52 protein-coding genes (2 of these 52 only partly in view) are annotated in these 57,671 nt (G+C 36.5%); 31 read left to right on the top strand and 21 right to left on the bottom strand.

Features of this window, described 5'->3' with window-relative positions:
- The 9 genes from FXX65_RS09750 to FXX65_RS03895 all read left to right on the top strand — a co-directional run.
- Positions 1–683 carry the 3' portion of an amino acid ABC transporter ATP-binding/permease protein gene (locus tag FXX65_RS09750; RefSeq protein ID WP_246104341.1) on the top strand. Its footprint begins 1,039 nt before the window's first position, so only the last 683 of its 1,722 coding nucleotides appear in the window; its start codon lies off the left edge, out of view; the stop codon is at positions 681–683.
- Between the two features lie 247 nt (positions 684–930).
- Positions 931–1,422 (top strand): YbaN family protein, encoded by a 492-nt coding sequence (locus tag FXX65_RS03930; protein WP_222704217.1) that lies wholly within the window; start codon positions 931–933, stop codon positions 1,420–1,422.
- A 27-nt stretch (positions 1,423–1,449) separates the two neighbouring features.
- Complete coding sequence (locus tag FXX65_RS03925; protein ID WP_147615185.1) at positions 1,450–1,815, top strand: nitrous oxide-stimulated promoter family protein; 366 nt, start codon at positions 1,450–1,452, stop codon at positions 1,813–1,815.
- A 9-nt stretch (positions 1,816–1,824) separates the two neighbouring features.
- Positions 1,825–2,376 carry a MotA/TolQ/ExbB proton channel family protein gene (locus FXX65_RS03920; RefSeq protein WP_147615184.1) on the top strand — a complete coding sequence of 184 codons (552 nt, stop codon included), beginning with the start codon at positions 1,825–1,827 and terminating at the stop codon, positions 2,374–2,376.
- Between the two features lie 4 nt (positions 2,377–2,380).
- Positions 2,381–2,797: an ExbD/TolR family protein gene (locus FXX65_RS03915; RefSeq protein WP_246104340.1), complete on the top strand. Its 417-nt coding sequence runs from the start codon at positions 2,381–2,383 to the stop codon at positions 2,795–2,797.
- Positions 2,778–3,395 carry an energy transducer TonB gene (locus tag FXX65_RS03910; protein ID WP_147615183.1) on the top strand — a complete coding sequence of 206 codons (618 nt, stop codon included), beginning with the start codon at positions 2,778–2,780 and terminating at the stop codon, positions 3,393–3,395. The genes FXX65_RS03915 and FXX65_RS03910 overlap by 20 nt, the downstream gene beginning before the upstream one ends.
- 243 nt (positions 3,396–3,638) lie before the next feature.
- Positions 3,639–5,636: a TonB-dependent receptor plug domain-containing protein gene (locus FXX65_RS03905; RefSeq protein WP_147615182.1), complete on the top strand. Its 1,998-nt coding sequence runs from the start codon at positions 3,639–3,641 to the stop codon at positions 5,634–5,636.
- A 24-nt stretch (positions 5,637–5,660) separates the two neighbouring features.
- Entirely contained in the window at positions 5,661–6,629 is a 969-nt protein-coding gene (locus FXX65_RS03900) for a hypothetical protein (RefSeq protein WP_147615181.1), read from the top strand.
- 123 nt (positions 6,630–6,752) lie between these two features.
- On the top strand, positions 6,753–7,523 hold the full coding sequence (locus FXX65_RS03895) for a hypothetical protein (RefSeq protein WP_147615180.1): 771 nt from the start codon (positions 6,753–6,755) through the stop codon (positions 7,521–7,523).
- Positions 7,524–7,893: 370 nt separating this feature from the next.
- Here the strand turns inward: FXX65_RS03895 and FXX65_RS03890 are convergent, their stop codons facing one another.
- Together FXX65_RS03890 and FXX65_RS03885 are read right to left on the bottom strand one after the other, a co-directional pair.
- Positions 7,894–8,157, bottom strand: a complete 264-nt coding sequence (locus FXX65_RS03890) for a Txe/YoeB family addiction module toxin (RefSeq protein ID WP_147615179.1) — start codon at positions 8,155–8,157, stop codon at positions 7,894–7,896.
- A gap of 2 nt (positions 8,158–8,159) precedes the next feature.
- Entirely contained in the window at positions 8,160–8,417 is a 258-nt protein-coding gene (locus FXX65_RS03885; RefSeq protein ID WP_147613501.1) for a type II toxin-antitoxin system RelB/DinJ family antitoxin, read from the bottom strand.
- Between the two features lie 269 nt (positions 8,418–8,686).
- Between FXX65_RS03885 and FXX65_RS03880 the strand changes: the two genes are divergently transcribed.
- From FXX65_RS03880 to FXX65_RS03865, 4 genes are all read left to right on the top strand, one after another.
- Entirely contained in the window at positions 8,687–9,487 is an 801-nt protein-coding gene (locus FXX65_RS03880; protein ID WP_147615178.1) for a hypothetical protein, read from the top strand.
- Between the two features lie 173 nt (positions 9,488–9,660).
- The gene (locus FXX65_RS03875) at positions 9,661–10,602 is read left to right on the top strand and encodes a hypothetical protein (protein ID WP_147615177.1); all 942 of its coding nucleotides are present in this window, start codon (positions 9,661–9,663) and stop codon (positions 10,600–10,602) included.
- Between the two features lie 17 nt (positions 10,603–10,619).
- Positions 10,620–11,348 carry a 16S rRNA (guanine(527)-N(7))-methyltransferase RsmG gene (rsmG, locus tag FXX65_RS03870; RefSeq protein ID WP_147615176.1) on the top strand — a complete coding sequence of 243 codons (729 nt, stop codon included), beginning with the start codon at positions 10,620–10,622 and terminating at the stop codon, positions 11,346–11,348.
- Positions 11,349–11,432: 84 nt separating this feature from the next.
- Positions 11,433–12,776: a tetratricopeptide repeat protein gene (locus FXX65_RS03865; RefSeq protein ID WP_147615175.1), complete on the top strand. Its 1,344-nt coding sequence runs from the start codon at positions 11,433–11,435 to the stop codon at positions 12,774–12,776.
- Positions 12,777–13,000: 224 nt separating this feature from the next.
- Here the strand turns inward: FXX65_RS03865 and FXX65_RS03860 are convergent, their stop codons facing one another.
- Both FXX65_RS03860 and FXX65_RS03855 read right to left on the bottom strand, forming a co-directional pair.
- Complete coding sequence (locus tag FXX65_RS03860) at positions 13,001–14,170, bottom strand: pyridoxal phosphate-dependent aminotransferase (protein ID WP_147615174.1); 1,170 nt, start codon at positions 14,168–14,170, stop codon at positions 13,001–13,003.
- Positions 14,171–14,387: 217 nt separating this feature from the next.
- A complete protein-coding gene (locus FXX65_RS03855) occupies positions 14,388–14,882 on the bottom strand; it encodes an Lrp/AsnC family transcriptional regulator (RefSeq protein WP_147613495.1) in 495 nt (164 codons plus the stop codon).
- A gap of 254 nt (positions 14,883–15,136) precedes the next feature.
- Here FXX65_RS03855 and FXX65_RS03850 point away from each other — a divergent pair, with 254 nt between their 5' ends.
- Genes FXX65_RS03850 through ricT form a run of 4 tightly spaced genes read left to right on the top strand, consistent with a single transcriptional unit; the run spans position 15,137 to position 18,085 of the window.
- A complete protein-coding gene (locus FXX65_RS03850) occupies positions 15,137–16,159 on the top strand; it encodes a M23 family metallopeptidase (RefSeq protein ID WP_147615173.1) in 1,023 nt (340 codons plus the stop codon).
- Position 16,160: 1 nt separating this feature from the next.
- Positions 16,161–16,568: a bactofilin family protein gene (locus tag FXX65_RS03845; RefSeq protein WP_147615172.1), complete on the top strand. Its 408-nt coding sequence runs from the start codon at positions 16,161–16,163 to the stop codon at positions 16,566–16,568.
- A gap of 2 nt (positions 16,569–16,570) precedes the next feature.
- Positions 16,571–17,125, top strand: a complete 555-nt coding sequence (locus FXX65_RS03840; RefSeq protein ID WP_147615171.1) for a YaaR family protein — start codon at positions 16,571–16,573, stop codon at positions 17,123–17,125.
- Positions 17,126–17,149: 24 nt separating this feature from the next.
- Positions 17,150–18,085 carry a regulatory iron-sulfur-containing complex subunit RicT gene (gene ricT, locus FXX65_RS03835; RefSeq protein ID WP_147615170.1) on the top strand — a complete coding sequence of 312 codons (936 nt, stop codon included), beginning with the start codon at positions 17,150–17,152 and terminating at the stop codon, positions 18,083–18,085.
- Positions 18,086–18,529: 444 nt separating this feature from the next.
- Here ricT and FXX65_RS03830 read toward each other — a convergent pair whose 3' ends face one another.
- The 7 genes from FXX65_RS03830 to FXX65_RS03800 form a co-directional block, all read right to left on the bottom strand.
- On the bottom strand, positions 18,530–19,270 hold the full coding sequence (locus tag FXX65_RS03830) for a class I SAM-dependent methyltransferase (protein WP_147615169.1): 741 nt from the start codon (positions 19,268–19,270) through the stop codon (positions 18,530–18,532).
- A gap of 144 nt (positions 19,271–19,414) precedes the next feature.
- Positions 19,415–19,741 (bottom strand): PG0541 family transporter-associated protein, encoded by a 327-nt coding sequence (locus FXX65_RS03825; protein WP_147613489.1) that lies wholly within the window; start codon positions 19,739–19,741, stop codon positions 19,415–19,417.
- A gap of 160 nt (positions 19,742–19,901) precedes the next feature.
- Positions 19,902–23,072 (bottom strand): efflux RND transporter permease subunit, encoded by a 3,171-nt coding sequence (locus FXX65_RS03820; RefSeq protein WP_147615168.1) that lies wholly within the window; start codon positions 23,070–23,072, stop codon positions 19,902–19,904.
- Between the two features lie 24 nt (positions 23,073–23,096).
- Positions 23,097–24,020 (bottom strand): efflux RND transporter periplasmic adaptor subunit, encoded by a 924-nt coding sequence (locus FXX65_RS03815; protein WP_147613487.1) that lies wholly within the window; start codon positions 24,018–24,020, stop codon positions 23,097–23,099.
- 18 nt (positions 24,021–24,038) lie between these two features.
- Entirely contained in the window at positions 24,039–25,412 is a 1,374-nt protein-coding gene (locus FXX65_RS03810) for a TolC family protein (protein WP_147615167.1), read from the bottom strand.
- A 78-nt stretch (positions 25,413–25,490) separates the two neighbouring features.
- A complete protein-coding gene (locus FXX65_RS03805) occupies positions 25,491–26,765 on the bottom strand; it encodes a TetR/AcrR family transcriptional regulator (protein ID WP_147615166.1) in 1,275 nt (424 codons plus the stop codon).
- A 71-nt stretch (positions 26,766–26,836) separates the two neighbouring features.
- Positions 26,837–27,472 (bottom strand): tetratricopeptide repeat protein, encoded by a 636-nt coding sequence (locus tag FXX65_RS03800; RefSeq protein WP_187116207.1) that lies wholly within the window; start codon positions 27,470–27,472, stop codon positions 26,837–26,839.
- A 271-nt stretch (positions 27,473–27,743) separates the two neighbouring features.
- Between FXX65_RS03800 and FXX65_RS03795 the strand changes: the two genes are divergently transcribed.
- From FXX65_RS03795 to FXX65_RS03775, 5 genes are all read left to right on the top strand, one after another.
- Positions 27,744–28,559, top strand: a complete 816-nt coding sequence (locus FXX65_RS03795) for a gluconate 5-dehydrogenase (protein ID WP_147615164.1) — start codon at positions 27,744–27,746, stop codon at positions 28,557–28,559.
- A 96-nt stretch (positions 28,560–28,655) separates the two neighbouring features.
- Positions 28,656–29,126: a hypothetical protein gene (locus FXX65_RS03790; RefSeq protein WP_147615163.1), complete on the top strand. Its 471-nt coding sequence runs from the start codon at positions 28,656–28,658 to the stop codon at positions 29,124–29,126.
- A gap of 37 nt (positions 29,127–29,163) precedes the next feature.
- Entirely contained in the window at positions 29,164–30,387 is a 1,224-nt protein-coding gene (locus tag FXX65_RS03785) for a 6-phosphofructokinase (RefSeq protein ID WP_147615162.1), read from the top strand.
- Between the two features lie 89 nt (positions 30,388–30,476).
- Positions 30,477–32,312 carry a proline--tRNA ligase gene (locus FXX65_RS03780; protein WP_147615161.1) on the top strand — a complete coding sequence of 612 codons (1,836 nt, stop codon included), beginning with the start codon at positions 30,477–30,479 and terminating at the stop codon, positions 32,310–32,312.
- A 65-nt stretch (positions 32,313–32,377) separates the two neighbouring features.
- On the top strand, positions 32,378–33,469 hold the full coding sequence (locus FXX65_RS03775; protein WP_147615160.1) for a hypothetical protein: 1,092 nt from the start codon (positions 32,378–32,380) through the stop codon (positions 33,467–33,469).
- 2 nt (positions 33,470–33,471) lie between these two features.
- On the opposite strand, the gene FXX65_RS03770 is transcribed toward FXX65_RS03775, so the two are convergent.
- Positions 33,472–34,374: a GerMN domain-containing protein gene (locus tag FXX65_RS03770; protein ID WP_147615159.1), complete on the bottom strand. Its 903-nt coding sequence runs from the start codon at positions 34,372–34,374 to the stop codon at positions 33,472–33,474.
- 118 nt (positions 34,375–34,492) lie between these two features.
- Here FXX65_RS03770 and FXX65_RS03765 point away from each other — a divergent pair, with 118 nt between their 5' ends.
- Positions 34,493–35,539 (top strand): sugar kinase, encoded by a 1,047-nt coding sequence (locus FXX65_RS03765; RefSeq protein ID WP_147613478.1) that lies wholly within the window; start codon positions 34,493–34,495, stop codon positions 35,537–35,539.
- 100 nt (positions 35,540–35,639) lie between these two features.
- Here the strand turns inward: FXX65_RS03765 and FXX65_RS03760 are convergent, their stop codons facing one another.
- The 5 genes from FXX65_RS03760 to FXX65_RS03740 all read right to left on the bottom strand — a co-directional run bounded on the left by FXX65_RS03760 (position 35,640) and on the right by FXX65_RS03740 (position 43,396).
- Entirely contained in the window at positions 35,640–36,410 is a 771-nt protein-coding gene (locus FXX65_RS03760) for a TrmH family RNA methyltransferase (protein WP_147615158.1), read from the bottom strand.
- Positions 36,411–36,487: 77 nt separating this feature from the next.
- Entirely contained in the window at positions 36,488–38,107 is a 1,620-nt protein-coding gene (locus tag FXX65_RS03755; protein WP_147615157.1) for a type 2 periplasmic-binding domain-containing protein, read from the bottom strand.
- Positions 38,108–38,267: 160 nt separating this feature from the next.
- Positions 38,268–39,158, bottom strand: a complete 891-nt coding sequence (locus FXX65_RS03750; protein WP_147613475.1) for a carbohydrate ABC transporter permease — start codon at positions 39,156–39,158, stop codon at positions 38,268–38,270.
- Between the two features lie 15 nt (positions 39,159–39,173).
- Positions 39,174–40,115 carry an ABC transporter permease gene (locus FXX65_RS03745; protein WP_147613474.1) on the bottom strand — a complete coding sequence of 314 codons (942 nt, stop codon included), beginning with the start codon at positions 40,113–40,115 and terminating at the stop codon, positions 39,174–39,176.
- A gap of 89 nt (positions 40,116–40,204) precedes the next feature.
- Positions 40,205–43,396, bottom strand: coding sequence for a helix-turn-helix domain-containing protein (locus FXX65_RS03740; protein WP_147615156.1), 3,192 nt, complete (start codon positions 43,394–43,396; stop codon positions 40,205–40,207).
- A 202-nt stretch (positions 43,397–43,598) separates the two neighbouring features.
- Here FXX65_RS03740 and FXX65_RS03735 point away from each other — a divergent pair, with 202 nt between their 5' ends.
- Together FXX65_RS03735 and FXX65_RS03730 are read left to right on the top strand one after the other, a co-directional pair.
- Entirely contained in the window at positions 43,599–45,146 is a 1,548-nt protein-coding gene (locus tag FXX65_RS03735; RefSeq protein ID WP_147615155.1) for a tagaturonate reductase, read from the top strand.
- Between the two features lie 482 nt (positions 45,147–45,628).
- On the top strand, positions 45,629–46,555 hold the full coding sequence (locus FXX65_RS03730; protein WP_147615154.1) for a DUF1848 domain-containing protein: 927 nt from the start codon (positions 45,629–45,631) through the stop codon (positions 46,553–46,555).
- A 321-nt stretch (positions 46,556–46,876) separates the two neighbouring features.
- Here the strand turns inward: FXX65_RS03730 and FXX65_RS03725 are convergent, their stop codons facing one another.
- Positions 46,877–48,316 (bottom strand): TrkH family potassium uptake protein, encoded by a 1,440-nt coding sequence (locus FXX65_RS03725; RefSeq protein WP_147615153.1) that lies wholly within the window; start codon positions 48,314–48,316, stop codon positions 46,877–46,879.
- Between the two features lie 2 nt (positions 48,317–48,318).
- Positions 48,319–49,734, bottom strand: coding sequence for an NAD-binding protein (locus tag FXX65_RS03720; protein ID WP_147615152.1), 1,416 nt, complete (start codon positions 49,732–49,734; stop codon positions 48,319–48,321).
- Between the two features lie 251 nt (positions 49,735–49,985).
- Here FXX65_RS03720 and FXX65_RS03715 point away from each other — a divergent pair, with 251 nt between their 5' ends.
- The 3 genes from FXX65_RS03715 to FXX65_RS03705 are packed head-to-tail and all read left to right on the top strand — an operon-like array spanning position 49,986 to position 53,255.
- Entirely contained in the window at positions 49,986–50,759 is a 774-nt protein-coding gene (locus tag FXX65_RS03715; protein WP_147615151.1) for a type III pantothenate kinase, read from the top strand.
- A gap of 51 nt (positions 50,760–50,810) precedes the next feature.
- The gene (locus FXX65_RS03710; protein WP_147615150.1) at positions 50,811–52,316 is read left to right on the top strand and encodes an ABC transporter substrate-binding protein; all 1,506 of its coding nucleotides are present in this window, start codon (positions 50,811–50,813) and stop codon (positions 52,314–52,316) included.
- A 15-nt stretch (positions 52,317–52,331) separates the two neighbouring features.
- The gene (locus FXX65_RS03705; protein WP_147615149.1) at positions 52,332–53,255 is read left to right on the top strand and encodes an ABC transporter permease; all 924 of its coding nucleotides are present in this window, start codon (positions 52,332–52,334) and stop codon (positions 53,253–53,255) included.
- Positions 53,256–53,258: 3 nt separating this feature from the next.
- Here FXX65_RS03705 and FXX65_RS03700 read toward each other — a convergent pair whose 3' ends face one another.
- The gene (locus FXX65_RS03700; protein WP_147615148.1) at positions 53,259–53,822 is read right to left on the bottom strand and encodes a flavoprotein; all 564 of its coding nucleotides are present in this window, start codon (positions 53,820–53,822) and stop codon (positions 53,259–53,261) included.
- 64 nt (positions 53,823–53,886) lie between these two features.
- Here FXX65_RS03700 and FXX65_RS03695 point away from each other — a divergent pair, with 64 nt between their 5' ends.
- Genes FXX65_RS03695 through FXX65_RS03685 form a run of 3 tightly spaced genes read left to right on the top strand, consistent with a single transcriptional unit; the run spans position 53,887 to position 56,306 of the window.
- Positions 53,887–54,696 (top strand): ABC transporter permease, encoded by an 810-nt coding sequence (locus FXX65_RS03695; RefSeq protein ID WP_147615147.1) that lies wholly within the window; start codon positions 53,887–53,889, stop codon positions 54,694–54,696.
- Between the two features lie 3 nt (positions 54,697–54,699).
- Positions 54,700–55,485, top strand: a complete 786-nt coding sequence (locus FXX65_RS03690; protein ID WP_147615146.1) for an ABC transporter ATP-binding protein — start codon at positions 54,700–54,702, stop codon at positions 55,483–55,485.
- Positions 55,482–56,306, top strand: coding sequence for an ATP-binding cassette domain-containing protein (locus tag FXX65_RS03685; RefSeq protein WP_147615145.1), 825 nt, complete (start codon positions 55,482–55,484; stop codon positions 56,304–56,306). Before FXX65_RS03690 ends, FXX65_RS03685 begins: the two co-directional genes overlap by 4 nt.
- A gap of 54 nt (positions 56,307–56,360) precedes the next feature.
- Here FXX65_RS03685 and FXX65_RS03680 read toward each other — a convergent pair whose 3' ends face one another.
- On the bottom strand, positions 56,361–57,671 hold the 3' portion of the coding sequence (locus FXX65_RS03680; protein WP_147615144.1) for a glycoside hydrolase family 43 protein. 255 nt of this gene lie beyond the right edge of the window; only the last 1,311 of its 1,566 coding nucleotides appear in the window; the start codon falls outside the window, past its right edge — the gene reads right to left on this strand; its stop codon occupies positions 56,361–56,363.

Below are 57,671 nucleotides of genomic sequence, written 5' to 3'. Positions count from 1 at the left end.
CACAGACGTTGGAGCGAAGCGGAAACGCCGAGGACTTGCAGCAAAAGCCCGGCGACAGCAGTGCTGGCGCAACGCCCGAATTCGTTTTAAAAGATGTTTCAATAGAATTTCCAAAAAACAGCATAATTGGAATTCAAGGAAAATCCGGTTCTGGGAAATCGACGCTCCTAAAACTTTTTATGCACTTTTGGGAAGCAAACAGCGGCAAAGTTTTAATTTCGGACGTGGACGTAAAAAAAATCCAGACAGAAAATTTGCGAAAAATCGAAAGTTATGTAACTCAAGAAACCGTGCTTTTTCACGACACGATTGCGGAAAACATTCGCATTGCAAAACTGGATGCGTCTGACGAAGAAATTATTGAAGCGTGCAAAAAGGCGAGTATTGACGATTTTATTCAGTCGCTTCCGCAAAAATACGAAACTTTGGTTAGCGAACTTGGAGACAATTTTTCTGGTGGCGAAAGGCAAAGGCTGGGGCTTGCAAGAGCGTTTTTACACCGTGCCGATTTTATGCTTTTGGACGAACCGACGAGCAATCTTGACTTGTGGAACGAAGAAATAATTATGCGTGCCGTAAAAGAGGATGCAAGAGAAAAAACCGTGATAATAGTGAGCCACAGGGATTCAACTTTTAATTTAGCAGACAAGGTTATAAAACTTGAATCTGGAAGAAAAAGTTGAGATTTGTGATTGGATGATTAGATGAAAAATAAAAATGACGGACGGGTGCGTTTGTTAAGTTTGTTGTTTTTGTTGAGCTGATAAAAAATGACGAGCGTTGAATAAATCAGCTGATGAATCGCATTTGTTAGTCGGAGGCGAAAAGGCTTGCGTTGCATAACAATAATGGTCGTGCTGCATGAACAGCGAGCGAGTTGAATCGAAAATCAGTTAAAACTAAAAAATCGTAAAATCAGGAGAAATTTATATGATATTAATGAAACCTATCTGGATTGCACTTGGCTTTGTATTTACTGGAATTGGAGCATTGGGAATTCCACTACCAATTTTGCCAACAACGCCTTTTTTGCTGCTGGCAGCTTTTTGTTTTGCAAAGGGCTCAAAACGCGTAGATGCCTGGTTTAGAGGAACAAGGCTTTACAAAAATCACCTTGAAAGTTTTGTTACGCACCGAGCGATGACTTTAAAAACAAAATTGACCATTTTGCTAAGTGCATCAGTTATGTTGCTTTTTGGATTTGCAATGATGACCTTAAAAGCAATGCGAACAGGCAACACTGTTCCAAACACTATTGGACGAGTTGTAATTTTATGTATGATTCCACTAAAATATCTGTACTTTTTTACAAAGATAAAAACCATAAGCAACGAAGAAGCGCAGCGTATAAAACAAGAAGATGAACAATCAAAAAAAAATAGCAGCGAAGGTACAACTTTAAAAGAAAAAATCGAAGCGTAAATTTCTCTTTAAAGAATAAGGAAAAGGATGACTCAAGAAGAAATCTTAAACAAACGGCAGAACGAAGTTTACGTCTGTACGCTTATGATTCAAATATATTGCAAAGGGGTACATAAAAATAAAGCCGCTATGAAAGGCGAAGAATTCCTTTGCCCAGAATGCAAGCAACTTACAGATTATGTAAAACTTAGAGTTTCAAAATGTCCCTTTATGGAAACAAAAACTTTTTGTGCCATGTGCAAGGTTCATTGCTATAAAAAAGATATGCGCGAGCAAATAAAGATTGTTATGCGATATGCAGGCCCTAGAATGTTAAAATACCATCCCATTTTGGCATTAAAACATGTGTATCTGACAATTCAACAAAAACGAAAATTAAAAAAAGAACAATAGGAGTTTTTTATGAAGCTTTTTGAATTTGTAAACCTTGGCGGTCCAATAAACTGGATTCTATTTTTTATGCTGTGCTTTTGCCTTTGCCAGTGCATTGAGCGATGCCTTTATTTTCATCAAACTTCCAGAGCAGGAAAAAAATATTTTAAAAAGCGGCTTGAAGATAAAATTAACAGCGAAAAAAATCTTTCTCCAGAAGAACTACAAAAATTCGTCGAAAAAGAAACCTCGCTCACTTATTACGAAATGAACCGCGGACTTTGGTTTTTGAATTTCGTTTGTTCTGTTTCGCCTTCGATTGGACTTTTGGGAACAGTTGTTGGTCTTATAAGCGCATTCCAGCAAATCGCTTCGGCAGGTTCACAGGTAAGCATGCAGGATTTATCGAGCGGAATTTGGGTTGCAATGATAACGACTGCCTTTGGTATGATGATTTCAATTCCTGGTCTTTTTTTCTATCGAACTTTTAAAAGAATAATCGAAAAACGAATGATGATAATAGACCTTGAAATAGTACAAAATTTACAGGACGGAAAATCCTCTACAAATTCAAAGGAATAAGAAAATGTCTGATTTTTTAAAAAAGTTAATGCACGGCGAAGAAGAACTTTCGGTCAATATAACTTCGATGATTGACGTAATCTTCATCCTTTTGATTTTTTTTATGATTTCAACGCAATTCAAAAAATCTTCGCTTCCTTTGGATCTTCCAGAAACAGATAAATCCGTTACAACAACAGAAGACAATTCCACAAAAGTCCTTGCAGTAAATTATGATTCGATAGAACTTGGCGGCGAAATCGTTCCTTTTGAAAACCTTGAAGAAAAATTGAGAACGATGCACGAACAAAACCCAGAAGTTGCAATTTCGCTTGAATGCGAAAAAACTGTAGAATTTGAGCGAGTCGTTCAAATCCTCACAAAAGTCCAAAATGCAGGAATTACAAGAATAGGAATCATACATGAAACGATGGATAACTAGCAGCCTGATAACATTTGCAATTCTACTTTTGGCATGCATAATTTCATCTTTTTTTACGATTGAAGAAACTCACTCTTCGCAAACAGATTCTACTGGGCAATCGGTTGTAACTGTAATCAAAAAAATTAAACCAAAGAAAAAAATCGTCGAAAAAATAAAAAAATTAGAAAACGTAATCGCAGCTCCAGACGCTACTATTCAAGAAGAAAAACCAGAAGAGCAGGAGCCAGAAGAAAATCAGGAAGAATTTGAAGAATCACAAAGCGAAACTCAAAACGATGTTGAAGATTCATCTTTGAGCGAAGAACGACAAAAAAATGAAGAAACTTACAAAGGTTACGCATTAAAAAGAATCGCATCAAAAAAAATGTATCCTATGAAGTCTCGAGCAAAAGGCCACGAAGGAAATGTGAGAATCCATATTGTAATAGATACAAATGGAAATTTAACAGAAATAAGCATACTTGAACCTTGCGAATTTGAAGAACTTAACGAAGCTGCCTTGAATGCTGTAAAAAAATCTGCCCCTTTTAAAAAAATGCAACCAGGAAGTCGTCCATTGGAGTTTAGAGTTCTAATGGAATTCAAACTAAACTAAATCGCTCATCTAAAAATAAAGCAAAATTTCACCCTTAAATTTTTAGATAAAAAACAAATGCCCATTCAATTTATTTCCCGCATTTTTAATCCATATTTTTCAGTTGCAAAACCAAATTTTTAGATTTTTCTTCTTTTTTGTTATTGAAAATAAATAATCAATAACAAAGATTTCATTCTGCAAATTCTTGAACCAAAGGCTTATTTAGGTTAGCATTTGCTAACAAAATACTAGGTAATACTAATGAAATTCCATATAAATAAATCGGTTTTAGTTTTGCCTGCCATTTTTTCGACTGCATTTTTTTCATTTGCAAAAGACGACATAATTATTGTAAGTGCTGGAAAAATTGAGCAAAGCCAAAGCCAATCAATAGAAAAAGTACAAGTTATATCCTCTGAACAGATAAAAGAGTCTGGCGCAAAAACATTGACAGAAGCCGTAAAAAATCTTCCTGGGGTCGTAATTAATGGAGCAAGCGCAGGAAATCCAACAGAATCGATAAGCATGCAAGGGTTTGACTCTGATTATGTAAAAGTTTTAATAGACGGGATTGCTGTGAGCGGTGATATTGGCGGTTCCACAGCAGTTTTTCAGATTCCAGTGGAAGACATAGACCATATTGAAGTTGTACAAGGTGCAAGTTCTGCACTTTACGGAAGCGACGCTATGGGTGGCGTAATCAACATAATAACAAAGAAAACAAAACAAGAGTTCGACGGCATTAAACTTCACGGAAGCCTTAGCCAAGAATTTAGCTATAGCATAAAAAAAGACTGGAGAAATTACACTGCAGGTTCAATTTCTGTTGCAGGCGAAAATTTAAGCACAAATCTTTCTGGCAGTTTTGATTTTGCACCAGGTCTTAAAAAAAGTGCATACTACGCTCTTGCAGGTGGATTTGTAGACTACTATGCAACTCCAAAAAAACAAGTTTGCTTTTTACGCGCAACAACAGATTGGAAAGATGATTGGGGAAAAATTGGAGCTTACGGTACTTATGCTTATGCAAATCAACTTTCAAACTACACGCCAGCGGGTTTTAGCGCAGGCTCTTCTATGGAATACACTACCAACCGAATAGAAGGTGGAATTTCAGGTGAATACAGATACGACAGCGATTTAAGTTTTAGCGGATTTTCCAGCATAAAAAAATTCCTGCTTGATACAGATTACAATGTTGACGCAGGATTGGATTCTTCTAAAACAGATACAGACTCGTCATTTTTAGATTGGGAAAGTGAAGTTCGCTCCAGTTGGACTTTTAATGAAGATAATCAATTTCTTTTTGGCTTAAATGGAATTATCGAAACGATAGACGGAAAATCCTTTAAAACACGCGAAAAGCAAATTTTACTTTCACTTTTTGCGCAAGATACAATCAAATTTGTCGATTTGTTTTCTGTAGTTCCAGGAATACGTTTTGACTATTCGCCAGCAATAAAAACATCATCAAATTCTTTTATGCTAACTCCAAAACTTAGTTTCCGCTTTAATCCAGCAGAAGATACTATAATTCGTTTTTCATATGGAATGGGATATAAAACACCAACCTTAAAGCAAAAATATTGGGAATTTCGTCATAATTATTCTTCAGGAGAAGGAAATTTTATCCTTTATGGAAATCCAAATTTAAAAAGCGAAAAATCACAAAGTTTTAACCTTAGCCTTGAACAAAATCTTTTTGATAACACTCAACTAAACCTTTCTGGATATTTTAACTACGTAATAGACATGATTGACAGCATTGTTACAAATTCGCTTTCAGATCCACAGGAAAGGCGTTATGTGAATATAGACAAAGCTTTAACTTACGGCGGCGACATTTCGTTAAACACAAAATTTGACCGTTTTAATGCAAAAATTTCTTACGCTTACACAGGTGCAAAACAAAAAGATAATGGCAAATGGATTGATATGGCTCTGCGCGTAACACACAGAATTTCTGCTGGAGCAAGTTATCTAATTCCTAAAATTGAAGCAAAACTCAGTACCGACGTGCAATGGAATTCAAGACAAAGGCTTACTGCTGGAAAAAACAAATACACGCCAGACTTCTTTATGGTTGGGGCAACACTTTCAAAAACATTTAATCAAGAAAAATTTGAACTCTACGTACGAGCAGATAATGTTCTTAATAATCTTAATTTTAAGAAAGGAAGCGACGGTTCAAATCAAAAACAATATTACGGACTTAACTCTGGAACAATATTCGCAGTTGGTGGAAGACTAAAATTCTAAAATTAAAATATTTGGAGGAAAATTATGAAAAAAACTTTATACACAATTTTTGCAGCCGCAATATTAAGCTTTGCACTGCTTTCTTGCGAAGACAACGATGATGAAAAAACTGTAACGCCTTACGAGCTAGAAGACATTTACGGTTATACATTTGAAGGTACAATAAGAGCTTCATCTGGAAACACTTTAACCCCAAGTTTGACAATTTATAACACCGAACGAGTCGACTGGAATATGTCCACAAATTCTATGGGCAATAACCAGTTCTACTATACAGTGCAAAAGACTGCTGTAAATTCTTGGACTTTTTATTGGTATTCAACAAAAGAAGCAAAAGATGCAAACGATACAGCAAAAGCAGGTATGAAAGTCCGAATCGGTATAAATAGCCCTAAATCGATTTCTTTAATGGTAACAAATGTGGATTCTTCAATCGGTGCGGGAAGTGCTATGGCAGGAAGACCTGTAGAAATGCAAAGAACTTCCGCTCCAAAAAACACAACTCCAACCGAGATAAACAAAGAAGAGCAAGAACAAAAAGCTAAAATCAAAGATATCCAAATAACTGTTTCTGGCACAGCAGCCGATTGGTTTGAAAATTCTTCTACTTACAAAGGCGGCTTTGTATATCTTGTAGGACCAAATGGAAGCGTAGACAAAGGAATTGGCAAAAGCGGAGAAGGAAACACACCAACAGTTGTAATAACAAAAACCGCAACAAACACAGTAAAAGTTAAAACGCCAAAAATGGTATACAACGGCACAATGACAATGAATCCGTTTGAAATTGCAAATGTAAGCGTAAAAAAAGATAACGATGTTTATTACCTCACCTGCAGCGAGTTTACCTCAGACGATGGAATCAGAACCATAAACGGCAGTTCTTTAACAGCAAAACTCGAAAACGGAGTTTTAACTTTGCGCATAGTTTTTAAACCAGGTGCAATGCCTTATGACATTACTCAGATTTTTACATCAACGTCAAAATCTTAAGTAAAACTTAATTTGATTACAAAAACAGATATGCAAATGCATTTCTGTTATGTGATAAACCCTGACCGTATGGTTGGGTTATAGAAAAAAAATAGGACATAAAAATGTCCAAAGGAAGATAAAATGCTTAAATTCAAAAATGCATTGTTAGCAATGATGGTTTTAGCCACAATTGGCTTTATATCATGCAAAAACGACGACAGCAACGGAGGCTCTGCTCCTCTTAACTGGAACAACACATATTGGGGAACTATGTCTTTAACGGGCAAAGACTATCCAATGGCAGTTACTTTAACAGATACAACATTCTCTTGGGCTGCAGGAAATTACAAAAATGGCGAAAAAACCACATACAGTCTTGTAACGACAGGAACAGACGCTAACGGAAACTCTGTTTTTAAAGGATATTCTTCAGAAGCAAACAAAACTGCAAATAAACCTTCTGCAACAGTAACTTTAAAAGCAGATAAATTCTATTTTGATGTTCCTGCTATGAAAGCAATGCCTAACTATAAGTCTACAGAAATTGCAGTAGGTGGAGCATACGACGAAAGATTTACTGCTTACAAAAACTTCTACGGAACTTATAACGGAACTCTTATGATGATGGGCAATCCATATAAAACTAAGGTAGTAATTGCAGAAAATTCTCTTAAATATAGTTCTCCAGATATGCCTGCAATGCAGGGTAATTACACAAATGTTGTATGGGAAGTAACAAGCAATGGCAAAGGTTCTGCTGCAAAGACATCTTGGACACTCACAACTTATGCCAATTCTGATACAAATAAAACAAAGCCTAAGTCAAGATTTTATGTTTCAGAAAGTGGAGCTTATAAGTGGACTATTATTGCAATGAACAACGCTACGGTAGATCCTCTTACAAAAGAATAGTTTTATAAAAACCCATAATTAACTGCAAAACTCCATGGCACTTTAGTCGTGGAGTTTTTTTTATGGGGCGTTGCGCCAGCGCTGTGCTGTCGCCGGGCTCTTGCTCAAACTCCTCGCCACTTTCGCAAAACTCAAGTGGCTGTGGTGTTACCGCAACGATCCCTAACGCAAAGTCATTTTGCAAGCCCCTTGCGTTAGGAATGCGGAGTGTGAGCGCCTGCGCGAAGTGCGCAGCACCGAAGTGAAACGCAGCACGCAGCTCTCCGACCCAAGCGCAGCGAGGGGAACGCCCAAAATTATTGAATAAATGCAGGTTTTATTTTCGATAATACGACATTGTAAATCTACAGCTTGGATAATTTTTTAATTTTTATTTATCATCATAATGATTTTTACATTGAATAATTTTTATTAGTCCATCCTCGATTTTATATACAAGTCTATGTTTCTCATCTATTGTTCTTGACCAATATCCGCTTAAATTCTCTTTTAATGGTTCAGGATGCCCTATCCCATCATTACCGTTTCGATCAATATCAGCAAGAAGCTGGTTAATTTTTTTAAGAGTCTTTTTATCTTGCATTATCCAATATGTATAATCTGCCCACGCATCATCTGAAAAATCCTTGTGCATTTTTATGCCTCGACAAGTTCGTGTACTGAGTGCTGGCCGTTTTCCATTTGGTTTTTAGAATGAGCTAAGGCTTGCATATTTTTTTTTGAATAGAAAGAGTTATCTTGAATAATTTCAAATGGAATTTTTTGCTGAATTAAAGTCTGCTTCAAGAATATGCGTATTGCCGTAGTTGTATCCATTCCAATCGATTCAAAAAACGCATCTGCTTCCTGTTTTAAAGTTAAATCAACTCGTGTTTGAACTACTGCTGTTTTCATACAAACCTCCGTAATTCAATGTAATACAAAAGTAATGAAAAAACAATTTGTTTGTTTTGGTTTATTTCAACTGCATTGCAGATATTTCATCTTGCAAGCCCCTTGCGTTAGGAATGCGGAGTGTGAGCGCCTGCGCGAAGTGCGCAGCACCGAAGTAAAACGCAGCACGCAGCTCTCCGACCCGAGCGCAGCGAGGGGAACGCCCTTTTTAAATCTCAAAATAAAATGCAAATAATGACCAACTGCTTTTTTTTGTCTATAATTTACCTATGGATAACGAAACTATAAAACAAATGCTTTTGCAGATTCATCCGACTGAACTGGATTTTTCTGTGATTATGACTGGCAAAGAATCTGTAAGGGTGAACGGGCTTTACAATCCACAAACTCGCGAAATTCTTTTGCACAATAAAAATTTTAAAAACGATTCGCAGCTTATATACACCGCAATTCACGAATATACGCACCACTTAATAAACGAAGAAAAACTTGCAGAAAGCGGTGGCAAGGCTTTTCATTTAGGGCGAGCACACAATGCGGCTTTTTGGTCAAAGTTCCATTTGCTTTTGGAAAAAGCCGGTGAATTGGGAATTTATAAAATCGACATAACTGAATCTCCTGAATTAAAAGAAATTACTCAAAAAATCCGACATGATTATATCGAAGTAAATGGAAAACTTATGCAGGAATTTGGAAGGCTTTTGAGTCAAGCGCACGCACTTTGTGAAAAAGCTGGAATTAGATACGAAGATTATTTGGACAGGGTTTTGTGCCTTCCACGCACCACGGCAAAAGAAATTACAAAAGTTGGCCAGGTAGAAGTTGACCCTGCAATTGGTTTTGACAACATGAAAAAAGTTGCTTCTCTCAAAAAAGAAGAAGACAGAAAAGCCGCTCAGCAGCAAATTCGTGAAGGAAAACCAGCAGACACCGTTGCACAACTTATGAAGCAACACAAAAATGACGACCCAAAATTAAAATTGGAAAAAGAAAAAAATCGCCTGCAAAAGACGATAACTGCTTTGCAACAAAGGCTACAATATATAGAAGAAAGTCTTGAAAATTTATGAAAAAATTGAATTTGAACCAAAAGATTTTACAATTTAATTGCTTTTTCTCTTTTTTTTGTGCTGTATTCTTTTTTAATTTTTACAGCACGCTAGGGGTGTTCGCACAAAACTCGAATGTTAAAAACTCAAATACGCAAAATTCTCAAACGATTGAATTTCCCACAGCGCCTGCTATGCCTTCTATTTCAACTCCAGAATTAGGAAATGGGTTTTATGTTCCAGGAAGTGCAGGATTTTATCAAGGGCAAAAAAATGTTCCTTCTTCAACTGCAAAACAAGAAAGCACAAACAAAAATGGCGATTCTCTCAATTCTAATAATCCGGCGGAGCAAATAAACTCATCTGTAACGCAATCTGTAGAAAACACGACTACAGTTGAAAAAATACGAGGGACGCAAGCGCAAAATTCAATTGCAAACACAAAAACCTTGCAAAGTCAAAAAAACATTCTAAATTCTATAGATTCTAATTCTGCTGTATTGAGCGCAAGCGATTTATTTTCAATGCGCAATCTTGGGCTTTTGCAGAATTTTTCAAATCTTATAACAAATGCAAATTCTTCTATAAGTGTTGGTTCTCCTGCAACTGCAAATTCTGCAAACGAAATTCTGCTCAAAAAAATTTTATCGGAACTTGAACAGTTAAAAGAGTCTGTAACAAATCAGAATGGGCAAACTTTGTCGCCTAACACGCAAAACATATCGCAAACTTTGTCGCAAAATGCAGTAAATCGCAATTCTTCTTCAATTTTGAGATTTCTCATCGATTCTAACGATATGCTTCCGTTTTGCAAAACTGTGTTTTTTTCAGAACCGCAAAGCGACGGCACTTTTCTTTTAACTGGAGACTGCAAATATTCAGTAAACGGAAAAATGCAGACGGAAACTTTTCATCTGTTATTTCGCGCAACAGGCACTAAAAATTCAAGCACAATTTATTCTGTAACCAGCGAGCTTTTTCAAAATCAAAAAAATACAAATTCCGCACTTTACAAATTAAACGAAACAAAAGAATTTGAAGCGGTAAAAACTGGCAATTTAGTTTCACTGCGTTCTGTAAAAAAAGTTGCAGGCACTGGAGCAAATGTGGATTTGCTTTTAAATCTTGGTGAATAAATTTAGGAGAAAATATTATGGATTATCTTGTAGAAGGTCTTAAAGAAATCGGTTTTGAAAAAGGCGATTTTTTTGGAATACAAACGCTCGATATACAAGAATTAACTGATAAGATGAATTTGTATATCGATTTATTGCTTGAATTTAATGCAAAATTTGACCTTATAAACACAGATGACCGCAATCAGATTATAATTCGCCACATTTTAGACAGTTTAAGTGCCGCTCCCAAAATTGCAAAACTTTGCCAGGGAATTGCTCTTTCTTCTGGAACGGATTTTCCGCTTGCAATTGCAAATATTGCAATTGCAGATATTGGTTCTGGAGCAGGGTTACCAGGAATCCCGCTTGCAATTGCTTTTCCAAAATTAAATTTTACTCTCGTCGAAAGGATGTCTAAACGCTGCAATTTTCTTGAACACTGCATAAATCAGCTGGAACTCGTAAATGTAAATGTTTTAGAAAACCAAGCAGAAAGGTTGCAGCAGGGAATTTTTGACCTTTGCGTTTTTAGAGCATTTAGACCTTTGGAAAAAAAAATGACCAAAGTTTTACGCAGAATTTTAAAAACTGGCGGAAAGCTCGTTGCTTACAAAGCAAAACTGGAAAAAATACACGAAGAAATGGAACTCTTAAAAGATGCCGCTCCCAAATACACTGTAGAAAATTTAACAGTGCCCTTTTTAACACAAGATTCTCAAGAAGAAGATGCAAGGGAAAGAAATCTTGTAATAATGGAAAAGTAAATTGGGCAAAGTCGCGATACAACTTGCATACTTTAAAATATCTTAAAATCTTGAGTTTTATCGCTTTTCTGTCGATAATGTGGTATGGATCCATTAACACTAGCAATACCAGCAGTGGTCGTAATCGGCATTACTGCTATTATAGTCGGGTTTTCTTCAAAAAAATCTGGCGGAAAGAAAAAAGGTAAACAAAAAAACCGTTCTCAAATAATTCGTGATGCAACAAAAAAATTGAGTCAGGACCCACACAATCCTGAAAGTTTGATTGCGTTAGGCGACCTTTATTTTAACGAGCGTAGCTGGGATAAAGCGTATCAAATTTACGATACTATGCTAACGATCGCTCCTGCACATACTCAAATTGACCCATTTACAGCAGCATTAAGACAAGGTATTTGTGCTCTAAAATTGAACAAAATTCAGGATGCGTTTAGAGGTTTGCCTACTGCATACCAGATTGACCCATCAAGTTTTGACGTAAACTACAATTTGGGCTTGGCTCTTTATGCAAATAAAGAATACGACAAAGCAATTCCTTGCTTAAAAAAAGCCTTGGTCGCAAAACCAGAAGCTTCTAATGTAAACGCACCGCTAGCACTCGCAATGTACAATGCGCATCATTTTAAAGAAAGTCTTGCATTTCTTAGGCGTGCCTTGGATGAAAATCCAGACAACAAAGAAGTTCTTTATGCAATGGCAGATGCAATGCAAGAATGTGGTTATGGCGACAAAGCGATGAAAGTTTTTATGCATTTGCGTCCAGATCCAGAATACGGAGCACGCTCTTGTCTTTCAGCAGGAATTGTTCACATGAGAATGAACCAATACGACAAAGCGATGCAGGATTTTGAAATAGGCTTAAAACATCAAAATACGCCTCCAGAAATTGCGCTGGAACTTCGTTACCGTTATGCACAAGTCTGCTCAGCGACTAAAAATATCTCTTTGGGAATGAGTCTTTTAAAAGAGATACAAGCGGTAAATCCAACTTACAAAGATGTGCCTCAATTGCTTGCTAGATATTCGGAATTGAACCAAAACAAAAATCTACAGATTTATTTGATGAGTTCATCCAGCGACTTTGTAGCACTTTGCCGAAAAGTTGTAATGGTTTACTACACAAAATCAATCGTAAAAATTCAGGACATTTCGGTTCAATCCGATCACGTAGAAATTCTTTTGACCGTAGATTCTGGCAAGTGGGAAAATACAGAAATTTTCCGCTTTTATAGAACAACTGGCTCAATCGGTGAACTTTACGTTCGAGACTTTCAATCAAAGGTTAGCGATTCAAAAGCAGACCGTGGAATTTGCTTTACCGCAGGAATTTTTAGCGAAGAAGCAAAAAAATATTCAGAAGGTCGCCCGATAGATTTAATTCAAAAAGACGGCTTAATAAAGATTCTAAAAAAAGTTGACATCCGCTAATTTTAAAATTTAAGCCCAAATCGCATCCTCGCTTGAAGCGACTGGGCTTAATTCAATTTTTAACATTTTAGCGTTTTGCAAGTTTGCACAATTTCTTCACAACATTGTACGCTGTTAAAACAATTTTGCATAATCTTTTGACAACATTGCACGATTTTTCACAATCGTTACACAACCCTGCATTTTTTTCACAGCGTTACATAACATTGCAAATCCTATATAAATTATCCTCGAAGCTCCTTTACAAAATCCGCAATTCTATCTAAAGCGATTTTCATTTTATCAATACCTGTCGCATAACAGCAGCGAATATGACCTTCACCACCGAGTCCAAACACGCTTCCGGGAACAACAGCCACATTGTATTTATGGAATAGTTGTGTAGCAAATTCCTCAGAAGAAAGTCCCGTAGAAGTTATATCAGGGAACATATAAAAAGCACCCTTAGGCTCTGGAACAGGCAAACCCATATCGCAAAATGCTTTATACATCAAATTCCTTCGTTGGCGATAACTTACTCGCATCCTATCAACATCTTTCCAACCGTTTTTTAAACCTTCTACTGCAGCATATTGGCTAAAAATTGGAGCGCAAATAGTGTTATATCCGTGCAGTTTAATAATCTGTGCCAACAAATCCGCAGGAGCAGCAATGTAGCCAATTCTCCAGCCAGTCATAGCAAACGACTTTGAAAATCCGTTCAATATGATCGCATAATCTTTCATTCCATCAAAAGAACCAATCGAAGTATGAGTTGCCTCGTCGTAACACAGCTCGCAATAAATTTCGTCGCTTATGCACCAGATTTGATTTTTAATAACCAGTTTTGCAATCTTTTCGAGTTCTTCTTTTGGAATCATCGTTCCAGTCGGATTATTTGGAGAGCAAATCATTATCGCTTTAGTCTTTGGAGTTATAAGTTTTTCAATTTGGGCAGCAGTCGGAAAATAACCATTCACACTTGAATCAACTGGAATCACTTTTGCATTGCACAATTCTGCAAGTGGAACATAATTAACATAACAAGGCTGAACAACAATCAGTTCATCGCCAGGATTCAAAACCGCCCTCAAAACCGCATCAACGCCTTCGCTGGCACCAACAGTAACCAGAATTTCATTTTTTGGGTTGTAATACATGTCGTATTTTTGCATGTATTTTGCAATTTCTTCGCGCAATTCAATCAAACCCCAGTTAGAAGTGTAAGAAGTGTGCCCCTTTTCCAAATGGTAAAAAGCTTCTTCCCTCATCACCCACGGCGTCGGGAAATCCGGTTCGCCAACAGAAAGCGAAATTACATCGTCGTGCCCAATCAGCATTTCAAAAAATTTGCGGATTCCAGACGGCGGAATATTCATCATCGAAGTTGAAAATCTATCTTGTCTATCGTTCATATTTTTCCCCACTACGAATTTGGGCGTTCGCCACAAAACTTCGTTTTGCATCGCCGGGCTTTCTAGGGCTACGCCTTTCGGCTCCGAGCAAACGCAAAAGTTCAAACACAAAATTTGCAAATCTTTGCAAAAATCTTCCATAATCGAACTGTTGTTTTTGTTTTGAGGTTTTGCGTTTGTTTTCGCTGCGCTCACCCTTCCAATCCCTAACGCGTTTTTACGCCATAACGCCTTCGCGCCTGTCCCTTTCATCTTCAACATAAAGGACATCGTTTTCTTTGTATTTTTTTAAAAGAAAATGTGTTTTTGTAGAGCGCACTCCTTCCAATGTCGAAAGTTTGCTGGAAACAAAACCTGCAACTTCTTTTAGATTATCGCCTTCAATCATAACTTTAAGGTCGTAACCTCCACTCATAAGATAAAGCGATTTTACCTGCGGAAATCTGTATATGCGTTCTGCTAAAGCGTCAAAACCGTGTTCGCGTTCTGGCTGGCATTGAATTTCAATTTCTGCAACAACCTTGTCTTTATACGCTTCGTCCTTTTCCGGATTGATAATGGCGGCATATTTTAAAATTATTCCTTCGTTTTCCAGCGAGGCTATAATTTTTTTTACATCTTCAACAGATTTTTTTGTCATTGCAGAAATATCTTCTGCTGAAAGGCGCGCATTTTCGCGCAAAAGGTCAACAATTTCTTCTCTGCCATCCATTTTTTTACCTCTTTATTCATGGGAATTTATCCGAAAATAATACTAAATTACTCTATCACAATAGATTATGATTATAAATACAAAATTCGATTGTCTGCTTTATTTAGTTATACTTGCACCATACGGCACTCGATGCTTATAGTCAAATCATAGAGCATTCATCCTTATTTATGCATATTTGACAATCTATGCTTGATTAGTTATGATAGAAATGTTGCTTTGTGGGAAGGTGATTTTTTATTACTGAGGACTAGATGGCTAAAATCGGGCACTATAAAAAACTAGAAAAAAATATCGTATCATCTTTTATTACTGTTTTCAAATCTTGGTTTGGAAAATTCAAAAGACTCGTTATAAAATTTTTCAGAATCTGCGACAGCAAACTCACAATAATGATAGTTCCTCATTCTCAAAACAAAGTTGTAAATTTCCAGACAAATGTTTTTGCGCTCTGTTTAGGAGTTGTTCTAGTCGTTGGAATAATATCTTCCTTTGTGTATTTTAACAAACAAGTTGCAGGTTCAAGTGCAGAAATAAGCCGCCTTATGAACGAAAATCGTCAGACTCTTGCAAGTCTCGACGAACTTCGCGACGAAAACAACAATCTGCTTCAAACTGCAAAGCGTTTTCAGACTTCGCTTTCACAATCGCTTTCGCTTTTAGGAATAAACAGCACAAATCCAGTTTCAAAAGCGTCTATGAACGATTCCGACCTTTCTTCCCTTTTCGACAGCCAAAGTCAAGTTACAGGTTCAACACGCGAAGCAATAGACATAAGACAGTTAAATTCTTATTTAGAAAGTGCAGTTCAGCCGATTGAAGAAATCGGAAAAATGCTCGAAAGCCAAGAAACTTTATTCACCGACATTCCTAATATTTGGCCAGTTCGCGGCGGAATAGGACACATTTCGATGCCGTTTGGTCAAAATGTTCACCCTATAACAGGTCAATGGTACATTCACAAAGGCCTTGATATTTCAACTTGGAGAAGTGGCGACTCAATAGTTGCAACTGCAAATGGACAGATTGTTTCTGTAGGATACGACTTTAGTTTTGGAAATTTCGTAATCATAAAACACAAGCACGGAATTTACACTCGCTACTGCCACATGCAGACTGTAAGGGTAAAAAAAGGTGATTTTATTTCTCAACGTCAGATAATCGGAACAATCGGAAACACAGGAATTACTACAGGGCCTCATCTTCATTACGAAATACATATTGGTTCTGATGTTGTAGACCCTGCAAAATATGTAAACGTAAAACTCATAAAATAATATGGCATTCACTTCCGACGATATTTCAATAAACACAGTAATCGGTAAAGGTTCTTCAATTTTAGGCGATGTAAAAATAAATGGTTTTATTCGTATCGACGGAGACATAAAAGGCGAAATTCAAACTTCCAGCAATGTAATTGTAGGTGACACTGCCAGAATACAAGGAAACATATCGGCCTCTTCAATAATAATAGGGGGAATTATCGTAGGCAATGTAGTCGCTCCCAAAGGCATAAAGCTACTTGCAAATTCAGTTTTAATAGGTGATGTAAGCACAAAAAGTTTACAAGTTGCAGAAAATGTAATCTTTAACGGGCATTGCATTTCGCTCGGAAACGACGATGAATATCAGTCTTCTTCAATAAAATTCCAAGACCAAAAAATTATTCAAAGTAAGGTAATTTAATTATGGCAGGTCTTGAAGCAATAAACAGCCAATCGCTATATTTTGCCTCTCTACAAAATGCCGTTCACCAACAAGCAAAAGAAACAACAAAAGGAGAAAAGAGCTCTGCTGCAAAAAAAACGAGTTTTGCTTCTTCCTTAAAAAAGAATCAAGAAGAATTTGAACTTGCAAACGAAGGTTTACCAATAGAATTAGCTGGGAAAACCGTCGACGAAGCGATTATTTTTTTAAAAGACGAAGTTGATTTAGCAGGCGATATGCTCGCTCAAAATCCAAATATGGAACAAATTGAAAATTATCGAAAAAAACTCGGAAATTTTATAAAATATGTTTCTAAAAACAATTATCAAATACTAACCCATGCACGAAAATACAAAGGCAGATCTCTGCTAGATAAAAAAACAGGAAAACCTGCGTATTTTGTGCAAATAAAAGTTATAAACGAAAAACTTGCACAACTCACAAACGACATTCTCTACAATCACCGCTCAAACATCGAAATCTTAAAAAGGGTTGAAGAAATTAACGGCTTGATTGTGGATTTGCTTGCTGTTTAAAAATAGCAAAATACAGGAAAAATTATGAGCGATATTTTTGAAAATGATATAGTTGACGAAACAGAAGACATTGAGAACCTCGAAGACAATGAATCCCATAGGAACAATAACGAAGTTGACGAAAATTTCGTTTATCCTGAGCCCCTTTACATTACAAAACTTGAATATTCAAGCGAAAGCGTTTACTGTTGCGTCCCAAAAAATTTTACAGAATTAAAAAAAGGCGATGCAGTAATAATTCCCACTAGATACGGAAAAGATCTTGCTATGGTTTTGGGAAAAGTAAAAAATCCAGTTGGACTAAAGCCAAGCGAAATAATAACAGTAGAAAGACAGGCATCTCAAGAAGACTTAAAAAAATATGAAGAATATGCTTTAAAAAGTGAAGATGCTTTTAAAATATTTAAAGAAAAAGTTGTTCAACACAAACTCGATATGAAGTTAGTTTGTGTACATTTTTTATTAGAAGAAGCAAAAGCACTATTTTTCTTTTCGAGCGAAAATCGAGTAGACTTTAGAGAATTAGTTAAAGACTTGGTTAGCGTCTTTAAAATGCGCATAGAATTAAGACAAATCGGAGTGCGCGATGAAAGCCGCATAACAGGAGGACTGGGTGTTTGTGGAAGACCTTGCTGTTGCCATTCAATGAACGACAAATTGCCAGCAGTTTCGATAAAAATGGCAAAGGAGCAAAGCCTTTCTCTAAATTCAATGAAGATAAGCGGTCAGTGCGGAAGACTGTTGTGCTGTCTAAGTTACGAATTTAGTTGGTATGCAGAAGCAAGGAAATATCTTCCAAACGAAGGCGTGCATATATTTTACGACAGCACACAATTTAGAGTTATAGATATAAATCCTTTAACTAATATGATAAAAATATTAGGAGAAGACGGAAGACTTTTAGAAATTCCAGCAAAAAGATTTGTCAAAGAAAACGGAAATCACTGGAAGATTTACTAAGAAATATTCTAAGCGAATTTATCGACTGATTTTTCGCAAAAATAGATGCAATTTTTGTTCAACGGTTCTACAGTGCGACTATGCGATAGGGGCTACTTATAGCCCCGCATCTTGCCTGCGAGCTTACAGCGACAGGGGATAGTTGTTAAAGAAAAACCTCCTTGTTTTTCTTTAACTGACAGTTTTTGCAAAACTGTCGACACTTCTTGCAGGTCGCACCTCCTGTGCGACTATGCGACAGGGGATAGGAGCGGTGCTAGAGGCAAACAAACGGCGCTACGATATTTCTTCCATTGAGAAAGCATTGTTCGATTAAAAATAGACTGGATTTATATAGATGGAGCAAAAAGCGGCGTTTGGTCGAAGGCGAATGCCGTAGCCGCGGATAGCCCGGTTTTGCCTGACGCAAGTCTGGCAAAAGTCGCCCAAGTCAATAGAGAAATTTTAAGCACTTATAACTGCCAAAACCCTAGGGCTCGTATCTGTAAATTCTTTTAAAGAAAAATCCTGATAAAATTCAACCTTAAAAAATCCAGCTTCTTTTGCAAATTGTTCAACTTCTTCCCACTGCAAAAGATAAATGGGAGCATCTTTTGTAACTTCAATTTTTTCTTTTGTGCCGTTATAAAGCGACTGCTCCATAAAAAAATTTTCTCCATTTGACGTTACAAAAGTTTGCAAGTGTGCACGAATGCTTTTTTTTGAAGGAAGCTCTATTTTTTCCGAAAAATTTGAATCCACATATTGATGGAAATTTGGAAAACTCAATATCAATTTTCCGTTTTGAGAAACAAGTTGACGGCAATCATAAAAAAATTTTTTGAGCAAAGTTTTATCGTGAATAAAAAGAATTCTGTCATGCAAAATCGAAATTACATTGTAAAATCCTCTGCCCAAAAATCTTGTCATTTCCAGATAAGACATCTGAAAATATCGCACGGACATAAGTTGCGTTCTGCGTTTACGGTTTGCAGAGTCCAAAAGTTCCTGTGAAGTTTCAATACCGGTTACATCAGAACCTTCGCGAGCTAAATTATGTTCAAAAGTCCCCGTTCCGCACCCTATTCTAAGAAATTTTACAGGTGTTTCGTATTGGTTAATGACTTTTTCATAAAATACTTTTTGTTCTTCGGTTACTGGATATAACTCATCATAGTATTCTGCTATATGCTGATTTATTTCCATAAATTTATTATAAGTTTGATTATGGAATTCGCAAGCAAAAAATCCTAAAAAAGTACAATCCAGTTATCGTTTTTGTTATAAAGGCAAAATTACTCCAAAATGTCTTTTTCTGTAAAACCTGTAAAAATTGAATAAAAACCTATATCACACTTCTTCAGAAGTGCTTTTAAAACAAGCGATACCTTCCGATATGTATTTTTCTCTTAGAGATTGGCAAATTTCGATAATTTTTTGCGCCTCTTCTTCTGAGCAATAAATTATATACATGATGTTTAGTTGTGGCCAAATTGCATCACCTAAGCGCGGATTTGAATATCCTGCACCCATCACATTTGCAATTTTTGTATACCGTGCTGCAAGTTTTTTTTCTTTAAATTCCGCAACAAAATCTTCTTCCAGCGCCTGCGAAAAAATCAACTCAAGTCTGGTCAATTTTCCTGCATGTTTTCGTATATTTTCAAGATAACCCACATCGTCCTCCTTAAAACTAAGGAAAAATTTTGAATTCCGGTTTTGGCAAGTTTCGTGATTTGCGTTTTGAACTCTGCTAAACCATCCAATTAAAATTGCAATATAAATGGATAAAACCTGCATATTCAATTTATATCGCAAGGTTCTATCCAAATAAAAGCTAACTGTTTTGTTCAATTTTTGCTTCTAAGGCTTTTTGTTTTTCCGCTTTTTTTGCCGCTTTTTTTAGGCGACGATTGTTGAATATAAAGTAGATTGAAGGCATTAAGAAAAGCGTCATTATTGAACCAAATGTCATTCCGCCAAATACCGTAAGCGAAATTGGCTGCATTGAAGATGAACCTTCGCCTGGGAAAAATGCCATTGGCATGAGCGAAATTACAGTTGTTAAAGTGGACATCAAAATTGGACGCAAACGATTTCGCGCCGCTTGAACGCACGCTTCTTCAAGTTCTAAGCCTCTTTTGCGCAAAAGATTTGTATAATCGACAAGTACAATTCCGTTATTTACGATTGTTCCTACAAGAACCAGCATACCCATAATCGTTACGACATTGAGTTGATTTCTCGTTATCGCGTAGATTGTGATTACACCAATAAACGAAAGCGGAATCGTCAAAATTACGATAAATGGATCGAGTATCGATTCAAATTGAGAAGCCATAACGATAAAAACCAAAAAGGCTGCAAGTATAATGATAAGCCCAAAATTCTTTACAGCATCAATCATGTCTTCAAGGTCGCCCGAATAAGAAATCATGACTCCTTCTTCTTTTGCAACATTTTCGCCTATAAGTTTTTCAACCTTGCGTTGAACGTCCGCAATAGAAAGTCCTTCCACTGGATTTGCTGTTACGTGGATTACGCGCGCTTGATTTTCGCGGTAAATTGTTACAGGCGCCTTTGCTTCTTCATAGTGTGCAAAACTTGAAAGAGGAATGCGATTTCCATTGGATGTTACCATCGATATAGAATCCAAGTCCGAAAGTCTACCTCTATCTTTTTCTGAAACACGAACTATAACATCTATGTCATCACCATTTTTTGTAAAGCGACTTGCTGTAGTTCCACTTATTACACCCGAAATTTCAGAACCTACAGAAGCAATATTTAACCCAAACTCCTGCATTCGCTCTCGGTCAAAAATGATGTTTGCCTGTGGAAGTCCATCTTCAAGTTCAGAATTAACTTCGCTAACCCACTCGCTGCCCTTTTCTTTTAGTAAATTCGCAATTTGTCTTGCAGTGCTCATAACTTTATTCAAGTCGTCGGATTTTACATCTACAGAAACACCAGAAGACTTTGAAGGTCTGTTTGCATTCGTTCCAAACTGAACAGAAACGCCTGGATACATCGTAAAATATTTTCTGAGCTTAGACTTTGCAGTTTTTTCACTTTCATAACCCGATTTTCTATCTTTTGGTTCGTAAAGAGAAAAAGTTACAGAGCCCTTATTTGTTTCGGAAGTGGAAGACATCACGCTTGTTCCGCCAACGCTTACAGTTGTATATTTTATTCCGTTTAACTCTTTTAAAGCCGAATTTTCAAATTCTCGCAGAGTATCTTCTGTTACAGAAAGCTTTGTTCCTTTTGGAAATTCAAATTCAACTGTTACAGTGTTTGACGCCGCGGCAGGCATAAAGATAAATCCGATGAATTTTATAGCAACCATCGAAATTACAAAAAGCCCCATTATCGAAAAAATGCACATCTTTTTGTGATGTAAAACGAAAGTTACGCCTTTTGCATATTTTTCATCGAGGCGTTCAAAAAAATCTCCCAATATTTTGTTTGCTCCATAGGTGAATTTTGAACTTTCGTTTCGTTTTGCTCCAACTTTTTTTACATATTTTGAACACATAACAGGAACAAGTGCGATTGCGACAAGCAAAGATGATAGAAGTGAAAAAATTATGGAGTAAGCCAAATCGTTAAACATCTGCCCCATCATTCCAAGTTTTTTCTTGAATACGAGCATCGGCAAAAATATACAAACGGTTGTTAAAGTTGAACCCATTATTGAAGTTATCATTTCCTGAGAACCTAAAACTGCTGCAACTCTAGGTTTTGCGTCTCGTTGAATATAAGAATAGATATTCTCCAAAACGACGATTGAGTTATCAACCAACATACCAATGCCAAGCAAAAGTCCTGCCATCGAAATCATATTTATGGAAATTCCCCACAGATACATACAGATCAAAGTTATCAATACTGAAAGAGGAATTGAAAGTCCAACGATTAAAGTTGATTTTACAGAACGCAAAAATATAAACAAAACAGCGATTGCAAGCAATGCCCCTTGAACTACTGAGTTTACTACTTCAGATATAGTCTGAGAGATTACATCAACAGTGTTAGAAGTTTCCAAGAGTTCTATGCTTTCTGGCAATTCTTCTTTTAATTTTAAAATTTGCTTTCTTACATTCTCCGCAGCAGAAACGGAATTTTTTCCAGACTGCTTTGTAAGGGTTATCATTACACAGGGATTTCCGTCCAAATACGCCAAGGTGGATTCATCTTTATAGCCTTCGTAAACATCTGCTATATCTCTAAGTCTGATTGTTTTTAATGCATAATCAGAACCTGCTTTATATGAAATTACAGTGTTTTCGAGGTCTGCAATAGTTTTGTATTTTCCATCGTTTTTAATCGTATAATTTATATCGCCAGAAGTTATAGTTCCGCCAGAAGACTGAATATTTTGAACGCCAATCATCTGCGCAATGGAACTTATAGTAAGACCATAGGCTTCGAGTCTGTCGCGAGGAATATCAACATTTATTGAACTTTCTCTTCCGCCAGAAATTGTAGCAGATGCAATTCCATCTATCTGTTCAAGTTTTGGTTTTATCGTATCCTTTGCCAAAGCCCTCAGTTCTTCTGGAGTACGCTCGCCCCGCAATGCCAAAGTCATTATAGGAATCATCGAAGGATCGATTTTTATTGTTACAGGAGAATTTGCGGATTTTGGCAGATAGTTGCGGACCATATCAATTTTGTCACGAACATCTCCACCGGCAGCATCCAAATTCGTTCCGTAATTGAATTCAAGAAATATAAAAGAAATTCCAGCCATAGAACGCGACTGTATTTTCTTTAGCCCGGAAACACCAGAAAGAGAACTTTCCAAAGTCGCGGTAACGCTCTGCTCAACTTCTTCAGGACCTGCGTTATCGTAAGAAGTGTAGACAAGCATATAAGGCAAATCCATATCTGGATACATATCTACAGGAAGTTGTGTCGTACAAAAAATACCCAAAACTATTGCAAGAATAAACAACAGTTGGGTTGTTACGGGTTTATTTACACACTTTTCGGAAAAGGTCATATAAATCTCCAATAATGATTGCAACTATTCTGCTTGACGGCTGAAAGTTACGTTTACCTTTGCACCGTCGCTCAAAAGGGACATTCCCTTGATTACGATTTCATCACCGACTTTTAAGCCTTGTGAAATTTCTGTTTTGTTATCTACTGTAATTCCTACTGTAACAGGAACAAATTTTACAGTTGATTTTTTATCTGTATGAGGTTCAACAACATAAATGTAATTTTTTGAATCTCGCGTTATGATTGCACTTGAAGGAACTACGATTGCATTTTTTACAGAATCGGTAATCAATTTTACTCGACCATACATTCCAACTTTTACACGAGAATCTTCCTTATCGAATCTGAGTTTTACACCCATCGTTCTAGTAGAAGTATCTAGAACAGGGCTTACTTCAAAAACTGTAGCAGGAAATTCAACGCTAGGATAAGCGTCAAAAGTTATGATTGCTTTTTGTTTTGCAGAAATACGGCTTATAAAACGTTCTGCAATGTTTATTTTTACCTCAAGGTCATCAGTGCGCGCAACATTTGCAATAGGAGATGACTGGCTTACGGTTGAGCCAACAGTAGTTGGAATAGAGATTATCCTTCCAGAAATTGGAGAATTAACAGGGCTATCATTATAAATTGCACCGACTCTAAGCGGATTTACATAAGCGATTGTCTGCCCTCTTTTTACAAGGTCGCCAACGCTAACCAAAATATTTGTAACTTTTCCGCCTTGATCTGGCAGCACAGAAACAGAATTCACAGATGCAATATCTCCTCCAAATTCAAGATATTCATCCAAATTGCCAGCGACGGTTTTCAAAGTACTTACTGCAAAAAGCTGTTCTTCAGTTTCGCCTTTGTTTTGAACCTGATTTTTTGGTGAACAACCAATTACAAGCAATAAAGCAAAAAGCATTGCACCTGTCGTAAATATAATTTTAGAAATTTTCATAAATCCTCCAATAAGTCCTTATTTTGCGTTTTCAATATCATTTTTAGTTGTGGAAAGTTTTACATTCAATGTATTTTCCAAATCCATAAGAGCAGAAATATATTGATACTTTTGATTTAACTGCCCCAATTTTGCTTTATTCAAGGAATTTTCAGAATCTCGCAAATCCAAAAGTTCCGTAGTGCCGTTTCTGTACGAGCGATACTGCATATCGTAAGCCTTTTGTGCAAGTTGAACAGACCGATTCATATTTTCTATCTGCTGCTTTGCTTGGTTCAAAGTGTCCACGGCTTTTCGAACCTGAACTTTTTGATTTTCTTTTAGAGTTTCAAGGCTGAGTTTTATCTTTGCAAGATTTTGATTGTAATCTCTAGCCTGCTGCCTGTTTGCAGACCAAGGAAGCATATTCGTTATATTCCATGCAAGTGTAAATCTCAGAGCACCGCTATCATACCAACTTTTATCCTTCCCCAAATCGTTATAAAAATGAAATGCACCCTCGCTTCCAACATAAGCTGGTTGCCAACCATAACTCAAAGCAAGCGCTGGAGTCCAGGTACTCAAATCAAGAGCGTTCAATCCTATTTTTATTGAATCAATGCTATTTTCCAAAGATTTTATTTTCAAATCTCTGTTACCATATTTTGAAAGCAAGACTTCTGCGTCTGCATCGATATAGGTTGGCTCGATAGAACCGTTCAGTTCGATTTTTGTGCCAACAGGCATTCCCAAAAGAAATGCAAAAGTATCAAATTGCTGGTTTAACGCCTGCTCCGCAGAATCAACTTCTGGCTTGGAGTTTTCATAGTTTACCTGAGTTTGCAACAAACTTATTTCTGGAACAAGACCATTTTTAAAATTGGCTTCTGCCTGAACCATTCTCTGCCGTGCGTTCTCTAAGGTTGTTTTTTTGATTTTTAGATTTTCCTGTTGCAGAAACAAAGCATAGTAGAGTTTTTTTATGCTCATTAAAGTTTCGTTTTGGCTTTGCTCCCAAGAAATTTTTTGCCCTTCGTATGCTGATTTTGCAGCCTTAATTTGAGCGATATATGCAAGCGAAAAATTCCAACTAACGCTCACAGAACCAACTGTAGACCACCTCGATTCTTCATTTGCAAAGTCTGGGAGACCTGGGGTTTGCTCAGTCGTTCTGCTCATTGCTCCACTGGCACTTATACTTGGCAAAAAAACATTCCAACTTACATCAGACGCTCGTTTCTTTATCTCAAGATCAATTTCATTCGATTTTAAAGTTCGACTGTTTTTTAACGCATAATCAACAACCTGCTCAATCGTAAGCGAAACTGTCTGATTTTTTGTAGATGATGTTTCTTGAGCAAAAACACCCAAAAAACAAAGATAAAAGCTCATCGCCATAATTATTTTTTTCATATATCTCTCAACCTCCAAAATTCTCTATATTTTTCTCAGCTAAATTTCATTAAACAAAAGTTTGTCTAAACTCATCGTTCATTCTCTGCAAAAATCTGCACCGTACATCACAAAATCAAACATATATTTTAGCGCCTGCACAGTTTCTTCTTCGCTCAAATTGTGCTTTGTCCGCAACACAATCAATAAAACAGGCAAAATTCCAATCCAAAAAGTTAAATATTTAGGCAAAAGAGGAAATCCCAAATCTATTTCTTTTAATTCATTACCCAATTTTGCTTCCCAGATATTATTTGCCAATCCATCATCTTCATCATGAAAAGGAGGTTCTGTTCCGCTTTGCAAAAGCCAGCCACAAATCGGAAGAATCGTCGTTCTGCTTAAAAAGTAGGAAATCTCCGTGCGCATATTTATGTAAGTAAATTCTGAATAATTTTTTGCTTCTGAAAAATTTTCCTCACAAATCGTTTTTAAAAGGTTCAATTCCTTAGAAAGAAGTGAATAAATCATTTCATTTTTATTTTTAAAATAAAAATACAGGCTGCTTTTTGCCATGTTCAATTCTTCTGCAATATGCTCAACAGTAGCACCGTTAATTCCGTATTTTTCTATAACGCTTGCAAAAGCCGTAAATATTTTTTCTTCCAGAGGCAAATCGCCTGGAATAACAGAACAAATTTTATCCAACTCTTTTATTCTTTCGTCAGAAATTTCAGTAGGATATAAAATCGAATTTTCTTTTACGCTTCCTCGAAAACCATTTTCTAAAAATTTTATCAATTTTTCAGAAAATTCATCGACAGGAACTTTATAACCAGTCTGCTCAAAATGATGATGCCTTGCTTTTATAAAAAACAAAACAGAAAGCCCACAATAAAAACAATGTGCGAACTTTTTTATTTTTTTATTTTTTTCGATATTTATATTTTTATAGATTTCTTTGAATTCATCTTTTACGCCACGCTTAAAAAGTTCTTCGTGCATGATTTTGCCAAAATTTTCTTCCTGAAGAAATTGGCGTATAGAGAAATTTATATATTGCTGATTTTCTGCAAAAAAATTTACCACTCCCAAACGTTGTGCTTTAGAAATTGCATATTCGCTTTCGCTTTCAGTTTTTTTTATATTTAAAATATTTTGAGCCAGCACATCAAAAAAAGTTTTTTGCATTTCAACGGCAAGCGACTCTTTGTTGACAAAATGACGATATATTGCAGCCTTTGTTATCCCAACTTTTAAAGCGAGTTGGCTCATTGAAAAATCCTTATACAAAGGTTTTTCGTAAAAAGAAAAAGCCGCTTCCAATATGAGTTGTTTAGTTGTCTTTCCAGTTGATGATTTTTTTATCGCCATAACAGTTACCGAACAGTCGGTAACTTAACTATATCTAAGTAAAATCTCATAATCAAGATGATAACCAAAATTTATTCACAGTTGAATTTTTCTTTTATCAAATCCAGATTTTCGCATTTTAGATCTTTTGCTTTTTCAAATTCCAAATAAGATTTTTCTTTGTTGCCGAGTTTGTAATATGCCACTGCCAAATAAGCGTGAATAACAGCAATCGAAGGCGAGAATTCAACTCCTTTTTCAAGATACAAAGCCGCTTTTTCTAAAGATTTTTCTTCTTCAATATACATCATTCCGAGGCTGGCCCAGGCTTCGCCACGAGTTTCATCGAGTTGCGCCGCTTTTAGATAATTTTCTTCGGCCTTTTCATAATCTTTCAAACTCTGATAGTTCATCCCGAGTGTTATATAACCGCGATAGTCGCTCTTTTTTTCCAAAGATTTTTCCATCCAAATTGCAGCATTTTCAAAATCGCTCTGTGCAGAATAAATTGTAGAAATAAAATTGTAGATAAGTTCGTCAGAATAGCGCCTTTCTTCGTTTAACGATTCTTTAAAAAGTTTTAGAGCCTCATCGTATTTTCCGGCAGAATATGAAGTTACAGCCTGTTCAACCTTTGCATCTCCTGGTTTTGAGCAGGAAAAAAAAGTTGCTGAAATAAAAAGCAAAAATGCAAAGCAAAAAAAATATCGAATTTTCTTAATAATCATAACAGTGAGCATAGCAATTTTATGATTTTATTCAAGAGAAGTTTTGCCACAAACGAATTTCAAATCTCAATATTCGCATGCGAAATTCGCACATAAAACCAAGTTAATTTAAGATTTGTAAAATTAAAATTTCGTAAATGACAAATCGATAGAAAAAATCCGACTCCTTTTTGATGATTTATGAATTTTGGGCAAATGAGTCCTTTTCATCATTGACCTTAAAAACTCATTCTTATATCTTTAAATTATCAAATTTTGGAGGCTATAAAAAATGGCAAAAGCATTTGAAATGAAAGACTTTGACCTTACTGGCAAAGTTGCTTGGATTACAGGCGCAACTTACGGAATTGGTTTTGCGATTGCAAAGGCGTATGCTGCCGCTGGTGCTAAGATTGTTTTTAATGATCGCGGACAAGAGCAGGTAGATAGCGGATTAAAAAACTACGCTGACGCTGGAATAAAAAATGTTCACGGATATGTTTGCGACGTAACAAAAGAAGAACAGGTTATAGAAACTGTAAAAAAGATAGAAAAAGATGTTGGAGTTGTTGATATTCTTGTAAACAATGCAGGAATCATAAAACGAATTCCAATGCACGAAATGTCTGCGGAAGACTTCCGTGCAGTTATAGATGTAGACCTTAACGCTCCTTTTATCGTATCAAAAGCAGTTATCCCTTCAATGATAAAAAAAGGTCACGGAAAAATCATCAATATCTGTTCAATGATGTCAGAACTCGGACGAGAAACTGTTTCTGCTTATGCAGCAGCAAAGGGTGGACTTAAAATGCTCACTCGCAACATCTGTTCAGAATACGGAGCAGACAACATTCAGTGCAACGGAATTGGTCCTGGATACATCGCAACTCCACAGACAGCACCATTGCGCGAAAAACAGCCAGACGGTTCACGCCATCCATTTGACCAGTTCATCATCGGTCGCACTCCAGCAGGACGCTGGTTAGATCCAGAAGAACTTGCAGGACCTGCAGTATTCTTGGCATCTGAAGCTTCAAATGCCGTAAACGGCCACATTCTCTATGTAGATGGAGGAATCCTCGCTTACATTGGTAAACAACCTAAATAAGACTGCGTACACGGATGTGCGCACACTGTCAAAGAGTTTCAAAGAAACTCGGTTTATAAAAAGCCCTGCCAACTTTTAGCAAAGTCGCAAGTTAAGGTGGGGCTTTTTTATTTTCATCTCGATGATTTTTTAAATTTTATTATGGGCGGCTTTTTGCAAGCCTTGCGGCAGTCAAAAATCGGGCTTTTCGGGGTTCCGCTACCGCTACATTGGCGGCAAGCCACCAACGCTTCGCGCCCCTACAATCCCTGTCGCTGTAGCTCGCAGGCAAGATGCGGGGCTACAAGTAGACCCTGCCGCATCGTCGCACAAGGACGTGCGACCTACAACCAAATGTTGACAGTTTTGCAAAAACTGTCGGTTAAAGAAAAACACGGAAGTTTTTCTTTAACGCCAATCAAAACCACAGTCGCACAAGGACGTGCGACCTACAACAAAATGCTGACAGTTTTGCAAAAACTGTCAGTTAAAGAAAAACACGGAAGTTTTTCTTTAACGCCAATTCATCGTTTCGTTTCATCTATAAATTTATATTTTTATTTCAATTACGAATATTATGGATTATAATCGAGTAACACGAATTGACAAAAATTGGAGAAATTTTATGGTTGGAAATGTAATTGTTGGACAGTCTGGCGGACCTACATCGGTAATCAACTCTTCGCTTGCAGGAATATATCAAACTGCAAGAGATAGAGGCGCAAAAAAAATTTACGGAATGTTGCACGGTATAAAAGGTTTACTCGACCGTCAATATGTAGACCTTTCTCAAAAAATTCATTCGACAATGGAAATTGATCTTTTAAAACGCACTCCGTCATCATATCTGGGCTCTTGTCGATATAAACTTCCAGAGATAAGCAAGGACAGGGCAACCTACGAAAAGATTTTTGAAATTCTAAAAGAACTCGAAATTGAATATTTCTTTTACATCGGTGGAAACGATTCAATGGATACCATCGATAAACTTTCGACATTCGCAAAAGAAACTGGCAGTTCCATTCGCTTTATTGGAGTTCCAAAAACAATAGATAACGACCTCGCAATAACAGATCACACTCCAGGCTTTGGTTCAGCAGCAAAATTTATCGCTGCAACTATGAAAGAGATAATCCGAGACGGTTTGGTTTACGACTACCCTACAGTTACAGTTGTCGAAATAATGGGTCGCAATGCTGGCTGGCTTACGGCTGCATCTGCTCTTGCAAAAGCCGATGATTGCGAAGGTGTCGATTTGATATATCTCCCAGAAAAACCATTCAACATAGATATGTTTATAACACGCGTAAAAGAATTATCTGCAACAGGAAAATCGCTTGTAATAGCAGTTTCAGAAGGAATAAAAGTTCCAGACGGACGCTATGTATTTGAATTGGGCGAACATCTTTCTGCACAAGATGCTTTTGGTCACAAACAACTTTCTGGGACAGCAAAATTCCTTGCAGAAAAAATTCAGCTTGAACTTGGTATAAAAGCACGTGCTATTGAACTTTCAACTTTGCAACGATGTGCAGCACATATGTCGAGCCGAACAGATGTTACAGAAGCGTTTAACGTTGGAGGAGCAGCAGTAAAAGCAGCTTTTGAAGGCGAAACTGGCAAGGTAGTCGTTTTAAAAAGGATTTCTGATGATCCGTACATTTGTGCAACAGAAACTCACGATGTAAGAGACATTGCAAATGTCGAAAAGAAAATTCCGCTCGATTGGATAATAGGCGATGACGGCGTTTCAAAAGATTTAATTCACTACATACATCCACTAATTCAAGCAGAACTAAGTCCAATAATGGTCGATGGACTTCCTCGCCATTTAACCGTAAACATGTAAAATAAATGCTTATAGGGGCAGAAGTTAAATCTTCTGCCTTTTTTTTCTTGGTTGCTACTAAACTTTATTTTCAATAAAATGTAAAAACGATGAAAACTTCAAAATTTTATATTTCAACTCTCCGAGAAGCACCAGCAGAGGCTGTAATTTCAAGCCACAAACTTATGCTTCGTGCAGGAATAACTCGCAAACTTGGAAATGGGCTTTACACTTATCTGCCACTCGGAGTTCGTTCACTTTACAAACTTGAAAACATAATTCGAGAAGAATGGAATGAAACAGCAGAAGCTTTAGAGTTTAAACCAACAGTTATAATTCCTGGAGATTTATGGAAAGAATCTGGTCGCTGGGAAACTATGGGTGCACAAATGCTCAAAGCAAAAAACCGTTCAGAACAGGATATGGTTGTTTCTCCTACTGCCGAAGAAGCCTTTACTGCAATCGCAAGGGACAGCTTGGATTCATACAAACAATTACCAATAAATCTCTATCAAATAAATACAAAATATCGCGATGAAATTCGCCCTCGATACGGTGTTATGAGGGGAAGAGAATTCATAATGGCAGACGGCTATACGATGAATGCCGATGATGAATCTTTAGACGAATCTTACAAAGCATACGAAAAAGCATATTTTAGAATTTTTAAAAGGCTCGGCTTAAAGATAATTCCAGTTCGTGCGGATTCTGGCGCAATGGGCGGTTCAGGTTCCCAAGAGTTTATGGTTGAATCCCCTATTGGCGATGATACTTTGATAATCTGCCCTAACGAAAAGTGCGGATATGCTGCAAATGTGGAAAAAGCAGAATGTGCAATAGACTTCTCTTTAAATAAAAAAGGCGAACGCCCTACAAAAACAGAAAAACCTATAGAGCTGGTTGCCACTCCAAATGTCTTTTCAATCGAGGATATGGAAAAATTCTTCGATGAATCTTCAAAGATGTTCATAAAAGCACTTATCTATCGCGTAATCAATTCTGCGCTGGATATGACAGGTGCAACTGGTGCAGAAAACTGGAAAATCGTAAAAGACCCTTCGGGAAACTATTATCCACTGTCTTATGTTTGCGTTCTTATTAGAGCAGATTTAGATGTTAATGAAGCAAAGTTGGCAGCAACCCTCAAAGCGTCAGAAGTTGTACTCGCAGAAGATGAAGAAATCTTGCAATATGCAGGCGCACCACACGGCTTTGTAGGTCCAACAACTGCAAAGTGTCCGCTCGTAGTTGACTACACAGTTATAAAAGACGGCGAAGCACAGATGCACAACGCAATAGCAGGAGCTGGCAAAGAAGGCTATCACATCAAACATGTAGAGCCAATTCGTGATTTTTCAGCTTATATAAATGCGGATTTAAGAACGGTAAAAGAAGGCGACAAATGCGCTTGCTGTGGTTCAAATTTCTACATCAGAAAAGGAAACGAACTCGGTCATATTTTTAAATTGGGACATAAATATACGCATTCGATGAATGTTACTTTCCTTGGCAAAAACGGAAAACCTCAGGAACCAACAATGGGTTGCTACGGAATAGGCGTTGACAGAACACTCGCCTCAATAATCGAAGCAAATAATGACGAAAAAGGAATAATCTGGCCAATGTCGGTTGCTCCATTCCAAGTTTGCATTGTTCCAATAAAATACGAAGGCGCAATAAAAGAAACCGCCGATAAAATTTACGAACAATTAAAATCTCTCGGCGTAGAAGTTTTGCTCGATGACCGCAATGAACGTCCTGGCGTAAAATTTGCTGATATGGAATTGATAGGGATTCCGTTAAGAATTACGATTGGCGAAAAAACTCTTCCAAATGTGGAATTCAAGCCAAGACAGGCAACAGAGGCAGAACTTGTTCCTGTTGAAGAAGTTACTCAAAAAACAAAACAATATGTTCAACAGGCTTTAGAACAGTTAAACGCTTAAATCAAACTAAGCCTTCACGAAGATTAAAAGCGTGAAGGTTTTTTATTTTACACTTAGGATATGATATGAAAAAAAACGTAAAATCTTTGATTTGCACAATTATTTGCTTTCTCGCAAGTCTTTCAATCTTTGCACTACCAGGAGTAATTCATTCGGTACAAGACCATTCAGGGCAATTTGTTTATTACAAAGATTATTCGTTCGACAGAGAATCCTATTTGGGAATAATATTTTACGACGAAAATACTTATGGCCTTCGCTATTTTTCTCCTGCAAACACAAGTATCCAACCAATTCAGCCTAAAAAAGATGTTTCAATTTTATTTTCGCTAGATTCTACAAAAGACTATGTAGAATTGACTGGCGAACGCTTTTTATCTTTTATCACGCCAGAAGACACAGACATAATAAACTATCTCCATGATATGATTTATGAATTAACTGCAAGAAGACAAAAAGTTGGAGTTATAGACGAAACATTCTCTTCTAAACAAGAATATGAGCAATTTGGCGGAGAAGTAACGATTAATTTTGATTCGCAAATTCCTATTTTTAATATTAAAAACATTGTAAATTCAAAAAATCAAGAAATCTTTTCGCTCATAACCGCTGGGCAACTTGTGTCTTCTGACGACAAGAGCTTTGAAAATTTTGAAGGGCTTCCAATAAAAACTTTAGATGAAAAACATTCATTAAAATTAGACAAAAAAGCAAAAAAAGAACAAATCACATATTCAAAAATTGAAAAATTCGTTCAACAAATAAATTTAGATACACAATGGCAAGCTTCTGCGGAAAATCTTTATATGCTGAACGACGATGCAATTTTGGTTTTAGATGTGATTGAATTGCCAAACGAAAATTCCCAAACACAGAAAAAAGAAATCATAAATCAAATAAAACGAAAATTCATTTTGGGAACAGATTCTTCATACCCTTATAGTGAAATTTTAAAAATCGAAACGACAAAGAATTCTCAAAAATACGAAAATATTTTTTATAATCAAGGCTCAAATTCTTTTACAAAGGATTTTAAAATTTTAACTAAACTCGACCAAAATCATTTTGCATTTTTAACACTTACGGTTTTTCAAGGTGCGTACAGCAAAAACAGCAAATACTTTGAGTCGATATTAAAATCTTATTCAGCAAAATAGTTTTAATTAAAACTTGCACGAGAAAGTGGACTCCCAATCCAAACGCCTTCGCTACCCAAGTATTCTTTTTTTTGTCCTTCAATTAAAAATTGAACGCTGTTAACCGTGCTAAACTCCGTCGCAGTGTAAACGATTTGCATAAGTTGAGCATAATAGCCATCAGGACCTAAAGTATTAAATTCAAAATCCTCATTAAAATTTAAATACGCAACTCCATCGCGGACAGATGCCGATAAAATTTTTGTACCATTCGGAATCAGGCTTCGGTATCCTTTAGAATCTTCCTCAGGAGAGGGACCTTTTAAAAGCAGATTTATGTTGGTCAAAAGAGGAGAATTATTTTTTTCAACCTGACGATTTATCATCTTTCGGCTCAAAACTCCATCTTCTCCTATATAAACAAAATAAAGTTTTTGCTTTGATATAGCAGGCTTTGGATTTTCAATCTTGACTTCATTTGATGAGGAAGTTTTGTCGAAATTTTCAACTTTTTTTTCTGTAGCAGATATATTTTTTTCTTTATCTAAAATTGTCTTTTCGTTTTCGATATTGGTTTGTTTTTTCGATGTCGCAATATTTTTGTTTTCGATATTTTCAGAAGATTTTTCATCTTTTATTTGGAGATTTTTATCGTAATCGATTTTATCGTCGCTAATTTTATCTTTTGGACTAAGATTGATTACAGAATCGTCTTCCGCTGGCAATTTATCTTTATTTATTTCATGATTTTGAATAAATGTCGGAGTTTTTCCAAAGAGCCTTTCAAAAAATCGTGTACTTTTTAAATTCGAATAAATATCGTCTTGTTTTATCAAAAAAACTATAAGCAGAACTAAAAAACCTAAAATCCAACAGGCAAGTGCAAGTCCTGTCTGATTATTTTTTTTTTCATAATTTTTTGCCATAACGTAAGTATAATTGACAGAATTGTAAAAGTCCACAAATCAAAATATTTTATTAAACCGCTTGAGAGACTTCATTTTAAACATTAAACTTATAAAAATACTTTTTTTAGAGGTTTTTATGGCCGACAAAGACGCATTTTACGAACATAAGGAATTCGATTTAATTACTTTTGGCGAAACGATGTTAAGACTTTCGCCTCCTGTAAACGAACTAATCTACAAGAGCGACACTTTTAAAAAACACGCAGGCGGAGCTGAATTAAATGTTGCCTGCGGAGTTTCACTTCTCGGTTGTCGTTCGGGAATAATTACTCGACTTCCAAAAAATCAGTTGGGAACTTTCATAAAAAATAGAATTCGCTCTTCATCTGTCAGTGACGATTTTATAATTTTTGACGAATCCCCAGAAGCACGGGTTGGAATTTACTACTACGAAAATGGAGCCTATCCTCGAAAACCAACTGTTGTATACGACAGAAAAAATTCTTCAATAACAAAGATACAAGAATCGGAAATTCCTTCAGATATCTACGGAAAAACTAGAATGTTTTATACGTCTGGAATCACCTTAGCATTGAGCGATAATACAAGAAATCTTGCCCTAGATATGATAAAAAAATTCAAAGCAGAAGGTGCAAGAATCGCCTTTGACATAAACTATAGAACAAGCCTTTGGGACGAAGATACTGCACGCAATGCAATCAAACAGGTTTTGCCGTATGTCGATGTCCTTTTTATTTCAGAAGAAAGTTGCAGAAGAATGTTCCGAAAAACTGGAACTTTGGAAGAAATGCATCGGGAATTCTGCCGCGACTATCCAAATATCCGTTTGATTGCAACTTCGCAGCGCGAGGTAATAAGTCCAAAAATTCATTCCTTTGGATCAACTGTTTATCTAAAAAGATTAGACAAATTCTATAGAGAAGAGCCTTACCGAGAAATTGATGTTGTAGATAGGATTGGCTCCGGCGATGCTTACTGTGCTGGTGTCTTGTTTGGTCTTTTAAAATATGACGATGCTCAAAAAGCGGTAGAATTTGGAAACGCGACTTGTGCAACAAAAAATACAATTTTCGGAGACCTTCCAGTTTCAGACTTTGCAGAAATTCAATCGATAATAAAAGCTCATCAATCAACTGAAGGGCAATCTGAAATGAATAGATAGTTTTATAAACACAAAATAAACCAAAGCGCGACTTTTAGCGAAATTAAAAAATCATAAAAGTCGCGTTTTTTATTTTAAATTTCAAAAAATCAATATAAAATCACTTTCGCATTTCATACAAAATGATTGCTGCCGCTTGAGCAACATTTAAACTTTCTATAGCTTGAACTTCTTCAGTTGGAAATCCAGCTCCAAACGGAATTGTTATAAGTTCATCACAATTTTCTTTTACTTCCTTTGAAATTCCGTGTTCCTCATTTCCTAAAACTATAAGAACAGGCTTTTTTCCAGTCAAATTTTTTATGTAATCAACAGTTTTCTTTGTATTGACTTCTGTTCCGATTCTCACCATTTTACCTTTTAGTGCTTTTAAAAGATTTGGGATAGATTTTACCGAAAAAAACTCAACAAATTCCATTCCGCCTTGTGCAACCCGATATGAACTCGTTGTGATTGAACTTTGCGCCTCATCTAGAGGAATTATGATATTTTTACAGCCAAAAAATGCCGCACTACGAACTATAGCACCCAAATTATTTGCATTTCCAACCCTATCCAAAAGAAGTGCAGATTCTTTTTTATGCAACCATTCGTCAGTTATAGCTGAATTTAGCGGTTCGATTTCAGGCTGCTCAATCATGGCAACTACACCTTGATGATGAACACTACCACAAATTTTCAAAAGTTCATCTTCAGAAACTTTATTATAAGGCCTTTTTTTGCTGGCAAGGATTTTGCACAAATCCCCAAACTCTCCCATCCTCTCTTGTGTAAAGTAAAATCTTTTTATTTTATCCGGATTTTTTTCTGCAAGTTTTTTTACGGCTGCATAACCACAGACTGCCAGTTCATTTTTTTGAGTGTTTTTCATAGATTGAATATAAATCAATTTTTGAGAAAAAAAAAGCGGTATCTTCCGATACCGCCCTATTAGGTTGTCAGTAAAAACTAGTAAAGGAGATTCAGTTCCTTCATCTTAGCAATACCAGCCTGTTCCCAAGCTTTTCCACCCATGTTGTTAAATTCTGCCAACCAAGCATCCCAGTTTGCTTTTGTAAGCTGGCGCTTTCCTGTCATAAATTCTACAACACCCTGCTCGTAGAAACGCTGAAGGTCAGCATCTGGAAGAGGGAGAAGCGAAGCACCAATTACAGGAGTCCATGGTTTAGCCTGCATAATGCGAAGTGCTTTCAAAGAAGAAAGTTCTTTCTTTGAAACTGCTGTGATATAAGTTGGATAGCGAGTAGCCAATTCAATATCAGAATTGTAGTAAACCATATTGCGCAACTGAGTAAGAGGCTGCATCTTTGGTTTTGAATAAGCCAATTCCTTGTTAGGAATTCCATCTTTTGATGGAGCACCTGTTACAGGATCTTTAACATAGTTAACACCTTCAACACCGTATCCGAGAAGGTAATAACCTTCATCAGAAGACATCCATTCAAGAAGACGTGCAATCATCTCTTTTTTAGTGATTGTCTTTCTAGAACTGTCAACATCTTTCCAGTTCTTTATTGTCTGTCCTGCATTAGCAGCAGCCAAACAATAGCGGCGATATGCCTGATCGTAAACACCAGCAGCAGATTTTCCTTTTGGTCCAACTGGAGGATCAATGATAATCAATTCTCCTTTAGGGAAGTTCTGATCAAATGGAGCATAGTTAGATTCTGCAAATGCAGCAGCGTTCTGTTCACGGAATATACCAAATTTTCCCTGTTTCCAAGAAGCACGATAGTCATCTTTCTTGTAAGCAGTCCAGTTAGGATCAATTACTTTTGCATCAATAACTTTCTTAAGGAATTCAAGAGCATCATAGTATTCTGGTTTGTTAACATTGAGCCCTGCTGAATCTTTTGACATAGACCAAGTTCCTGCAACACCAAAAGCACCAAACCAAGGTTCAAAACGAGAACCAAGACCTTCACTCTGTGGTTTGAGCTCAATGTAAGCACCAAGACCGTAAGTATCATTTTTTCCGTTTCCATCTGGATCTTTAAAAGTAAATGCCTTCATTACTTCAAAGAATTCGTCTGTTGTCTTAGGAACTTTAAGACCAAGTCTGTCCAACCAGTCTTTGCGGATAAGAACACCTTCGTTTCTAACGATTGTTCCTGGCTGATCAAGACCATAGCAAACACCGTTTACAGTAGAGTGCATGCGAGCATCTTTATCATGAAGTTTTGCAGTGCGGTTAGGCATCATAGCAAACATATCATCAACAGGTGCAAGAAGTCTTTGTTTAGAAAGAATCTGGAAACAGTTATCACCACACATAAAGATGTCTGGAAGTGCATTTGCAGCGCCAGCAGCGTTAATCTTTGTGTCCTGATCTGATTCGTTTGAAGGGAGCGCTGTAATTACAAGATTGATTCCAAGCTTCTTTTTAATGATGTCATAAGCAACCCAGTCTGCTGGTGGTGGACCGGCTTCTGTTACAGCAGCACCATACCAAAGTTCGATATCAACAGTTCCGTCCTTGTTTACTTTCCATTTTTTTGCAGCAAAAACTGGAGAAACAACAGTAAGAATCAAAGCGATAAGAGCAAGATTCTTAAAAAAATTTTTCATTTTATCCTCCTTTTTGAATATGAATGAAAAACATTCTTTTTTTTTATAGATAAAAACATCCCCTATCAAAAGATAACAGATGTTTTTATTATACCATAAAAAATTGACCAGACAATAAAAAATATTATCATCTGGTCAACAAATTTAATAACTCTTAACATTAACCCTTTACAGAGCCAAGCATTGTGCCTTTTGTAAAGTACTTTTGAATAAACGGATAAGCAAGCATCATAGGAATTGCCGACATAAATACAGATGCCGCTTTTATTGCCTGTACAGAAGCATTGCCAAATGCATTTACTTCAACGTATTCATTCATACCAGAAGCCATAAGGATGTTACGAAGAAGAATTGGAAGTGGCTGAAGATATGCTTCGTTCAAATAAAGCATAGCGTGCATAAAGTCATTCCAGAAGTTTACTGCATAATAAAGCCCGATTGTCATGATAATAGGTTTAGACAACGGAAGAATGATTGATACCAAAACATACCATTCTGCAGCACCATCAATACGAGCAGATTCTTTAAGAGATTCAGGAATTCCTTCAAAAAAGCCGCGCATAATCAAACAGTTGTATGTACCAATAGCACCAGGCAAGAAGATAGATGCAAGATGGTTTGTAAGATTAAGGTTTGTTACTACGAGATATGTAGGAATTACACCAATATTAAACAGGTAAGGAATAAGAACAAAGTAGTTCAATATTTTGCGACCTGGTAAATCAGATACAGACATACAATATGCCATTGGAACAGTAAGGCTCAAAGCAGTTATAACACCAAAAACCATGATTTTCATCGAGTTCCAGAATGCATTTATAAAACCAGCATTGCCCAGAAGTGCCTTATATGCTGCGGTATCCCATTTCCAAACAGGCAAGAACATTCCTTCAAAATTTGTTCCAAGGAAAGTATTTGGTCTAAAAGAAAGAGTAATTGTTGACCACATTGGAATTGCAATAATTACACCAATAAAGATTAAAAATGCATTTATACATATATAAAAGGTGCGATCGCCAGCAGTTAATTTTATTGTACTTGGTTTTGTCATTTTTGTTTCCTTATATTAAAGAAGTGAAGAATCAGCGAGTTTTTTAACGACAGCGTTTGATGTCATAACCAACAACATACCGATTACACCCTTGAAAATACCTACAGATGTTGCAAGTGCAAATTTAAACTGCAAAAGACCCTGACGATATACCCAAGTATCGATTATATCTGCTACTGAATATACAGGAACAGAATACAACATGAACATCTGGTTGAATCCAGCATCCAAAACAGTACCGAGTTTAAGAAGAACTACTGTTACTATTACAGGTTTTATTGAAGGAATTGTGATGTACCATACGCGCTGAACAGCAGAAGCACCTTCAACCATCGCAGCCTCAAACAAAGAAGGGTCGATTCCCATCAATGCGGCTATAAAGATTATAGCTGCCCAACCCATTTCCTTCCAAGCATCAGATATAATTACGATTGCAGGGAATGTGTGAGTATTAGTAAGGAAGTCAACAGCTTCTCCGCCAAAAAATCTTATGATATCATTTACCATACCATCGCCTGGAGCGAGCAATACGAGCAAAATACCGTACATGATAACCCATGAAAGAAAGTGAGGAAGATAAGCGAGAGTCTGAACTACCTTACGAAGTATATCGTGTGTACATTCATAAAGAGTTACGGCAAGTATTATTGAAAGCGGAACACTTATTACAAGTTTTGCTAAACTGTAGAATATTGTGTTGCGAAGCAATTCACCAAAATAAAATGACTGGAAGAAGTCTATAAAGTTGCGGAATCCAATCCAACTACTTCCCCAAATGCCATCTGCTGGCAAAAAGCTTTTAAAAGCAATCTGTCCATTAACTATTGCACCATACTTCAAAATAGCATAGTAAACAGCAGGAATAACGAGCAGAGCATAAACAGAATAGTGTCTCTTAACGTCTTTCCAAAGATTTTTCTTTGGAGCCTTAAGAACAGGTGTTTCTTGTGCGACCATAATTAACCTCAGTTCAAATATATTAACTTTTTTATTATAAAATTGACAAGCGTTTTATTGGACAAAAACGAACTGTGATTAAAAAATTCCTACTGTTTTGTCCGAATTTTTCCTGGTGGAACTCCGTAGATTTTTTTAAAAACACGACAAAAATATGCTTGATCTTGAAACCCACAATTCTCTGCAATTTCATAGATTGTGTCGTTGGTTTCCAAAAGCATTTTCGTTGCAAGATAAATTCTAAACCTATTCAAATATTCCCAAAGCGAAAGCCCTATCTCTTTATGGAAGATTCTAGTCAAATAATCTTCGCTCACGTGTACTGTATCCGCAAGTTTCCATCTTACAATCTGCTGAGAAGCATTTTTATTCAAATAGAGAATCGCTTTTTTAACAAGGGCTCCTGTATGAGGAGGCAAAATTTCATCGCCAACAAGAATTTCATGAATTCGAGTATTGAATTGTTCAGATTCTGCTGCTCCACGGTTGCAAAGAATTATTCTAGGATGCGAGCAAAGAAGTTCAACTTCCTGCTCAGAAAAAATTGAATCTGGCAACACGATTATTGGAACCAAAACAGTTTTTGAATTTTGGCGAATTCTTTTTATGCTTTCTTCATCGATAGTTTCAAAAACAATCAGCGAAGGTATTATTTCGTTCAAAATATCTTCAAATTCTGCCATAGACTGAATGCTCACGCTGTTATCGTCTGTTGCCCAAGTTCCGTATCGAGTATGTTTTGTATTTACAAAAAGCACTGGCGAGGATTTTTTTGTACGGACTTGCGCTTCTAACATTTCAACAAAATTGTGGTTTATAAGCTCGTGGCTATAGCACAAAATAGGAGCACGGAACATTTTATCGTTATGGCGTAAACCATAAACTTTTACCCTTTCGTCTATCGAAGCATTATCCGGCTGCCAATAGAGCATAACTTTTTGTTCATTTTCTTTTGCATTTGTAATATTTTCCATCTCTAAATCAAAAAGATTTACATTTGGAATTCTTGCAGAAAGATTTAAAATCTTAACAGGCGGTTCTTCATTTTTTACAGGAGGAAGCCCCGCAAGATTTGGCCAAGGCATAGTTATTATTGTTGTATATTCATCGATTTTATTGAGCAGCCCGTATTGAAGAAGAATTATTTTTTCTGCCAAAAGTAATTCTGGCTTTTGCCAATCCAAACGGCGCGATTTTATTATTATTTTTAATCCTTCAACTTCTGTAAAAATGTTTATAGAACCTTCGCCTTCTCCATAAAGAGTTAAAACCGCCTTTTTTAGCCTTTCTGCATCGCCATAAAGCAGTGGATATTCGTGATTTAGGCTAGCGACTACACTTCCTGGCAAGACTTGTCTTATATCAAAAAGTTTTTTATCCATAGGAAGATCGTCAACTTGTGAACGTGTAAGTTCAATTAAAGTTTCTGTCTTTTTTAATTGAGATTGAATCTGTGATTTTAAGAATATGAGCTGTTCCGAAAGTATGTCTTTTTCTAAAATTCCTTTTTCTGTGTTTACTTCCATTTGAGTAACTTTCGCAAAAAGGTCTTTTAGAGGATCGCACAAATCGCTTCCAACATTTGCAAAAAATTCCGTCTTCGCAAATTCAGCCTGTTCTGCAAGCTGGCGTGCTTTGTTTATTTCTTCAAATAAAAAAATACTCTGAATAGCATTGCTTACCGCAGTACGCAAATCTTCGTAAATATTTCCATCGCAATCTGTATAAGAAGTTATCAAGTAACCAAGCGATTTATTTGCCATAAACAGCGGTTGAACGATATAAACTCCATATTCAAACTCTTTTGCAAATTTTGAAGGAACTATGAGCTTTGATGGAAAAAGAATTTCTTCAAACCTAAGTTCTCCTGCCTCATTAAAACCGCCTACATATTTTGAAATTTCTTCATTTTCGTAGAGAACCAAAGTTGAATTTCGGATTCCCATTTGCGGTAGATATTCCGAAAGAGTTTTTATCAAAGTGCTCAGATTGTGTGCAGAAAGCAAAGCTGTCTTTACTGCACTTATATTTGTAATTGTTTTTTCGTTTTTATAAAATTTATTTGCACAAACTCTATTCAGCACCTTAGGAATTATAAGATTTACAGTGTTTATTATCTTTGTTGCATACTCTTCTGGCAGGCAAGTTGAATTACGCAAAAGTTTTAAGGTTGCAAAAATATACGAAAGTTCTCCTTCATCTTTAAAATAAGATATAAGACTTTCGTTCAAAAGCTGGAAAAACTCGCTTTGATTGTTTTCAAAAAGTGCATCAATCAACGGCTCAAAAACTTTGTGTTTATAATCTTCAGAAGCTTTGAATATTTTACAGATTTCTTCCAGAAGTTGATCTCTGTTTTTTATTCTGATTTTAGAATCGTAAAAATTTTGTAATTGTTTTAGACTGTTGCAACCACAACTTTCGCGAATTACAGGATAAGCAGGTAAAATTTCGTCTTGAACATCAATTTGGCCTTCTAAAACTTTAAAAAGTTTTTCGTAAGCTAAAATTCCAAGTCTTTCCATTGGCATATGCACTGTAGAAAAAGATGTCGAATATATGTGGCTTTCTGAAGAATCATTAAATCCGCCACAAATGTAATCTTTTGGAACCCGGTAGCCATGCTTTTCAAAAAATTCAGCAGCAATCAGAGTCATCATATCGCTTGCGGTTAAAAGGGTATCAAAATCTTTGCCAGGAATCAGTTTTCGCTCTTCATAAAGTTGACGAACGCCTTTTTCGCCTTCAAACCAAGGAATACAATCTGTTATTAATTTTTCATTTACAAGCCCAAATTCTTCCAGAGCATCGTAATAACCTTTAAATCTGTCTTCTGACGCTTTATGATTTTTAGGGCCTCTTATAAATGCAAGCCGCTTTGCACCGTGAATTTTGATAAAATGCTCGGTCAAGGCTTTCATTCCAGTGTAAGCATCAAAAGAAACATCTGGATTGTTTAAAATTTTTTGTCCGATTGTTACAAATGGAAGAGTTCCAAATTTTCTATGGAAAGCAGTTAATTCTTCTTGAGAAATTCCATTGCCTATACTGGAAGCCCAGCTTATAAGTCCATCTAAATTTTCAGAATTAACGAGTTTATAAATTTCGTTTCGAGGGTTGCGGGATATCGGATTATTTAAATGGCTTCCTGGAAATATGAAAAAAGAACCGCTTTTCCGTGAAACATAATTCGTAAGCTTTTGCCAAAGCTTTAATGATGAGCCAAAATGAATAGACTGCAAAACAAATCCAATTCTCTTTCCTGAACAATCATTTTTCATCAGCAGGGCACCTCTAAGGAATGGTTAAATAATTCTATTATGATGTCGTTTTTTTTACAAGTCTTTTCTGTTTTTGTACAAATTTCATAATAAAATGTAGCTTTTTTATCAATTTATATGTCAAACGCGGAATAATTTTTTCGACATTGAAAGGTTTTCCTATAAATGATAGCATTATTTTATAATTTTGGAGGCTCTTAAAATGGCATTAAAGTCGATAAAAGACGTTGTAAAAACAGTAAAACGTCCAGAAAAAATCCTACAATTCGGAGAAGGTGGATTCCTTCGTGCATTTGTAGATTGGCAAATTGATATCGTTAACGAAAAAACAGATTTCAATGGAAACATAGTTATCGTTCAACCTTTGGCAAAGGGAATGATAGATGCGATGAACGAACAAAACAACCTCTACAATACGGTTCTTCGCGGAATGAAAGACGGAAAACCAACCGTAGAAACTCGCACTATTAACTCTATCAGCCGCTCAATAAACCCTTATGTAAACTTTGATGACTATATAAAGTGTGCAGAAAATCCAGATTTAAGATTTATAGTTTCTAATACTACAGAAGCAGGAATTCAATACGATTCTTCTGCAAAATTAGACGACAAACCACAGGCTTCTTATCCTGGAAAACTAACCGCATTTTTGTACCATCGCTTTAAAGCATTTAATGGAGCACACGACAAAGGTTTGATTTTAATTCCTTGCGAACTTTCTGATGATGCAGGTCTTAACCTTAGAATCTGCATTCTCCAGCATGCACGCGACTGGCATTTAGGACCTGATTTTATAAACTGGTTTAACAACGACTGCGATGTTTGCTCTTGCCTTGTTGACCGCATTGTTCCAGGCTACTTCCCACTTCTTACAAAAGAAGAAAACGGAAAAACTCAAGCAGAAAACCTTTGCGAAAAACTTGGATACGAAGATAAATTGCTCGATTCCGCAGAACTCTTTCACTTTTGGGTTATTGAATCTGCAAAATCACACGAAGATGAACTTCCTCTCGTTAAAGCAGGACTTTCTGTTAAGTGGGTTCAGAATATGGACTACTACCACACAAGAAAAGTTCGCATTTTGAATGGAGCACACACTTCTTCTGTTCTTGCCGCATACTTGGCTGGCTCAAATTATGTTCAGGATATAGTTTGCTCAGAAAAAGTTGGAACAGGCTTTAACGAACCAAATGCCGCTGCACAGAAATTTATGCACGATGTAATTTTCAATGAAATAATTCCTTCCATTGATGGCGACCAGGAAGACCTTAAAGGATATGCAAACGATGTTTGGACTCGCTTCCAAAATCCATTTAATCCACACCGCTTGATTGAAATTTCTTTGAACTCAGTTGCTAAATACTGGACAAGATGTCTTCCATCGATTACACAGTCAATCGCAAAAAATGGCAAAGTTCCAAAACTCCTTTCTTTCTCGATGGCAGCGTTAATCGCTTTCTATAATGGAACAGAAATAAAAACAGACGAAAGAGGAGGAAAATACCTCGAATCCAAGAGAGGCGACGAAACCTATCAGAACAAGGATACAGTTCCAGTTCTCGAATTCTTTGCAGCGCTCAACAAAGAAACAAAGGATGCAAAAGTAATTGCCAACAGAGTTCTTTCTAATGTTGACTTCTGGAAAGAGGATTTGACAAAATATGCAGGCTTAGAAGAAAGCGTTGCAAAAAACTTTGCTGACATTCAAGCAAAAGGAATGAAACAAGCATTGTCTGATATCGTTAAATAACTTTCTGCGATTTTTGAGAAAAGTCGTTTGTAACTATATTTAATGACAAAACTTCCGTTCTTTTGAAGATTTTCAATCGGACGGAAGTTTTTTTATTTAACAAGTATATTTTGTAAAACTGTCAGCATTGCTTTATAGGTCGCACCTCCGTGTGCTGTTAAAGAAAAACTTCCTTGTTTTTCTTTAACGGACAGTTTTTGCAAAACTGTCAACATTGCTTGCAGGTCGCACCTCCGTGTGCGACGATGCGGTAGGGTCTACTTGTAGCCCCGCTGCCCGCCTGCGAGCTTACAGCGGTAGGGATTGGAGTGGCGCGCAGCGTTGGCGTAAGCCAATGTAGCGTTAGCGGAACCACGCAAAGCCCGACCCACTGCGACCGAGCCTGCGAGAGAGCAGTGGGACCCGCCCAAATAAAATCCATATAACCGAAACATCTTTAACAGCACATTTTACAACGCCTATTTTTTCGATATATTCTTTTTATGATTCTTTTTGCCTCAGGACGCACGGATATTCCCGCTTTTTATTCTGAATGGTTTGTAAACCGCATTCGAGCAGGATTTTTGGATGTTAGAAATCCGTACCATAAAGGACAGGTTACTAGATATTCACTTGACCCGTGTGTTGTTGACTGCCTCGTTTTTTGCACTAAAAATCCTAAACCGATTCTTGCACACTTAGGCGAATTTGAAGATTTTGGCAAGTATTTTTTTGTTACAATCACTCCATACGGCAAAGAAATTGAACCAAGTGTTCCAGAAAAAGACGAAGTTATAAAATCCTTTATTGAACTTTCAAAATTTGTAGGGGCTGAAAAAGTCTGCTGGCGATATGACCCGATTTTTGTCGATTCAACTTATTCAGTTGCGACTCATATTCGAGAATTTAAAAATATGTGCGAAAAACTTGCAGGCTATACGAACAGAGTGATTATCAGTTTTATAGATTTGTATGCTAAAACTACAAAAAATTTTCCTGAATTAAAAGAAGTTTCGCTGGCTGACCAAAAATTTTTGGCTGGAGCGTTTAGTTCGATTGCAAGCAAATTTTATATGTCGATTGAAACCTGTGCAGAGGCAAATGACCTTTCTGCATTTGGCGTAAAAGCTGGTGCCTGCGTTTCTAAAAATATTATCGAAGCGGCGACTGGATTGCGGCTTGCTCAAACTGGCACGCAACGCTTACGCAAACACTGCTCTTGTATTCCAATGCGCGATATTGCAAGTTACAACTGCTGTCCGCACCTTTGTAAATATTGCTATGCAAACTATGATGAGAATTCTGTCAAAAAAAATTATTCCAAACATAATCCTGCTTCTTCCTTTTTGATTGGCGAGGCACAGTCTGGCGACATAATTCACCTTGCAGAACAAAAATCATTCAGAGATTTTCAGCAACTTCTTTTTTAATTCCGACCAATTTTGAATTTTATTAAGGGTGGCTTTTTGCTCAACTTTGTTTCGCAAAAATCGGGCTTTTCGGGGCTACGGCTTTTGCCTTCGACCAAACGCCATTTTTGCACGACATTTGCTAACAAAAAGTATATATTTTAGGCAAAAATGCAAGCGACGGTTTGTACGAATATCTTTATTGGCGTTTGTTTTCGCTACGCTCACCCCTCCAATCCCTGCCACTGCGGGCTCGCAGGCGGGGAGCGGGGCTACAATCGTCGCACAAGGGGGTGCAACCTACAAAAAAAATATCGACAGTTTTGCAAAAAGTTTGATTTTCTATCGCTTCCAAAAATCGCGGACAAAGAAGATTATCAAGTTATAAAGTTCAAGACGTCCAGCTATCATAACAAAGCAATACCACCATTTTAATGGCGTAGGAATCCAAGAGTATTCTGCAAAAGGGCCAAAAGCAGGACCAATGTTTCCTATCATGCTTAAAGTTGCAGTAAAAGATTGAAAAAGATCCAATCCTGTCAAAGTTCCAACAAAAGTTGATAAAAACGTTAAAACAATGTAAATAAAAACAAAGGCGGCAATGTTTAATACCAAATCTTCTCTTCCTGCAGCTCCATTTATGCGGACTGTAAAAACTCCGTGAGGATGAAGCATTCCCTGAATATGCGTTCCTGATTTTTTTGCTAAGATTACCCACCTTATAACCTTAAAACCTCCAGCAGTTGAACCGGAAGAGCCACCTATAAAAAACAAAATAAAAATAAAAAATTGTGCTGCTGGCGGCCAAGTCATAAAATCTGCGGTTGCAAAACCTGTTGTACTCATTACAGAAGCAACTTGAAAACTAGCATACCTAAGCGCTACAGAAAAACTACCATAAAATTTTACAAGGCAAAGCGAAAGACAAAGAATCGTTAGTGTAAAAATTGCCGTGTACGCTTTAAATTCGCTGTTCTTTTTTACTTCGTTAATTTTTTTCGTAAGTATATAAAAGTAAAGGCTAAAATTCACACCTGCCAAAAACATAAATATTGTGCAAACTACTTCGATTGCGAGGCTATTAAATCCGCTTATACTTGAATTTTTGGAACTAAAACCTCCAGTTCCCAAAGTAGAAAAGGCATGACCAAGTGCATCTATAAAATCCATTCCTACCACCATCAAAATAAAAGTTTGCAAAAGCGTAAACGAAATATATATGAGCCATAAAGCCTTTGCTGTGTTTGCCATCTTTGGTGTAATCTTTCCTTTTTCAGGACCAGTGGATTCTGCTTTTACAAGTTGAAATCCACCTACACCTAAAAGTGGTAAAATTGCAGTTGTCAAAGCAATTATTCCCATTCCGCCAAGCCAATGCATCTCCATCCGCCAAAGATTTATACTGCGAGGAAGACTTTCCACATCTTTAAAGATTGTTGCACCAGTTGTACTAAAACCACTTACTGCTTCAAAAACAGCATCTGCAAGGCTTTGCAAATACCCACCTGAATATAGAGGAATTGCACCATAAAAACTTATTGCTATCCAAGCAATGCTTACAAAAGCAAAAACTGCTCTAGTACCGAGTTTTATAGGAGTCTTTTTTCCAGCAAAATAAAAGATAATTCCAACAATCCATGCAATAAGCATAGGTATTACAAATTGCATGACAACTTTAGTTTCACCATAAAATAAGGCTGTTCCAATCGGCAATAAAAAAGAAGTTCCAATGATTGCAAGCACTATTGAAAAAAGCCGTATAAAAACAAAAATGAGATTCATCGTTAAATTTCGGCTCCAAATTTTTCCAAAACATGCTGATTTTCTTCATTTGTTGTAATCAACACGATTTGGTCTTTTTCTTCGATTGTTGTATTTCCGATAGGAATAAATTGCTCGTTCTTTCCCGATTTTTGCATCATCAAAATTAAAAATTTACCATTCTCTGCTATGTCCCTTAACGAGCAACCTTTTACAGAACAATCTTTGCCAACAGTTATTTCTACAATTTCAAGAGAACCTTCGTTTACAGTATGGACACCTGTAACCGAACGCCCTTTTAAATGGCTCATAATGCTGTCTACAACAGTGTCGCGTATGGGAACTGCTACCTCTATTCCGATTTTTCGAGCGATTTCTCCAAAAGCATTGTTTCCGACCAGCGCAATACTGTTTGGGATTCCTATAGACTCAAAATAAGCGGACATTACTATATTTAACTCATGATTATGCGTTGCGCAGATAGCCAAATCGTATTTATCAATTCCTTCTTCTTCTATAAAACCTTCTTCTGTAGCATCTGCACAAAATACCTTTACACCGTTAAATTTTTCTTCGGCAGCTTTTGCCCGCTCTTCATCGCTATCTATTATGCAAAATTCTTGTGTAGGAGAGCCTTCCTTTTTAAAAAGCCAAGTAACAAGATTTGATTTTCGCTGAATCAATTTTTCTAAAACGATTGTTCCTACTCGCCCTGCACCGACTATTGCAACTTTCTTTATCTTTTTTACCTTTGCACCGCAAAGTTTTAAAAATTCAGGAATATCATCTTTTAAAATGAGCGCACCCAAACAATCTTCCGCGTGAATTATTGTCTCGCCACTTGGAAGTCTAGTTTCACCATCTGTTTCTACATACGCAATTAGAACAGGAATATCTGTTATCTTTCTAACATTTACAAGCTGTTGATTTTCGAGTTTGCTCCCCTTTTCGACACAAACCCTTATAAGTTCATATTCATCACCCAAAGGCATAACATCTGTTATTGTTCCATGCTTTGCTGCATTTGCAATCGCTTCCGCCGCTTCTACATCTGGATGAACCATATAATCTATGCCGTAAAGTGGACGTACTCTTTCGTTTTTTTCTACGGAAGCAGTGTCAACATAATAGGCATAATTTCTGACTCTCGCGATTTTTACGACATTTGGATAAACAGCGTCAACCAATGAGCAAGTTATCATATTGACTTCGTCGTTTGATGTTACACATACCAAAGCATCGGCTTCTTTTATGCCTGCATTTTCTAAAGTTTGAAGATTGTTTCCCTCTGCCTGAATAACATCGCAGTCCAAACTGTTGGAGGCATGGCGAACAGTTTCTTCATCATTATCGATTAAAACTACATCGTTTTTTCCGTTTACAAGACGCTTTGCAAGTTGAATTCCTGTAAATCCAGCACCTACTATTACGATTTTCATATTCCGATTATACCTTTTTTTGTTCCTTGCTGTCATCACGATTAAAAATCGCTCACAAAATTGATTTTTATCGCAATGTTAAAGCATGCAATCTAAAACTAGACGATTCCACGCAATATAAAGTCTTTTCATTTTTTTGCAAAAGTTATATGTTTTACCTGTCGCATTGACCGTCGTTGACGGCAGTGACGCTTAAAAATCCACATCAAATGGCTTTTGCCTAAGTAGACTTGATCTAAAGGACAGGTACTATGATACTAACGCTCGATGTTGGAAATTCCAATACGACTGGTGGTGTGTTCAAGGACGATAAACTGATATTTCAGTTTAGGCAGACCACAAATCAAAATTCATCTTCAGATGAAATTGGAATTTTCTTTCGCTCGCTATTTCGGGAAAATCAAATTGACCCGACTCAAATCACAGAAATTGGAATCTGCTCTGTAGTTCCTCCAATCAATTATTCACTTTCAAATGGAATTCTAAAATATTTTGGAATTGAACCTTTATTCATTCAAGCAGGAATTAAAACTGGCCTAAAATTGAAAACTCCAAATCCAAAAGAGATTGGGGCAGACTTGATTGCAGATTCAATCGGTGCAATCGCCGCTTGCCCAAACACAGATTTGATAATCGTAGATTTGGGGACAGCAACCACGATTCACGCAGTAACAAAAGAGCGCGAATATCTTGGAGGCTCAATCTTAACGGGTCTAAAAATAGGCGTTCAAGCATTGGCACAAGCAACTTCAAAACTTCCACACGTAGACATAAAAAAAGCAGATAAAGCCTGCGCCACCTGCACAATCGAAGCGATTCAATCTGGAATATACTTTGGAACTGCTGGTGCAATTAAAGAAATTTGCAAAACGATAAATGCAGAAGTTTTTAAAAACTCAAACGCAAAGATAATCGGCACTGGCGGCTTTTCGAAGATTTTTGACTCATACGGAATTTTTGACAAAACGATTCCAGAATTAACTCTGCTTGGCGTAAAAAAAGCGTTGGAATTAAATCGCCAGTAAGTTTTAAACAATTTTAATCAATTCAATCGAAATATTTTTAAGGAATTACAAATGAAAAAACCAATAAAAACAATTTTTGCAACAGCGATAGCATTTGCATTCTCATTTGTGCTGTTTTCGTGCTCAACTGAAAAAAATGCAGATACTCTTAGAATGAATATGGTTTCTGAACCAGACAGTTTTTTCCCTTGGAAGTCTGCCGCTGCAGAAACCGCTGCCGTAACAGACAATATTTTTGAAGGTCTTTTAAAATTCGACGAAAAAGGAAGCCTATATCCAGCCCTTGCAGAAAACTGGTCCATTTCTGAAGATTTTTTGACCTACACTTTTAATTTAAGAAAAGGCGTAAAATTTCATAATGGCGCAGAATTCACTTCGGAAGACTGCCTTTACACATATAAAAATCTTGCAGGTTTGGATGGGCTTTCTCCGCAATCCGACAAAATGCTGATTGTAAAAAGTGTTTCCGCTCCAGACAAATACACTTTTATCGTAGAATTAAAAAGTCCGTATTCTGCATTTTTGATGCTTGCAAGCGACAGCCCAATCCTTTTAAAAGACTATTCCGAAAATGAAAAATTCCCAATCGGAACAGGTCCATACAAATTCGTTTCTTATTCGTTGCATGAAAAAATCACCTTGCAAAAAAATGATGAATATTACGACAAACAGCGCTCAGGAAAAATAAAAAATATCGAAATCTACATAATGACAGACGAAAACGCTTCTATTTCTGCACTGCAATCCGGGCAGCTCGACATTGTGCAGATGGTTACCGGCATAAATGCAAAAGCACTGGAAGGAAGATACAATGTAATAAGTCATCCACAAAATATGGTTCAAATTTTAGGACTAAATAATTTTTATCCGCCACTTTCTGATATAAACGTTCGAAAAGCGATAACTTGTGCTATAGACAAGCAGGAAATTATCAACGGAGTTTTTGACGGTTTTGCAACACCTCTCTACTCAAATTTTAGTCCAATTCTTGCTGAATTTTATAACGATAAGCTTTCAAAACTTTTTGTGCACGATATTCAAAAGGCAAAGGATTATATGGCTCGCTCAAATTACAAAAATGGATTTGACCTTGCAATAACAGTACCTGCAAATTACCAACCTCATGTAGACACCGCACAACTTATTGCAAATCAGTTAAAGCCTTTGGGAATAAATTGCACGATAGTTCCTGTTGAATGGACAACTTGGCTCGAAAAGGTATATACAAAATTTGACTATCAATCGACTGTAATCGGGTTTGCAGGAAAAATTGATCCAGCAGAAGTGTTACGAAGGTATTGTTCAAACTATAAAAGAAATTTTACAAACTTTAAAAATGCCGAATATGATGAAATTTTTAATAAGGCCGAAAACGAAATCGAGCTAAAAAAACGTGCACAATATTTTAAAGATTGCCAAGAAATCTTAACAAAAGAATGTGCAGCAGTATTTATCTGCGACCCAGGACGAAATATCGTTACAACAAAAAATATTGCAGGTTATACGCCTTACCCGGTTTCTATGTATGATTTTTCAAAAATCTATTTTGTAAAATAAAATGAGCGATAAAAATTGAAGTTCTATATAAAAAAATTATTCGATTTTTTAACAACTCTTCTTCTTGTAACTGTAGTAACTTTTGTAACTTTTAATGTGTTGCCTGGAAATCCAGCACTCGCAATTTTAGGTCCAGACGCACAAGAAGCGCAGATACAAAATATGGAAGTTCAATTAGGGCTTGATAAACCCTTAATCGTACGATATTCAAACTGGATAAAAAATGCTTTGCGTGGCGATTTAGGAATTTCGTACAAGTATAATCAAAAAGTCAGTCTGCTGATTTACGATGCAATAAAAACTACTGCCTTTTTAGCCCTTATCTCTTTGATTTTTACTATAGCGCTGGGAGTTTTTTTTGGGATTTTATTCGCTCGGTTTAGAAAAATACTTTTATGGAAAAGTCTCTCAACCTTGAGTCAAATCTGGGTTTCGATTCCATCATTTTGTACGGCACTGATTTTGATTTTAATTTTTTCTGTCGGCTTAAAACTTTTACCGTCTGTCGGTTCATCGAGCATTTTAAGTTTTTTGCTTCCGTCGCTTGCAATCTCGCTCGGTTCTTCTTCAATATTCTGCCGTTACATAAAAGTTAGCATAGAAAATGAATTAAAGCAGGATTATGTAAGGACAGCGCGCAGCAAAGGATTAACAGAAAATCAAATCATAATAAGGCACGTGTTAAAAAACGCATTGATACCTTCAATTACAACGCTCGGACTTATATGTGCAGATATTTTTGGAGGTAGCATAATAATAGAAAATGTATTTTCGCTTTCTGGAGTTGGAAAATTGATTATCAATTCTATTTCTTCGCGTGATTTTCCACTTTTGCAGGGATTAACCTTGTATCTTGCAGCGATAACGCTCATCTGCAATTTTGCAGTTGATATTTTATATTCAATAATCGATCCACGAATTAGAGGAGGGAAAAAATAAAACCTAGCAGACAAAAGAATCTGTAACGCCAAACGATTTACAGATAACTCTAAAAAGTTCGTCTGGTTCTGGCATTTTACCAACGCCATCGTCGCCACAAGCAAGCCGACCTTTTGCAGCGTCCAAAATTTGAATGCCGAATTTTCTGCAAATATCAAAATTGTTCTGCGTTACTGGATTTTCGTACATAGCAGTGTTCATTGCAGGGCTTATGATTTTTTTGCAAGAAGAAGCAAGAAAGGTTGTTGTTAGCATATCATCTGCAATGCCATGAGCAATTTTTGCTATTGTATTTGCAGTAGCTGGAGCAATCACAAAAATATCGGCTTTTTTTGCAAGAGAAACGTGTTTTACATCAAAGTCAAAATTGCGATCAAAAGTATCTGTAAGGCATTTGTTGCAGGACAAAGTTTCAAAAGTTATTGGCGTAATAAAATTGAGTGCATTTTTCGTCATTATCACATGAACTTGTGCATGAGCTTTTACAAGCAAGCTTACAAGGCTTGCACTTTTATAACAGGCGATACTTCCGGTAACGCCTAAAATTACAGTTTTTCCTTTTAACATACGGAAAAAGTTATTTTAAAATTCATTTGCGGTCAAGACGCAGTAAAACAAACGAGGAAATAAGATGATAAAAAAAATTTGGGAGAATAAAACTTTTTTTGTTGGATTTTGTATGTTCTCTTTTATCATTTTGATTATGGTTTTAGGACTCATACATCTTCCATACGATTATGAGGCAACAGATTCTTCGTTAAAATTAAAGGGATTAAGCATTGTTCATCTTTTTGGAACAGACAATTTAGGCAGAGACGTTTTAAGCAGAATTTTAGTTGGAATAAGAATTTCTGTTCTAATCGGTTTTATCGTTATGATTTTTGGGCTTGTAACAGGGCTAATTCTTGGTTCTATTGCAGGCTGGTTTGGCGGTTTTATAGACGCTTTTATAATGAAACTGATAAGCGTTCAAATGGCTTTTCCTGGAATTCTTCTTGCGTTGATGCTTGCCGCGGTATTTGAGCCGAGCATAAAAATAACAATTTTAGCTTTGTGCATAATGAGCGTTCCACGATTTACAAGGATTACGCGAGCTGGATATATAAAACTAAAAAATTCAATTTTTGTTCAAGCGGCAATCGTTCGTGGAGCAGGAAATTTTCGCATAATGTACATTCATATTTTGCCAAATATTTTGAGTGAACTTTTAGTAACTGCAACATTTTCTTTTTCAATGGCAATATTGAGCGAGTCAGGATTGAGTTATCTTGGACTTGGCGTTAAACCTCCGTATCCGAGTTTTGGAAGAATGTTAAACGATGCACAGCATTACATATTCACAAATCCGCTGGGAGTTTTAATTCCGCTATTGTTTTTGGCAATTTTGGTTTTTTCTCTAAATTTGATGGGCGATGGAATTGCAGAGGTAAACAGAAATTAAATTATGGAAGATTTATTAAAGATAAGAAATTTAAAAGTTGAATTCTCATCAAAGCAAAAAACTTTTCAGGCATTAAAAGGCATAAATTTAGAAGTTAAAAAAGGTGAATTTGTGGCACTCGTCGGGGAGTCCGGCTCTGGCAAATCGATGACCGCGTTAAGCATAATGAACCTTCTCCCAGAAAGCGCAAAAATAACCGCAGGCACAATAGATTTTTCTGGCAAAAACAAATCGATAATATTTCAAGAACCAATGACAAGCCTGAATCCGCTTATAAAAATAAAAAAACAGATTGAAGAATCCGCACTGGTTGCAGGCACAGAACGTTCTATGGCAGAAAAAAAAGCGAGAGAACTTGCAAAAATGACCGGCCTTTTAGACACGGATAGAATTTTAAACAGCTATCCGTATGAACTTTCTGGCGGAATGAGGCAAAGGGTTATGATTGCAAGTGCCTTGATGACAAATCCTGAACTTTTAATTGCAGACGAACCGACTACCGCCCTCGACATTTCCACACAAAATGAAATTTTAAAAATTTTTTGCGATTTAAAACAGCAGTTCAACACGGCGCTTCTTTTGATAACTCACGATTTTTCTGTCGTAAAAAAAATCTGCGAGCGTATTTACATAATGTACAAAGGACAAATCGTAGAACAAGGCTCAATCGAAAAGATTTTTTCTTCGCCAGAACATCCTTACACGCAGGCACTTTTAAATTCGATTCCAAATGCAAAAAATCGCAATAAAAAACTCCCGCTATATTTTGAACAGGAGATAATAAATTGACCGAAACAATCCTGGAATGCAAAAATCTGCATAAATCTTTTAAAACAAAAAATTCCACAATAAAAGCTGTTGATGGAATAAATCTCTCTGTAAAACGCGGCGAATGTTACGGTTTGGTTGGAGAGTCGGGGTCTGGAAAATCAACTTTGAGCAGTTTGATATGCGCAATTCAAAATGCAGATTCGGGGGAAATAATTTTTGACGGACAAAAGATTTTTGATAAAAAAGAAAATTCAAAAAATCTTTTTCAAAAAAAAAGGTTGCAAACTTCAAAGAAGATAAAAGAATTCAGAAAAAAATGTCAGATAATTTTTCAGGATTCATCTTCATCACTAAACCCAAAAATGAAAATCGCTTCAATAATTGAAGAACCTTTGATAATTCATAAAATCGCAAAATCAAAAAAAGAACGGCTCGGTCTTGTAAACGAAATGAGAACGCTGGTCGGGCTTCCACCAGACTGTCTTGAAAAATATCCATCACAACTTTCTGGCGGGCAAAGGCAAAGAGTTGCAATAGCAGCTGCAATGATTTTAAAACCCGAATTTGTAATCTGCGATGAATGCGTGAGCGCGTTGGACGTTTTAATTCAATCTCAAATATTAAACTTGTTAAAATCCATGCAAAAATCATTAAATCTCACATATATTTTTATAAGCCACAATCTAAATGTTGTTGCATATATGGCCGACAGAATTGGAGTAATGTACAGAGGCAAAATAATTGAAGAAAAAACTACGGACGAACTTTTAGAAAATCCAGAACAAAGTTACACAAAATCGCTTTTATTTGCTGCTGGATTATTAGATTCAAACGACTAACTGAATAGTTTTGCTACAAGTTCGTACAACTAAAACTACCGATGATTAGTCGATTTAATGCCTAACTTTTACATCATAAAAAAGCACATTACCAAAAACATCGCCAACTGCGTAAAGCCCAAATCTGCCACCAACCCAATGTGCGTTTTCCGTGCCAAAATATTCGCTTTTCCATTTAAAAGTTTTAAAAAATACTCCAGATTCAACGCTAAACTGAACTGCTCCTGCATAAATGCTAAAAGGTATAAAATCCATTCTAAACTTTACAGTTTGATTTGCTTTCGAAAGTTTTATCGGTATTCGTATTTTCTCTTTTTCTGTGCGGACTTCATCTGTAAGTTCTTTATTTTGTGACTCTATATACACAAGGTCAAAACCGTTAAAAGTTCTTTCTACTGCAACAGAAGCGTATTCTTCTCCTGCAAAAATCATTCCAGCACGACATTTTTGCGGAAGTTCTTTTAAAACTGCACTAGCCGTAAAATAAAAACTTTCATATTTTATTTTTTGAGAAAGTACATTTGAAGAATTCCATAAAACTGGAAAGCCATTCTGAAACTGCGAAGATACATTGAGCACATTCAATCTAAATGATTCAGCAGCTTTATTTTGTGGTCCAACCTGAGTTGCAAAACTGTCATCATGATTGCCATTCCATTGCCATTCCAAAGATGCTCCTTCAAACGCACGCACATTTTTTATCGTTATATTTGAATCAAATAATTTAGATTTTTTAACTTTTGGATATAGATATTTTTCAACAGGCTCGCCCGGCCATACTCCTGTTTTTACGGAAGACCCAACCAAAGGCCAATTATTTCGCCAAGCAACAGGTTCAAGATTTACAACTCTGCCGTAAATTCCCCGCTCTTGAAAATGAATAAACCAGTCTTCGCCTAGTGCAGTTGTAACCAAAGCACCTTGGTGAGGACCATTTATCTCTGTAGAGCCTTGTTCTAAGACAATTTTTTCTTCATAAGGGCCTTCTATATTTTTAGAGCGCAATACAGTTTGCCATCCGTCTGTAACTCCACCTGCTGGAGCAAAAATATAATAATATCCGTTTCGCTTATAAACTTTTGGCCCTTCGATTGTAGGTTGAGTTTTTGTTCCATCAAAAATAAAACGGTCTTCACCAGTACAAACCAAATTTTTATCATCAAAATCCAAAATTCCTATCTTGCTGTTAAAACCACATCGGCTCCTTGCATAAGCGTGAACAATATAAGCTTTTCCATCTTCATCCCAAAATAAACAAGGATCTATAAAACCTTTTGCATGAAAAATCTCTTTTAAAGGCGACCACTTCCCCAAAATATTTTCTGTTTGAGTGATATAAATTCCTTCGTCTGGGAACCCTACAGT

Origin of the sequence: Treponema pectinovorum (genome assembly GCF_900497595.1) — a bacterium.
In the GTDB taxonomy this organism is placed as follows: domain Bacteria; phylum Spirochaetota; class Spirochaetia; order Treponematales; family Treponemataceae; genus Treponema_D; species Treponema_D pectinovorum.
The sequence above is the reverse complement of the archived record's forward strand: the minus strand, read 5'-3'. Positions and strand labels throughout refer to the sequence as shown.

Bases quoted from the DNA above. Each gene is read 5' to 3' on its own strand.
- FXX65_RS03930 (WP_222704217.1), top strand. From the start codon at position 931: ATGATATTAATGAAACCTATCTGGATTGCACTTGGCTTTGTATTTACT.
- FXX65_RS03925 (WP_147615185.1), top strand. From the start codon at position 1,450: ATGACTCAAGAAGAAATCTTAAACAAACGGCAGAACGAAGTTTACGTC.
- FXX65_RS03920 (WP_147615184.1), top strand. From the start codon at position 1,825: ATGAAGCTTTTTGAATTTGTAAACCTTGGCGGTCCAATAAACTGGATT.
- FXX65_RS03915 (WP_246104340.1), top strand. From the start codon at position 2,381: ATGTCTGATTTTTTAAAAAAGTTAATGCACGGCGAAGAAGAACTTTCG.
- FXX65_RS03910 (WP_147615183.1), top strand. From the start codon at position 2,778: ATGAAACGATGGATAACTAGCAGCCTGATAACATTTGCAATTCTACTT.
- FXX65_RS03905 (WP_147615182.1), top strand. From the start codon at position 3,639: ATGAAATTCCATATAAATAAATCGGTTTTAGTTTTGCCTGCCATTTTT.
- FXX65_RS03900 (WP_147615181.1), top strand. From the start codon at position 5,661: ATGAAAAAAACTTTATACACAATTTTTGCAGCCGCAATATTAAGCTTT.
- FXX65_RS03895 (WP_147615180.1), top strand. From the start codon at position 6,753: ATGCTTAAATTCAAAAATGCATTGTTAGCAATGATGGTTTTAGCCACA.
- FXX65_RS03890 (WP_147615179.1), bottom strand. From the start codon at position 8,157: ATGCACAAGGATTTTTCAGATGATGCGTGGGCAGATTATACATATTGG.
- FXX65_RS03885 (WP_147613501.1), bottom strand. From the start codon at position 8,417: ATGAAAACAGCAGTAGTTCAAACACGAGTTGATTTAACTTTAAAACAG.
- FXX65_RS03880 (WP_147615178.1), top strand. From the start codon at position 8,687: ATGGATAACGAAACTATAAAACAAATGCTTTTGCAGATTCATCCGACT.
- FXX65_RS03875 (WP_147615177.1), top strand. From the start codon at position 9,661: ATGCCTTCTATTTCAACTCCAGAATTAGGAAATGGGTTTTATGTTCCA.
- rsmG (WP_147615176.1), top strand. From the start codon at position 10,620: ATGGATTATCTTGTAGAAGGTCTTAAAGAAATCGGTTTTGAAAAAGGC.
- FXX65_RS03865 (WP_147615175.1), top strand. From the start codon at position 11,433: ATGGATCCATTAACACTAGCAATACCAGCAGTGGTCGTAATCGGCATT.
- FXX65_RS03860 (WP_147615174.1), bottom strand. From the start codon at position 14,170: ATGAACGATAGACAAGATAGATTTTCAACTTCGATGATGAATATTCCG.
- FXX65_RS03855 (WP_147613495.1), bottom strand. From the start codon at position 14,882: ATGGATGGCAGAGAAGAAATTGTTGACCTTTTGCGCGAAAATGCGCGC.
- FXX65_RS03850 (WP_147615173.1), top strand. From the start codon at position 15,137: ATGGCTAAAATCGGGCACTATAAAAAACTAGAAAAAAATATCGTATCA.
- FXX65_RS03845 (WP_147615172.1), top strand. From the start codon at position 16,161: ATGGCATTCACTTCCGACGATATTTCAATAAACACAGTAATCGGTAAA.
- FXX65_RS03840 (WP_147615171.1), top strand. From the start codon at position 16,571: ATGGCAGGTCTTGAAGCAATAAACAGCCAATCGCTATATTTTGCCTCT.
- ricT (WP_147615170.1), top strand. From the start codon at position 17,150: ATGAGCGATATTTTTGAAAATGATATAGTTGACGAAACAGAAGACATT.
- FXX65_RS03830 (WP_147615169.1), bottom strand. From the start codon at position 19,270: ATGGAAATAAATCAGCATATAGCAGAATACTATGATGAGTTATATCCA.
- FXX65_RS03820 (WP_147615168.1), bottom strand. From the start codon at position 23,072: ATGACCTTTTCCGAAAAGTGTGTAAATAAACCCGTAACAACCCAACTG.
- FXX65_RS03815 (WP_147613487.1), bottom strand. From the start codon at position 24,020: ATGAAAATTTCTAAAATTATATTTACGACAGGTGCAATGCTTTTTGCT.
- FXX65_RS03810 (WP_147615167.1), bottom strand. From the start codon at position 25,412: ATGAAAAAAATAATTATGGCGATGAGCTTTTATCTTTGTTTTTTGGGT.
- FXX65_RS03805 (WP_147615166.1), bottom strand. From the start codon at position 26,765: ATGGCGATAAAAAAATCATCAACTGGAAAGACAACTAAACAACTCATA.
- FXX65_RS03800 (WP_187116207.1), bottom strand. From the start codon at position 27,472: ATGATTATTAAGAAAATTCGATATTTTTTTTGCTTTGCATTTTTGCTT.
- FXX65_RS03795 (WP_147615164.1), top strand. From the start codon at position 27,744: ATGGCAAAAGCATTTGAAATGAAAGACTTTGACCTTACTGGCAAAGTT.
- FXX65_RS03785 (WP_147615162.1), top strand. From the start codon at position 29,164: ATGGTTGGAAATGTAATTGTTGGACAGTCTGGCGGACCTACATCGGTA.
- FXX65_RS03780 (WP_147615161.1), top strand. From the start codon at position 30,477: ATGAAAACTTCAAAATTTTATATTTCAACTCTCCGAGAAGCACCAGCA.
- FXX65_RS03775 (WP_147615160.1), top strand. From the start codon at position 32,378: ATGAAAAAAAACGTAAAATCTTTGATTTGCACAATTATTTGCTTTCTC.
- FXX65_RS03770 (WP_147615159.1), bottom strand. From the start codon at position 34,374: ATGGCAAAAAATTATGAAAAAAAAAATAATCAGACAGGACTTGCACTT.
- FXX65_RS03765 (WP_147613478.1), top strand. From the start codon at position 34,493: ATGGCCGACAAAGACGCATTTTACGAACATAAGGAATTCGATTTAATT.
- FXX65_RS03760 (WP_147615158.1), bottom strand. From the start codon at position 36,410: ATGAAAAACACTCAAAAAAATGAACTGGCAGTCTGTGGTTATGCAGCC.
- FXX65_RS03755 (WP_147615157.1), bottom strand. From the start codon at position 38,107: ATGAAAAATTTTTTTAAGAATCTTGCTCTTATCGCTTTGATTCTTACT.
- FXX65_RS03750 (WP_147613475.1), bottom strand. From the start codon at position 39,158: ATGACAAAACCAAGTACAATAAAATTAACTGCTGGCGATCGCACCTTT.
- FXX65_RS03745 (WP_147613474.1), bottom strand. From the start codon at position 40,115: ATGGTCGCACAAGAAACACCTGTTCTTAAGGCTCCAAAGAAAAATCTT.
- FXX65_RS03740 (WP_147615156.1), bottom strand. From the start codon at position 43,396: ATGAAAAATGATTGTTCAGGAAAGAGAATTGGATTTGTTTTGCAGTCT.
- FXX65_RS03735 (WP_147615155.1), top strand. From the start codon at position 43,599: ATGGCATTAAAGTCGATAAAAGACGTTGTAAAAACAGTAAAACGTCCA.
- FXX65_RS03730 (WP_147615154.1), top strand. From the start codon at position 45,629: ATGATTCTTTTTGCCTCAGGACGCACGGATATTCCCGCTTTTTATTCT.
- FXX65_RS03725 (WP_147615153.1), bottom strand. From the start codon at position 48,316: ATGAATCTCATTTTTGTTTTTATACGGCTTTTTTCAATAGTGCTTGCA.
- FXX65_RS03720 (WP_147615152.1), bottom strand. From the start codon at position 49,734: ATGAAAATCGTAATAGTAGGTGCTGGATTTACAGGAATTCAACTTGCA.
- FXX65_RS03715 (WP_147615151.1), top strand. From the start codon at position 49,986: ATGATACTAACGCTCGATGTTGGAAATTCCAATACGACTGGTGGTGTG.
- FXX65_RS03710 (WP_147615150.1), top strand. From the start codon at position 50,811: ATGAAAAAACCAATAAAAACAATTTTTGCAACAGCGATAGCATTTGCA.
- FXX65_RS03700 (WP_147615148.1), bottom strand. From the start codon at position 53,822: ATGTTAAAAGGAAAAACTGTAATTTTAGGCGTTACCGGAAGTATCGCC.
- FXX65_RS03695 (WP_147615147.1), top strand. From the start codon at position 53,887: ATGATAAAAAAAATTTGGGAGAATAAAACTTTTTTTGTTGGATTTTGT.
- FXX65_RS03690 (WP_147615146.1), top strand. From the start codon at position 54,700: ATGGAAGATTTATTAAAGATAAGAAATTTAAAAGTTGAATTCTCATCA.